At 73.8% G+C, this 55,837-nt stretch carries 54 protein-coding genes and 1 pseudogene (2 of these 55 only partly in view); 29 read left to right on the top strand and 26 right to left on the bottom strand.

Translation table 11 applies throughout. The features are described 5' to 3' along the window. Together PSD17_RS09245 and PSD17_RS09240 are read right to left on the bottom strand one after the other, a co-directional pair. Positions 1 to 556, bottom strand: the 5' portion of a protein-coding gene (locus PSD17_RS09245) for a hypothetical protein (protein WP_339122385.1). Its footprint begins 662 nt before the window's first position; the window shows 556 of its 1,218 coding nt (coding positions 1-556); its start codon is at positions 554 to 556; the stop codon falls past the left edge of the window. A 4-nt stretch (positions 557 to 560) separates the two neighbouring features. Next, positions 561 to 1,028 (bottom strand): anthrone oxygenase family protein, encoded by a 468-nt coding sequence (locus PSD17_RS09240; protein ID WP_013678187.1) that lies wholly within the window; start codon positions 1,026 to 1,028, stop codon positions 561 to 563. 133 nt (positions 1,029 to 1,161) lie between these two features. On the opposite strand from PSD17_RS09240, the gene PSD17_RS09235 reads away from it, so the two are divergent. Together PSD17_RS09235 and PSD17_RS09230 are read left to right on the top strand one after the other, a co-directional pair. Continuing rightward, the gene (locus tag PSD17_RS09235; protein WP_013678186.1) at positions 1,162 to 2,475 is read left to right on the top strand and encodes an MFS transporter; all 1,314 of its coding nucleotides are present in this window, start codon (positions 1,162 to 1,164) and stop codon (positions 2,473 to 2,475) included. Between the two features lie 99 nt (positions 2,476 to 2,574). Continuing rightward, the gene (locus PSD17_RS09230) at positions 2,575 to 3,063 is read left to right on the top strand and encodes a bifunctional nuclease family protein (RefSeq protein WP_013678185.1); all 489 of its coding nucleotides are present in this window, start codon (positions 2,575 to 2,577) and stop codon (positions 3,061 to 3,063) included. Between the two features lie 38 nt (positions 3,064 to 3,101). Here PSD17_RS09230 and PSD17_RS09225 read toward each other — a convergent pair whose 3' ends face one another. Continuing rightward, positions 3,102 to 3,776 carry a TetR/AcrR family transcriptional regulator gene (locus tag PSD17_RS09225; protein ID WP_013678184.1) on the bottom strand — a complete coding sequence of 225 codons (675 nt, stop codon included), beginning with the start codon at positions 3,774 to 3,776 and terminating at the stop codon, positions 3,102 to 3,104. Between the two features lie 61 nt (positions 3,777 to 3,837). Here PSD17_RS09225 and PSD17_RS09220 point away from each other — a divergent pair, with 61 nt between their 5' ends. Then, the gene (locus PSD17_RS09220) at positions 3,838 to 4,134 is read left to right on the top strand and encodes a hypothetical protein (RefSeq protein ID WP_013678183.1); all 297 of its coding nucleotides are present in this window, start codon (positions 3,838 to 3,840) and stop codon (positions 4,132 to 4,134) included. Between the two features lie 14 nt (positions 4,135 to 4,148). Here PSD17_RS09220 and PSD17_RS09215 read toward each other — a convergent pair whose 3' ends face one another. Then, on the bottom strand, positions 4,149 to 6,041 hold the full coding sequence (locus PSD17_RS09215) for an ABC transporter ATP-binding protein (RefSeq protein WP_339122384.1): 1,893 nt from the start codon (positions 6,039 to 6,041) through the stop codon (positions 4,149 to 4,151). A 126-nt stretch (positions 6,042 to 6,167) separates the two neighbouring features. Between PSD17_RS09215 and yczE the strand changes: the two genes are divergently transcribed. Together yczE and PSD17_RS09205 are read left to right on the top strand one after the other, a co-directional pair. Then, positions 6,168 to 6,851: a membrane protein YczE gene (yczE, locus tag PSD17_RS09210; RefSeq protein ID WP_013678181.1), complete on the top strand. Its 684-nt coding sequence runs from the start codon at positions 6,168 to 6,170 to the stop codon at positions 6,849 to 6,851. Then, positions 6,848 to 7,198, top strand: coding sequence for a VOC family protein (locus PSD17_RS09205; protein ID WP_339122383.1), 351 nt, complete (start codon positions 6,848 to 6,850; stop codon positions 7,196 to 7,198). The genes yczE and PSD17_RS09205 overlap by 4 nt, the downstream gene beginning before the upstream one ends. A gap of 110 nt (positions 7,199 to 7,308) precedes the next feature. Here PSD17_RS09205 and PSD17_RS09200 read toward each other — a convergent pair whose 3' ends face one another. The 3 genes from PSD17_RS09200 to PSD17_RS09190 all read right to left on the bottom strand — a co-directional run bounded on the left by PSD17_RS09200 (position 7,309) and on the right by PSD17_RS09190 (position 10,207). Beyond that, complete coding sequence (locus PSD17_RS09200) at positions 7,309 to 7,998, bottom strand: PASTA domain-containing protein (RefSeq protein ID WP_339122382.1); 690 nt, start codon at positions 7,996 to 7,998, stop codon at positions 7,309 to 7,311. Between the two features lie 162 nt (positions 7,999 to 8,160). After that, a complete protein-coding gene (locus PSD17_RS09195; protein ID WP_049803794.1) occupies positions 8,161 to 8,796 on the bottom strand; it encodes a VC0807 family protein in 636 nt (211 codons plus the stop codon). 34 nt (positions 8,797 to 8,830) lie between these two features. Then, positions 8,831 to 10,207, bottom strand: coding sequence for a carotenoid oxygenase family protein (locus PSD17_RS09190; protein WP_339122381.1), 1,377 nt, complete (start codon positions 10,205 to 10,207; stop codon positions 8,831 to 8,833). Between the two features lie 119 nt (positions 10,208 to 10,326). Here PSD17_RS09190 and PSD17_RS09185 point away from each other — a divergent pair, with 119 nt between their 5' ends. Continuing rightward, on the top strand, positions 10,327 to 10,860 hold the full coding sequence (locus tag PSD17_RS09185; protein WP_013678176.1) for a PadR family transcriptional regulator: 534 nt from the start codon (positions 10,327 to 10,329) through the stop codon (positions 10,858 to 10,860). A 6-nt stretch (positions 10,861 to 10,866) separates the two neighbouring features. Here PSD17_RS09185 and PSD17_RS09180 read toward each other — a convergent pair. Next, positions 10,867 to 11,025: pseudogene (locus PSD17_RS09180) on the bottom strand (carotenoid oxygenase family protein); the annotation flags it as partial. Between the two features lie 63 nt (positions 11,026 to 11,088). Beyond that, on the bottom strand, positions 11,089 to 12,426 hold the full coding sequence (locus PSD17_RS09175; protein ID WP_339122380.1) for a multidrug effflux MFS transporter: 1,338 nt from the start codon (positions 12,424 to 12,426) through the stop codon (positions 11,089 to 11,091). A 90-nt stretch (positions 12,427 to 12,516) separates the two neighbouring features. Here PSD17_RS09175 and PSD17_RS09170 point away from each other — a divergent pair, with 90 nt between their 5' ends. The 5 genes from PSD17_RS09170 to PSD17_RS09150 all read left to right on the top strand — a co-directional run bounded on the left by PSD17_RS09170 (position 12,517) and on the right by PSD17_RS09150 (position 18,207). Further along, positions 12,517 to 14,148, top strand: a complete 1,632-nt coding sequence (locus PSD17_RS09170) for an SDR family oxidoreductase (RefSeq protein WP_339122379.1) — start codon at positions 12,517 to 12,519, stop codon at positions 14,146 to 14,148. After that, complete coding sequence (locus PSD17_RS09165) at positions 14,148 to 15,311, top strand: pyridoxal phosphate-dependent aminotransferase (protein ID WP_445260999.1); 1,164 nt, start codon at positions 14,148 to 14,150, stop codon at positions 15,309 to 15,311. The genes PSD17_RS09170 and PSD17_RS09165 overlap by 1 nt, the downstream gene beginning before the upstream one ends. An 18-nt stretch (positions 15,312 to 15,329) precedes the next feature. Further along, complete coding sequence (locus tag PSD17_RS09160) at positions 15,330 to 16,445, top strand: glycosyltransferase (RefSeq protein WP_339122377.1); 1,116 nt, start codon at positions 15,330 to 15,332, stop codon at positions 16,443 to 16,445. 52 nt (positions 16,446 to 16,497) lie between these two features. Beyond that, positions 16,498 to 17,106, top strand: a complete 609-nt coding sequence (locus tag PSD17_RS09155; RefSeq protein WP_339122376.1) for a DinB family protein — start codon at positions 16,498 to 16,500, stop codon at positions 17,104 to 17,106. Positions 17,107 to 17,280: 174 nt separating this feature from the next. After that, a complete protein-coding gene (locus PSD17_RS09150; RefSeq protein ID WP_013678169.1) occupies positions 17,281 to 18,207 on the top strand; it encodes an NADP-dependent oxidoreductase in 927 nt (308 codons plus the stop codon). Positions 18,208 to 18,222: 15 nt separating this feature from the next. Here the strand turns inward: PSD17_RS09150 and PSD17_RS09145 are convergent, their stop codons facing one another. Continuing rightward, entirely contained in the window at positions 18,223 to 20,127 is a 1,905-nt protein-coding gene (locus PSD17_RS09145) for an acyl-CoA dehydrogenase family protein (RefSeq protein ID WP_339122375.1), read from the bottom strand. Continuing rightward, positions 20,124 to 20,756: a TetR family transcriptional regulator gene (locus tag PSD17_RS09140; RefSeq protein WP_013678167.1), complete on the bottom strand. Its 633-nt coding sequence runs from the start codon at positions 20,754 to 20,756 to the stop codon at positions 20,124 to 20,126. The genes PSD17_RS09145 and PSD17_RS09140 overlap by 4 nt, the downstream gene beginning before the upstream one ends. A gap of 77 nt (positions 20,757 to 20,833) precedes the next feature. Between PSD17_RS09140 and PSD17_RS09135 the strand changes: the two genes are divergently transcribed. Genes PSD17_RS09135 through PSD17_RS09120 form a run of 4 tightly spaced genes read left to right on the top strand, consistent with a single transcriptional unit; the run spans position 20,834 to position 25,834 of the window. Then, complete coding sequence (locus PSD17_RS09135; RefSeq protein ID WP_013678166.1) at positions 20,834 to 22,114, top strand: acetyl-CoA C-acetyltransferase; 1,281 nt, start codon at positions 20,834 to 20,836, stop codon at positions 22,112 to 22,114. A gap of 14 nt (positions 22,115 to 22,128) precedes the next feature. Further along, a complete protein-coding gene (locus PSD17_RS09130; RefSeq protein ID WP_339122388.1) occupies positions 22,129 to 23,490 on the top strand; it encodes a 3-oxoacyl-ACP reductase in 1,362 nt (453 codons plus the stop codon). After that, positions 23,490 to 24,320 carry a MaoC/PaaZ C-terminal domain-containing protein gene (locus PSD17_RS09125; protein WP_013678164.1) on the top strand — a complete coding sequence of 277 codons (831 nt, stop codon included), beginning with the start codon at positions 23,490 to 23,492 and terminating at the stop codon, positions 24,318 to 24,320. The genes PSD17_RS09130 and PSD17_RS09125 overlap by 1 nt, the downstream gene beginning before the upstream one ends. 26 nt (positions 24,321 to 24,346) lie before the next feature. Continuing rightward, positions 24,347 to 25,834, top strand: coding sequence for an adenylate/guanylate cyclase domain-containing protein (locus PSD17_RS09120; RefSeq protein WP_339122374.1), 1,488 nt, complete (start codon positions 24,347 to 24,349; stop codon positions 25,832 to 25,834). A 21-nt stretch (positions 25,835 to 25,855) separates the two neighbouring features. Here PSD17_RS09120 and PSD17_RS09115 read toward each other — a convergent pair whose 3' ends face one another. Both PSD17_RS09115 and PSD17_RS09110 read right to left on the bottom strand, forming a co-directional pair. After that, complete coding sequence (locus tag PSD17_RS09115; RefSeq protein WP_339122373.1) at positions 25,856 to 26,068, bottom strand: VOC family protein; 213 nt, start codon at positions 26,066 to 26,068, stop codon at positions 25,856 to 25,858. Next, positions 26,065 to 26,322, bottom strand: coding sequence for a MerR family transcriptional regulator (locus PSD17_RS09110; RefSeq protein ID WP_339122372.1), 258 nt, complete (start codon positions 26,320 to 26,322; stop codon positions 26,065 to 26,067). The genes PSD17_RS09115 and PSD17_RS09110 overlap by 4 nt, the downstream gene beginning before the upstream one ends. 91 nt (positions 26,323 to 26,413) lie before the next feature. Here PSD17_RS09110 and PSD17_RS09105 point away from each other — a divergent pair, with 91 nt between their 5' ends. Then, entirely contained in the window at positions 26,414 to 26,794 is a 381-nt protein-coding gene (locus PSD17_RS09105) for a glyoxalase superfamily protein (RefSeq protein WP_013678161.1), read from the top strand. Between the two features lie 93 nt (positions 26,795 to 26,887). On the opposite strand, the gene thiC is transcribed toward PSD17_RS09105, so the two are convergent. The 6 genes from thiC to PSD17_RS09075 form a co-directional block, all read right to left on the bottom strand. Continuing rightward, the gene (thiC, locus tag PSD17_RS09100; RefSeq protein WP_339122371.1) at positions 26,888 to 28,582 is read right to left on the bottom strand and encodes a phosphomethylpyrimidine synthase ThiC; all 1,695 of its coding nucleotides are present in this window, start codon (positions 28,580 to 28,582) and stop codon (positions 26,888 to 26,890) included. A gap of 200 nt (positions 28,583 to 28,782) precedes the next feature. Then, positions 28,783 to 29,631: a 5-oxoprolinase subunit C family protein gene (locus PSD17_RS09095; protein WP_013678159.1), complete on the bottom strand. Its 849-nt coding sequence runs from the start codon at positions 29,629 to 29,631 to the stop codon at positions 28,783 to 28,785. Then, the gene (gene pxpB, locus PSD17_RS09090) at positions 29,628 to 30,260 is read right to left on the bottom strand and encodes a 5-oxoprolinase subunit PxpB (protein WP_339122370.1); all 633 of its coding nucleotides are present in this window, start codon (positions 30,258 to 30,260) and stop codon (positions 29,628 to 29,630) included. Before pxpB ends, PSD17_RS09095 begins: the two co-directional genes overlap by 4 nt. A gap of 60 nt (positions 30,261 to 30,320) precedes the next feature. Then, entirely contained in the window at positions 30,321 to 31,079 is a 759-nt protein-coding gene (locus tag PSD17_RS09085) for a LamB/YcsF family protein (protein WP_103383538.1), read from the bottom strand. Between the two features lie 53 nt (positions 31,080 to 31,132). Further along, a complete protein-coding gene (gene ppc / locus PSD17_RS09080; protein WP_339122369.1) occupies positions 31,133 to 33,919 on the bottom strand; it encodes a phosphoenolpyruvate carboxylase in 2,787 nt (928 codons plus the stop codon). 100 nt (positions 33,920 to 34,019) lie between these two features. After that, a complete protein-coding gene (locus PSD17_RS09075) occupies positions 34,020 to 34,337 on the bottom strand; it encodes an ArsR/SmtB family transcription factor (RefSeq protein ID WP_041760162.1) in 318 nt (105 codons plus the stop codon). A 200-nt stretch (positions 34,338 to 34,537) separates the two neighbouring features. On the opposite strand from PSD17_RS09075, the gene PSD17_RS09070 reads away from it, so the two are divergent. The 3 genes from PSD17_RS09070 to PSD17_RS09060 all read left to right on the top strand — a co-directional run bounded on the left by PSD17_RS09070 (position 34,538) and on the right by PSD17_RS09060 (position 37,633). Then, positions 34,538 to 34,762 (top strand): MbtH family protein, encoded by a 225-nt coding sequence (locus tag PSD17_RS09070; RefSeq protein ID WP_339122368.1) that lies wholly within the window; start codon positions 34,538 to 34,540, stop codon positions 34,760 to 34,762. A 79-nt stretch (positions 34,763 to 34,841) separates the two neighbouring features. Beyond that, the gene (locus PSD17_RS09065) at positions 34,842 to 35,660 is read left to right on the top strand and encodes a siderophore-interacting protein (protein WP_339122367.1); all 819 of its coding nucleotides are present in this window, start codon (positions 34,842 to 34,844) and stop codon (positions 35,658 to 35,660) included. 50 nt (positions 35,661 to 35,710) lie between these two features. Continuing rightward, positions 35,711 to 37,633: a heavy metal translocating P-type ATPase gene (locus tag PSD17_RS09060; protein ID WP_339122366.1), complete on the top strand. Its 1,923-nt coding sequence runs from the start codon at positions 35,711 to 35,713 to the stop codon at positions 37,631 to 37,633. A 248-nt stretch (positions 37,634 to 37,881) separates the two neighbouring features. Here the strand turns inward: PSD17_RS09060 and PSD17_RS09055 are convergent, their stop codons facing one another. Together PSD17_RS09055 and PSD17_RS09050 are read right to left on the bottom strand one after the other, a co-directional pair. Further along, positions 37,882 to 38,466, bottom strand: a complete 585-nt coding sequence (locus tag PSD17_RS09055; protein WP_013678151.1) for an SACE_7040 family transcriptional regulator — start codon at positions 38,464 to 38,466, stop codon at positions 37,882 to 37,884. A gap of 106 nt (positions 38,467 to 38,572) precedes the next feature. Then, positions 38,573 to 38,809, bottom strand: coding sequence for a hypothetical protein (locus PSD17_RS09050; protein ID WP_013678150.1), 237 nt, complete (start codon positions 38,807 to 38,809; stop codon positions 38,573 to 38,575). 186 nt (positions 38,810 to 38,995) lie between these two features. Between PSD17_RS09050 and PSD17_RS09045 the strand changes: the two genes are divergently transcribed. From PSD17_RS09045 to PSD17_RS09030, 4 genes are all read left to right on the top strand, one after another. Continuing rightward, positions 38,996 to 40,588, top strand: a complete 1,593-nt coding sequence (locus PSD17_RS09045; protein ID WP_339122365.1) for a carboxyl transferase domain-containing protein — start codon at positions 38,996 to 38,998, stop codon at positions 40,586 to 40,588. 106 nt (positions 40,589 to 40,694) lie between these two features. Further along, complete coding sequence (locus PSD17_RS09040; protein ID WP_339122364.1) at positions 40,695 to 42,695, top strand: acetyl/propionyl/methylcrotonyl-CoA carboxylase subunit alpha; 2,001 nt, start codon at positions 40,695 to 40,697, stop codon at positions 42,693 to 42,695. A 3-nt stretch (positions 42,696 to 42,698) separates the two neighbouring features. Beyond that, the gene (locus PSD17_RS09035; protein WP_013678147.1) at positions 42,699 to 43,847 is read left to right on the top strand and encodes an acyl-CoA dehydrogenase family protein; all 1,149 of its coding nucleotides are present in this window, start codon (positions 42,699 to 42,701) and stop codon (positions 43,845 to 43,847) included. A 43-nt stretch (positions 43,848 to 43,890) separates the two neighbouring features. Next, entirely contained in the window at positions 43,891 to 44,280 is a 390-nt protein-coding gene (locus tag PSD17_RS09030) for a hypothetical protein (protein ID WP_013678146.1), read from the top strand. A 48-nt stretch (positions 44,281 to 44,328) separates the two neighbouring features. Here the strand turns inward: PSD17_RS09030 and PSD17_RS09025 are convergent, their stop codons facing one another. The 4 genes from PSD17_RS09025 to PSD17_RS09010 form a co-directional block, all read right to left on the bottom strand. Beyond that, complete coding sequence (locus PSD17_RS09025) at positions 44,329 to 44,496, bottom strand: hypothetical protein (protein ID WP_013678145.1); 168 nt, start codon at positions 44,494 to 44,496, stop codon at positions 44,329 to 44,331. An 89-nt stretch (positions 44,497 to 44,585) separates the two neighbouring features. Further along, entirely contained in the window at positions 44,586 to 45,395 is an 810-nt protein-coding gene (gene surE / locus PSD17_RS09020; protein ID WP_013678144.1) for a 5'/3'-nucleotidase SurE, read from the bottom strand. Positions 45,396 to 45,467: 72 nt separating this feature from the next. After that, positions 45,468 to 46,277, bottom strand: coding sequence for a SirB1 family protein (locus PSD17_RS09015; RefSeq protein WP_013678143.1), 810 nt, complete (start codon positions 46,275 to 46,277; stop codon positions 45,468 to 45,470). A gap of 37 nt (positions 46,278 to 46,314) precedes the next feature. Further along, a complete protein-coding gene (locus PSD17_RS09010; RefSeq protein WP_339122363.1) occupies positions 46,315 to 47,244 on the bottom strand; it encodes an ATP-binding protein in 930 nt (309 codons plus the stop codon). Positions 47,245 to 47,519: 275 nt separating this feature from the next. Between PSD17_RS09010 and PSD17_RS09005 the strand changes: the two genes are divergently transcribed. From PSD17_RS09005 to PSD17_RS08995, 3 genes are read left to right on the top strand one after another with little or no spacing between them, the layout of a single operon-like run. Then, positions 47,520 to 47,972, top strand: a complete 453-nt coding sequence (locus PSD17_RS09005; RefSeq protein ID WP_041760161.1) for a MaoC family dehydratase — start codon at positions 47,520 to 47,522, stop codon at positions 47,970 to 47,972. A gap of 59 nt (positions 47,973 to 48,031) precedes the next feature. After that, positions 48,032 to 49,243 carry an acetyl-CoA C-acetyltransferase gene (locus PSD17_RS09000; protein WP_339122362.1) on the top strand — a complete coding sequence of 404 codons (1,212 nt, stop codon included), beginning with the start codon at positions 48,032 to 48,034 and terminating at the stop codon, positions 49,241 to 49,243. A 15-nt stretch (positions 49,244 to 49,258) separates the two neighbouring features. Continuing rightward, positions 49,259 to 49,819, top strand: coding sequence for a MarR family winged helix-turn-helix transcriptional regulator (locus PSD17_RS08995; protein ID WP_013678139.1), 561 nt, complete (start codon positions 49,259 to 49,261; stop codon positions 49,817 to 49,819). Between the two features lie 111 nt (positions 49,820 to 49,930). On the opposite strand, the gene PSD17_RS08990 is transcribed toward PSD17_RS08995, so the two are convergent. Then, entirely contained in the window at positions 49,931 to 50,734 is an 804-nt protein-coding gene (locus tag PSD17_RS08990) for an alpha/beta fold hydrolase (RefSeq protein ID WP_339122361.1), read from the bottom strand. Between the two features lie 121 nt (positions 50,735 to 50,855). On the opposite strand from PSD17_RS08990, the gene PSD17_RS08985 reads away from it, so the two are divergent. The 3 genes from PSD17_RS08985 to PSD17_RS08975 all read left to right on the top strand — a co-directional run. Beyond that, positions 50,856 to 53,891: a BTAD domain-containing putative transcriptional regulator gene (locus PSD17_RS08985; protein ID WP_041760159.1), complete on the top strand. Its 3,036-nt coding sequence runs from the start codon at positions 50,856 to 50,858 to the stop codon at positions 53,889 to 53,891. A gap of 200 nt (positions 53,892 to 54,091) precedes the next feature. Beyond that, positions 54,092 to 55,531 (top strand): amidohydrolase family protein, encoded by a 1,440-nt coding sequence (locus tag PSD17_RS08980; protein WP_013678136.1) that lies wholly within the window; start codon positions 54,092 to 54,094, stop codon positions 55,529 to 55,531. 74 nt (positions 55,532 to 55,605) lie between these two features. Next, positions 55,606 to 55,837, top strand: partial view of an APC family permease gene (locus PSD17_RS08975; RefSeq protein ID WP_013678135.1) — the start only. 1,187 nt of this gene lie beyond the right edge of the window; 232 of the gene's 1,419 nt are visible here — the first part of the coding sequence; it begins with the start codon at positions 55,606 to 55,608; the stop codon falls past the right edge of the window.

Genomic DNA, 55,837 nt, shown 5'->3' with positions numbered 1-55,837 from the left:
CCTGCCCGATGCCGGCGTCGGCCGCCGACGCGACCCGGGCGCGCACAGCGGCGACCGCGGCGTCGAGCTCCGGGGTGGACAGGCCGGCCGCCCGGGCCCGGTCGACCGCGGCGCCGGCCTCGTCGACCACGACGACGGCACTGCGGGCGGCCCGGTCGCGGACCTCGGTCGCCGCGGCCGCCCGGGTGAGCGCCTCGCGGTGGCGGTCGGCGTAGCGCTGCGCGGCGGGGGTCGCGCGTTCGAGCGCCTCGCGCGCCGCGGTGAAGTCCCGTGCCGCCGCGGCGAGGGCGGGCTGGACGGCGTCGGGGCTGCGGATCGTCGACTGATGCGCGTCGACGGCGGAGATCCAGTCGACGACGGCACCGAGCGCGGCCCGGCACGCGGTGTCGACGTCGGCGCGGATCGCGGCGGCCTGCCGAGGGTCGAGCGCCACCAGCGCGTCGGCGGCCCGGCGGGCCTGCTGCTCGGCGTCGTCGCAGGCCAGGAAGGCCTCCGCGGCCCGGCGGTAGGCCGCGTCGGCGGCGTCGCGGATCGTCCCGGTGGTGCGTGCTGCCATCCCGTCAGCCCAGCATCAGCAGGACGGCGCCCGCCGTCGAGGCGAGCGCACGCACGTGGTTCCACCGCGTCCACGGTCCGGCGTAGCGCTCCCACGCGGTGCCGAGTCCCGGCCCGTCGGGGTCGGCGGCGTCGAGTGCGTTGTTGAGCGGGACGTTCACCGCAGCCGTGACGACGTAGGCCCCGACGAGCAGCACCAGCGCGCCCACGAGCCGCAGCGGCGTGCCCGTGACGCCCGTGGTCGCCGCGACGACGACCGCGAGCACCGCGGTGCCGCCGAACACCAGGCCGAAGACGGGGTTGAGGATCGCCCGGTTGATCTGCTGCATCGCCGCGGCCGCGGTGGCAGCGGGCAGCCGGGCCAGCCCGGGCATCACGGCCATCGAGAAGGCGACGAAGAGCCCGGCGACCAGGCCCGCCCCGATCGCCGCCACGAACGCGACGACGTCGAGCACTCCGCTTCCGACCCACACGCCTCCATCCTGCCCCGGACGTCGCCGTCGTGTCATTCGTACTGATCGTCCGCATTCTCGGCCTACCCGGCGGACCTCGAATTCGCGGCGTAGCGTGCGCTTCGCACATTCGACGTGAGGGGGAATGCCGGAAATGAGTGCGACGTCCGGGAGGTCCGGCCGGGAACGGCTCACCTCGGACCAGCGGAACTCGTTCGTCGCCGCGTTGCTCGGCTGGACGATGGATGCCTTCGACTATTTCATCGTCGTTCTCGTCTACGCCGACGTCGCCAGGGAGTTCCACGTCTCCCTGACGGAGATGGCGTTTCTGACCACGGCAACGCTCGTCATGCGGCCGGTCGGCGCGATCATCTTCGGACTCTGGGCCGACCGCGCCGGACGACGCGTCCCGCTCCTGGTCGACGTCTGCTTCTATTCGGTCGTCGGATTCCTGTGCGCCTTTGCGCCGAACTTCACGATATTGCTCGTGCTGCGCCTGCTCTACGGCATCGGAATGGGCGGGGAATGGGGGCTGGGCGCTGCACTGGCAATGGAGAAGATTCCCGCGAAACGGCGCGGATTCTTCTCCGGCGTCCTGCAGCAGGGCTACTCGTTGGGGTACCTGCTGGCGTCGCTCGCGTCGCTCGTCGTCGTGACCGGGCTCGGCCTGTCGTGGCGCTGGCTGTTCGCGCTGAGCATCGTCCCGGCACTGGTCAGCCTGTTCATCCGGACGCGGGTCAAGGAGTCGGAGGTCTGGCAGGGGACGCGCGAGCGGATGCGGATGACGCACTCGTCGTTCCGCGACGTCCTCCTCGATCCCGCCGTCCTGCGTCGCTTCGGCTACCTGATCCTGCTGATGACGGCGTTCAACTGGATGAGCCACGGCACGCAGGACCTCTACCCGACGTTCCTCAAGGCCACCGACGACGGCGGCGCGGGGCTGTCCGGCGCGACCGCCACCTGGATCGCCGTCGGCTACACGGTCGGCGCGACGATCGGCGGGATCGTCTTCGGGACGCTGTCCGAGCGCTTCGGCCGGCGCTACACGATCGTCTTCTGTGCGGTCCTCGCCCTGCCGATCGTGCCCCTGTTCGCGCTCTCGCGGACGGCGGGCTGGCTCGCGCTCGGCTCGTTCCTGATCCAGGTGTGCGTGCAGGGCGCGTGGGGCGTCATCCCCGCGCACCTCACCGAGATGTCGCCCGACACGATCCGCGGCTTCTACCCGGGGGTGACCTACCAGCTCGGCAACTGCCTCGCCGCGCTCAACCTGCCGATCCAGCAGAGCCTCGCGGCGTCGCACGGCTATCCGTTCTCGCTGATCGTGACGGTGGTGCCGGTGTTCGTCGCCGTCGCGCTCCTGACGCTCGTCGGCAAGGAGGCAAAGGGCATCGAGTTCGGCGGGCGGCTCGGGACGTCGCGCGCCGGGGCCGCCGCGGTCGACGCCGGGCGCACGGGTGTCTCAGGTTGATCCGTTTCCCGCCACGCGCCGTCCCGGTGCACGAAACTGTGCGGTTCCGGGGGCCGCGGTCCCTGGTCCGACGCGACGCGGCGAAGGCGAGGACGGGCGATGCGTGCGATGCGGGTGTTGCGGCTGGTGGTGCACGCCCCCAGCAGACAGCCGGTGCTGGTGCTGGGCGAGGTCGACGGCGACCGGTGCGTGCCGGTGTTCCTGCGGGGTCCACAGGCCCAGGTCATCTCCCTCGGAGCCCGTGACGAGGAGGTCCAGCCGCCACTGACCCAGGACGTCATCGTCCCGATCGTCGAGGGGCTGGGCAGGCGGATCGAGGGCGTCGAGATCACCGAGCTGTCGGGTGGCACCTTCAGCGCCGACATCGTGTTCGACGCGGGCACCCGAGTCGCGGCCCGGCCCAGCGACGCGCTCTCGATCGCGGTGCGCGACTCGCTGCCGATCGGGATGGCCGAGGACATCCTCGACGACGTCGGCCAGTCGATTGCCGAGCTCTTCCCCGACGGCGGCGACGCGCCGCCCGAGGAGCAGATCAAGGAGTTCCGCGAGTTCATCGACGACGTCACCCCGGACGACTTCAAGGACTGACCGTGAGTGGCGATGGTCGCCAGGGCGACCATCGCCACTCACGACTCCCGGCGGTCGGTACCGGGGTCGGCGAGGAGCATGCGGCACCACAGGTCGGTGAGATGTGCGACGAACCGCTCGGTCGTCCAGCCCCGCTCCTGCACGAGCAGCAGCCAGTACTCGACGGCGTTGGTGCTCCAGATGATGTCGGCGACGGCGTCGTCGTCGAGGTCGGTGCGCAACTCGCCGGTGGCGCGCAGGTCGAGCGCGAGCAGCCGCATGTTCGCGGCGCGCCGCTGCGCGATCTCGGCCCAGAGCGCCGCGCAGGCCGGGTCCTGCACCGCCGCGTCCCGCAGCGCGAGGAAGACCGGGCCGAGGCGCGGGTGGATCGCGCCGACCGCGCCGGCGTAGATCGCGAGCATGTCGGCCGCGTGACCGGCGGCGCGCAGCCGCGCGACGTAGTCGCGCTCCGGGCCGGGCACCACCTCGTCGGTGCCCGAGAGGGCGGTCTCCACCACCTCGCGCAGGATCACCGGCTTGCGTCCGACGGTCGCGTACACGGTGTCGACCGCGACCCCGGCGCCCGCGGCGATGTCGGCCACCGTGGTGCGCCGGAAACCCTTGTCGACGAACAGCCTGCGGGCCGAGGCGAGCACCGCTGCCCGCGTCCGCGCCGCGCCCTCCTCGCGGCGCGGCGCCCGGTACGCCCGCCGGGCCTTGACGTCACCGCTCACGTGGCCGATCCTACAGCTATTCGTCCGAAGTCATTTCGGACCAATATCGCGGGAGGTCGTCATGGTCTACGCCTTCGTGCAGGACGTCCCGATCAACGAGGAGCTCTACCGGCGGATCGTCGAGGAGCTCGGGCCCGAACCGATGGAGGGCTCCCTGCTGCACCTGTGCGTGCGGCGGCCCGACGGCGGCCTGCGCTACATCGACGTGTGGACCGACGAGCAGGCCTGCGCCCGCGCGTTCGACGAACGCATCCACCCCGCGGTCGACCGGGCCTTCGGCGGCTCCCGGCCGGGCGCGGAACCGACGGTCGACCGCCTCGAGGTCATCGACGCGAGCGGTGCCCTCCTACCCCTGTGAGTGGCGGCTCGGGCTCACGCGGCGGCGGGCTCGGGCTCGGGGTCGGGCTCCGGCCCCTCGGTGAACTGCGTGCGGTGCAGGTCGGCGTACCGGCCGCCGGCGGTGAGCAGCTCGTCGTGCGTGCCGCTCTCGACGATCCGCCCCTCCTCGACGACGAGGATCCGGTCGGCCGCGCGGACCGTCGACAGCCGGTGGGCGATGACGATCGCGGTGCGCCCGGCCAGTGCCTCGCCGAGGGCCTCCTGGACCTGGGCCTCCGACGTCGAGTCGAGGTGCGCGGTCGCCTCGTCGAGCACCACGACGCGGGGCCGGGCCAGCAGGAGCCGCGCGATGGTCAGCCGTTGGCGTTCGCCGCCGGAGAGCCGGTAGCCGCGCTCGCCGACGACCGTGTCGAGACCGTCGGGCAGCGCGGCGACGAGCCCCTCGAGCCGGGCCCGGCGCAGCGCCTCCCACACCTGCGTGTCGGTCGCGTCCGGGGCGGCGAGCAACAGGTTGGCCCGGATCGTGTCGTGGAACAGGTGCCCGTCCTGCGTCACGACGCCCACCGTCGCGCGCACCGAGTCCGAGCTCAGCTCCCGGACGTCGACGCCGGCGAGCCGCACCGCACCGGAGTCCACGTCGTAGAGCCGGGGGAGCAGCGAGCCCATCGTCGACTTCCCGGCCCCCGACGAGCCGACGACCGCGATCAGCTGCCCGGGCTCGGCGCGGAACGAGACGTCGTGCAGGACCTCCACCCCGCCGCGGGTGTCGAGCGTCGCGACGTCCTCCAACGACGCCAGCGACACCTTCGACGCCGCCGGGTAGCCGAACCGGACGTGGTCGAACTCGACCGAGACGGGGCCGTCGGGCACCTCGCGGGCGTCGGGTGCGTCGACGATCAGGGGTTGCAGGTCCAGCACCTCGATCACCCGCTCGAAGCTGACCAGGGCGCTCATCACCTCGACCCGCGCGCCGGCCAGCGCCGTCAGCGGGGCGTAGAGGCGGGTCAACAGCATCCCGAGCGAGACGACGGCGCCGGCCTCGAGCGACCCGACCAGCGCCAGCGTCCCGCCGAGGCCGTAGACCAGCGCCAGCGCGAGCGCCGAGACCAGCGTCAGCGCGGTGACGAACACCCACTGCACCATCGCGGTCCGGACGCCGATGTCGCGGACCCGGCGGGCGCGTGCGGCGAACTCGGCCGACTCGTCGGCGGGCCGGCCGAACAGCTTGACCAGCGTGGCGCCGGGCGCGGAGAAGCGCTCGGTCATCTGCGTGGTCATCGCGGCGTTGTGGTCGGCACCCTCGCGCTGGAGCCGGGCGAGCCTGCGGCCCATCCGTCGCGCCGGGAGGACGAACACGGGCAGCAGCACCAGCGCGAGCAGGGTGATCTGCCAGGAGATCTGCAGCATGACGACGAGCGTCAGCGCCAGCGTCACGACGTTGCCGACGACGCCGGACAGCGTGTCGCTGAACGCGCGCTGGGCGCCGAGCACGTCGTTGTTGAGCCGGCTGACGAGTGCGCCGGTCCGGGTACGGGTGAAGAACGCGACCGGCATGCGCTGGACGTGGTCGAACACCGCCGTGCGCAGCTGCAGGATCAGGCCCTCGCCGATCGTCGCCGACAGCTTGCGGGTGACCAGCCCCAGCGCCGCCTCGGCGATCGCGATCGCGGCGATCAGGACCGCCAGGCCGCCGACGACGCCGACGGGTCCGTGGCCGACGATCGTGTCGACGACGCGTCCCGCCAGCAGCGGCGTCGCGACCGCCAGCACCGCGCCGACGATGCTGAGCAGCACGAACAGGGCGAGCCGCCGATGATGGGGGCGGGCGAACCCGGCGATCCGGCGAGCGGTGACGCGGGTCGGGGCGCGGCGGGTTCCGGGATCGGTCGTCGCCGTGCGCAGCGCGGACCAGGTGCTGACGTCCATGGCCGCCGACGATAGGAGCTGTACCTCACTTCAGGTCAACTCCGTCGGGCGGCCGTGCCCGGTCACGGGCCACCCGCCGCGGATTGGCCCTGGTCGAACAGGCCACCGCGAGCGCAGGATCGGACGGTGCCCCGCCCGGATCTCCGCCCGCTCCCCGTCACCACCGCCCCGTTGCGGCGGATCCCGCAGCTCCTCCTCGGGCTCTGCCTCTACGGCACCAGCATGGCGATGCAGGTCCACGCGGCGCTCGGCCTCAACCCCTGGGACGTGCTCCACCAAGGCCTGACGACGCGGATCCCGCTCAGCTTCGGCGTCGTCACCGCGATCACGGGCGGGGTCGTCCTGCTGCTGTGGATCCCGCTGCGGCAGCGGATGGGCGTCGGGACGGTCGCGAACGTCGTCGTCATCGCGTTCTCCGTCGACGTCGCGCTGAGCCTGCTCCCGCAGCCGGTCGGCATCGGGTGGCGGATCGCGATGATGGCGGGCGGCATCGTCCTCAACGGCGTCGCCTCGGCGGCCTACATCGGCGCCCGTCTCGGCCCCGGTCCCCGCGACGGTCTGATGACGGGCCTCGCGGCCCGCACCGGCCGGTCGATCCGCCTGGTGCGCACCGGGATCGAGGTCGTCGTGCTCGGGACGGGCTGGCTGCTCGGCGGCACCGTCGGCGTCGGGACGGTGCTCTACGCCCTCGCGATCGGCCCGCTCACCCAGCTGTTCCTGCCGCTGTTCACCGTCCGCGACCGGCGCGCCGCGGCGCCCGGCACCCCGGCCGTCCCGCCCGACGCGGCGCCGGGAACGCTGGCAGCATGACCGTCACCGGACTCGCTCGTGCCATCGTCTCCGTCGTCGATCTCGACGCGGCCCTGCGCTTCTACCGCGACGTGCTCGGTCTCCCGGTGGTCGCGCCGGCGCCCGACGTCGCGATGCTCGCGCTGCCCGGCGGGACCGACCTGATGCTGCACCAGCGCCCGTCGCGGCCCAGCGACGCCGGGGTGGCGTTGAGCTTCGCGGTCGACGACGTCGACGCCACCGTCGACGCCGCCGTGAGCGCAGGCTGCGGCGTGCTCGACGCCCCGGCCGACCAGCCGTGGGGCGAGCGCCAGGCCGTGCTCACCGACCCGGACGGGCACGTCGTCTGCGTGGTCGCGCGCCCCTGACCGGGCCCTCCGGCGCGCCCGGCCGCGCCCTGACACCCACGAACGGCCCTTTCGCGCAACTCAGTTGCGCGAAAGGGCCGTTCGTTCCGGTGCCGGATGTGCGTCCGGGGTCAGCCGACGGCCTGCTCGGCCCCCAGCGCCTCGTCGGGGACCTCGCGTTCGCGCAGCGGGTTCGGGCGCGGCCTGCGCGGTTCGCGGACGCCCGAGCCGCCCCCGCGTTCGGTCCACAGCCGCACCGGCGATCCGGTCCGGACCCGCGCCCCCGACTCCGGGCGCTGGTCCGACACGACCTTCAGGTCGAGCGCGAGCGCCGCGGGGGGCGGACCGTCGGGATCGGCGGAGACGGCCAGCAGGCCGGTCTCGGCGAGGAGCCGGCGGGCGTCGTCGACCGTCATGCCGATGACGTGCGGCACGGTCACCGTGCTGCCGCGGCGAGCGGCGCGGGCCGCGCGGCTCAGTACGGCGTCGGGCACGGTCGAGACGTGCGGCCGCTCGTCCGGTACCGCCGGCGCCGGAGGTGGCTCGGTGTCGAGGTCGCGCCACCGCTCCCACGCCGCCTGCCGGCTCACGCCCAGCTTCGTGGCGATCTCCGCCCACGACCGGCCACGCCTGCGGGCGCTGCGCACGGCCTCCAGCTCGGTCTCGTCGAGCAGCCGGCGCACGAGGCCGACGTCGGAGAGCGCGGCGAGCGGATCGTGCTCGCCGTCCTCGTGCGGGACGGGCCCGCCGTCCGGGTACCAGGAGGCGAGCCGCTCCCAAGCGCGCCTGCCCTCCCGCCACGGCCCCCTGTCCTTGCTCATGACCCCTCCGCTCCCGACCCGGCTGTCAGGCCTCCCTGACGCTTTCCGTCAGGCTACCCTGACGCCGCAACCGCACGAGCGGCCCTGTCGCGCCATTGAGTTGCGCGACAGGGCCGCTTGTGCGGGAAGTGGGGCGGGCCGCCCGTGCGGCGGCGGACGGCGTCAGCGGGCCCGGGACCGGGCCCGTCGGACGTACCAGGCGTTCCAGGCGATCAGCAGCGCCATGGCCGCGAGGAACAGCACCTCGCTGAGCCCGACCATCACGCTCACCGGCAGCACGTAGATCAGCGGGACACGGATCAGGGCCTCGGCGAGCAGCCCGACGCCCCAGACCGTCGAGCTGATCCGATGCCCGCGGCGCACGCGCGGGTTGGTCCGGAACTCCTCGGCGAGCCGGGCGCGTCTGCGCGGAGTGAACGACTCCGCGGCGGCGAGCGTCAACGGGCGGGGCCCGAAGGCCGTCGCCAGGAAGGTGAGGCCGACGGCTCCGGTGACGATCGAGTTCTTCAGCAGGAAGAAGTGCTCGTCGCCGCTCACGAAGGCCAGCGCGAGGCTCAGCCCGAACACGACGAGCATGACCGTGGCGAACAGGTTGAGCGAGCGGTGCCGGACCGCCGACACCGCGACGCGCGCCGCCGCGACGAGGGCGGCGACCACCAGCGCGACGTAGTCGCCGACGCCGCACAGGTGCAGGACGTAGTAGGCGGCGACGGGCAGGGCGATATCCAGGCCCAGGCTCCGCAGCATCGGCCCGACGGGCATGTCGGTGCTGGCCGGCCGCTGGTCCGGCTCGGTCACGACGATCTCCTCCGTGGAAGGTCCGGTGGGCATGTCAGTTCCCCTCGATGGAGGCGTCGTCGATCCAGGAACCGTGGAAGCCGGCGGGCACGCCGCGCGGCAGGGTCACGGTCGCGACCGGCGGGGCGGCGACGTCGGTCGCGTCGAGGACCAGCAGGTTCGAGGCGGCGCCGTCGCGGGTCGTGGTGATCGTGAGCAGCCAGCCGTCGTCCTCGGCGCGGCCCGGCGCTGCGGACGGGACGAACACCGCCTCGCCCGCGACGGCCCCGGTGCCCAGCGAGTGCTCGGTGACGGCGCCGGTGCCGAGGTCGATCTTGACGACGCCCGCCGTCCCGCGCTCCTGGGCGACGGCGTAGCGGAAGCGGGAGTCGCGGCCGACGCGGTCGTCGTCGACGGTGGGGAACTCGACGGCGCGGTCGTCGAGCGGGGTCTCGCTCGCCCGTCCGGTGGCGGGGTCGAGGACCCAGCGGTGGTAGCGCGCCGCCCCGGTCGCGGCGGCGTCGGCGGCCAGGCCGGAGGGGTCGGTGCCGAGGTCGTCCCACATGGCGACGGTGTCGGCGGGTGAGTAGCGCGCCCCGTCGAGGACGACCTTGCCGGAGGCGTCGGTGTGTGCGTTGCCGACGTGGAAGACGTAGCCGGGGTCGACGTCGAACCAGGTGACGTGGCCCGGCTCGTCGAACGGCATGACGCCGATACGGGCGCCGTAGGACTCGTCGTAGCTGTAGGGCATGCCCTTGGCGAGCCGCTCGAAGGAGAAGGTCATGGGCAGGTCGAGGAAGACCGCGTGCCGGTCGGTGATCGCGAAGTCGTGCATCATCGTCGGCCCCGGGACCTCGATCTCGGCGCTGGTCAGGAGTTCGCCCGCGGCGGAGAGCCGGTGGTAGGTGACGAACGGCGGCATGATGCCGTAGCCGAAGAAGTGCAGCTCACCGGTGACCGGGTCGATCTTGGGGTGCGCGGTCATCGCGGTGGTGAGCCTGCCGTCGAAGTCGCACGGGCCGACCGTCGCCAGCTCGGGCGTGACGACCGTGGGGAAGCTGCTCTCGACGAGGGCCATGATCCGCCCGGCGTGCTCGACGACGTGGGTGTTGGCGACGCCGACGCTGCGGTCGAAGGTGCCGTCGGGGCCCACCATCGTCGCGCCGTCGAGTGCCTTCGTCCGGACCCAGCGGTTGCGGTACCACTCGGCCCGGCCCTCGCGGAGCCGGACGCCGTGCAGCATGCCGTGGCCGGTGAACCAGTGCCGCGCGGGCTCGCCGGGACGCGGGTTGGGGCCGTTGCGGAAGTAGCGGCCGGTGAGCTCGGGCGGGAGCGCGCCCTCGACGGGCAGGTCGTACGCGTCGATCTCGTCCGGGACGGGGGCCAGGTAGCCCTCCAGGGTCACGCCGGGTGTCGTCGTGGTCTCGCTCATGGTGGCCTCCTCGGTCGGCTCACTCGGTGCTGCCGACGACCCTGCACCTGTCGGAAATGACATGTCAAGAGATTAGATGAAAATCTCGACATGTCAGTGTCGACATGTATGGTGGCGGCATGTCGCTGACGCACGCGCTGCTGGGGTTGCTGGCCACGCGCCCGCAGTCCGGCTACGAGCTGACCAAGGCGTTCGAGGGCGACCTCGGCCGGTACGCATGGCAGGCTGGCCACACGAGCATCTACCCCGAGCTGGCCAAGCTCGCCGAGCGCGGGCTGGTCGAGGTCACGGCCGAGGGCGCGCGCGGCAGCAAGACCTACGACGTCACCGACGCCGGGCGCGCCGAGCTGCGGGACTGGCTGATGTCGCCGCCGTCGCGGCAGGCCAAGGTGCGCAACGAGCAGGTCCTGCGGATGTTCCTGCTCTCCGCGCTCGACCGCGACGACGCCGTGACGCTCCTGCGCCGCATCGCCGCGTCGACCGCCGAGCAGGCCGACGTGCTGCGCGCGATCCGGGAGGAGGCGGGCGACGTCGTCCCGGGGCCCGCGGGTTTCGGCCAGCTCGCCGCGGAGTACGGGCTGCGCCAGTACGAGACCGTCAGCTCCTGGGCGCTCTGGGCCATCGAGCAGCTGCAGACACCCGCCCGGACCTGACGGGCGTCAGTCCGCGAACCACGATCCGTGGAACCCGGCGGGCACACCGCGGGGCAGCACCACCGACGCGACCGGCGGCCCGGCGACGTCGGTCGCGTCCAGCACGAGCAGCCGTGACGCACGGCCGTCGCGGGTGGTGGTGATCGAGAGCAGCCAGCCGTCGTCATCGGTTCCCCCGGTGTCGGTGCCCCGTCTGTCCGGACTACTCGGAACCGCCGACCGTGTCCGTTACTCCCGGGCCGTCACCGCGGCCGCCCCGGCCACCCCGATGTCGTCGACCGCGGGCTGCGCGTGCTCGGCCGGGGCCGAGGCCGAGGTGGGGACCGGCTCGGGCTCGTCGCCGGCGTCGGACAGCGACCACGGCCGCACGACCGCCGCGAGCACCGTCAGCGCGACGACCATGCCGCCCGCGACGACCGTGGCCATCGCGAGCGCGTCGTTGCCCAGCGCGCCGACCAGCGGCGACACCGCCGCACCGACACCGAACTGGACGGCGCCGAGCAGCGCGGCCGCCGTGCCCGCGGCCTCGCCGTGCTGGGCGAGCGCGACGGCGGGCGCGTTGGGCAGCATCACGCCGGCCGCGGCGAGCACCGCCCACATCGGGACCAGCAGCCCGACGAGCCCACCCGCGCCGGTCGCCGCGGCGCCGATCAGCACCAGGCCCGCCAGCGTCCCGGCGACCGCGCCCGCGCTGAGGATCTGGCGAGGGCTGAAGCGACGCAGCAGGACCGGGTTGAACTGGGTGCCCGCGATCAGCCAGACGGCGCCCGCGCCGAACACCAGCCCGAAGATCTGTTGGTCGAGGCCGAACTGCTCCTGGTAGACGAACGACGCCCCGGACACGTAGCCGAACAGCGCGGCCATCGTGAACCCGGCGACGAGCACCAGCCCGACGAACACCCGGTCGCGCAGCAGCGAGCCGTAGGTGCGGAAGGTCGCGCCGATGCGGGCGCTGCGCCGGTGCGACGGCGGCAGCGTCTCCGGCAGGGCCCGCCAGGTCACCGGCAGCAGCACCAGGGCGTACGCCGCGAGCACGACGAACACGCCACGCCAGTCGGTGACCCGCAGGACCAGGCCGCCGATCGTCGGCGCCAGCACCGGCGCCGCACCCATGACGAGCATCAGCCGGGAGAAGAGGTTGGCCGCGTCGCGGCCGGAGTACAGGTCGCGGACGATCGCCATCGCGACGACGGCGCCCGCGGCGGTCCCGATGCCCTGCAACACCCGCAGAACGCCCAGGACCTCGATGTTCGGGGCGACGAGCACCAGCAGCGACGCAACCAGGTGCAGCAGAGCGCCGGCGAACAACGGCCGGCGGCGACCGACGGCGTCGGACAGCGGGCCGATGACGAGCTGGCCCAGCGCGAGCCCGGCCAGCGTGCCGGTCAAGGTCAGCTGGACGAGGGACTCCGACGCCGCCAGCTCGTTGCTGATCTGCGGCAGCGCCGGGAGGTACATGTCGATGGTGAGCGGACCCAGGGCGACGAAGGCGCCGAGCAACAGCGCGAGGCGCAACCGTCCCGGCACGGAGGTTCGGGAGGAGTCGGTCACGAACGGGTGCAACACCACGGAACGATCAGAGGTTCCCGAAGCGCCCGAATGCCGCTGTGAGCCGCAGCACGTCGGCAGCCGGTGATCGTCAATAGGGTGGGCGGCATGGTCGAGGAGATCCGGACGGCCGACGGTCTGCGCCTCGCCGTGCGCGAGCACGGCGACCCGGCGGGGCCGACGGTCGTCGCCGTGCACGGCTACCCCGACGATCGGCACGTGTGGGACGGCGTCGTCGACGACCTCGCCGCGGACCACCACGTCGTGACCTACGACATGCGGGGTGCCGGGGAGTCCGACGCGCCGCGCCGCCGCGACGCCTACCGGGTCGACCGGCTCGCCGCCGACCTCGCCGCGGTCATCGACGCCGTCAGCCCCGACGCGCCCGTGCACCTGCTGGCGCACGACTGGGGCTCGGTGCAGTCGTGGCACCTCGTCACCGACCCGGACTTCCGCGAGCGGTTGGCCTCCTTCACCTCGATCTCGGGGCCGTGCCTCGACCACATCGGACGCTGGTTCCGTACCGCGTCGGCGCGCGAGCGGCGCAGGCAGGCCCGGAAGTCCTGGTACATCTCGTTCTTCCGGCTGCCGGTCCTGCCCGTCCTGGCCTGGCGCAGCGGGATCTTCGGGGCGGCGCTGGCCCGTCGCGAGGGGGTCGCGCGGCCGTCGGTCCGGACCGCGGTCAACGGGCTGGAGCTCTACCGCGCCAACATCGGCGACCGGGTGCGCTCGCCCCAGCGACGGGTGACCCGGGTGCCGGTGCAGGTGATCGCACCGCGCGGCGACGCCTACGTCGGGCCGTCGCTGGCCCGGTCGGCCGAGGGCTTCGCCGACCGGCTGTGGGTGCGCGAGGTGCCCGGCCGGCACTGGCTGCCGCTGACCCGCCCGGACGTCGTCGCCCGGGCGGTGCGGGAGATCGAGGCCCACGTCGCGGGCGGCCCGGAGCCGGTCCGTGCGCGGCAGGTCGTCGTCGTGACCGGGGCGGGGAGCGGGATCGGGCGGGAGACGGCGAAGGCGTTCGCGGCGAAGGGCGCGTTCGTCGTGGGCGCCGACGTCGACCTCGCCGCCGCGTCGGAGACCGCGGTCGCGACGGGCGGCGCCGCGTACGAGGTCGATGTCGCGGACTCCCGCGCCGTGGAGAAGTTCGCCGCCGAGGTCGCCCAGGAGCACGGGGTGCCCGACGTCGTCGTCAACAACGCCGGCATCGGGATGGCCGGTCCGTTCACCGCCACGACCGAGGAGGAGTGGCGGCGGATCGTCGACGTCAACCTGTGGGGCGTCGTGCACGGCTGCCGCGCGTTCGTGCCGCGGATGCGCGAGCGCGGCGAGGGCGGGCACGTCGTCAACGTGGCGTCGGCGGCGGCGTTCCTGCCGCACCGCTCGATGAGCGCCTACGCGACGACGAAGGCCGCGGTACTGGCGCTGTCGCAGAGCCTGCGCGCCGAGCTGGCCGACGAGGGCATCGGCGTGACGGCGCTGTGCCCGGGATTCGTGCACACCGGCATCACCGCGACGGCCCGCTTCGCCGGCCAGGACCCGGAGACCGAGCAGCGCAGCCGGGACGCGGCGACCGCGGCGTACCGCCGGCGCGGCTACACCCCCGACCGGGTCGCGCGGAAGCTGCTGCGCGCCGTCGAGAAGGACCTGGCTGTCGCGCCCGTCACCGCGGAGGCCCACGTGGGCCTGCTGGCGTCGCGTCTCACGCCCCGCCTCGTGCGGGCCGTGGCGCGTCGCGGCTAGTGTCGGTGACCATGCTGGTCGAGCGTATGACGCCCTTCACCTCGACGATCTTCGCCGAGATCACCCAGCTCGCGGTCGACACCGGTGCCATCAACCTCGGCCAGGGCTTCCCCGACACCGACGGCCCCGCGAGCCTGCTGGCCGACGCGGCGGCGAACATCACCGGTGGGATCAACCAGTACCCGCCCGGGCCCGGCGTCCCCGCGCTGCGCGAGGCCGTCGCGGCCCACCAGCAGCGCTTCTACGGCCTCGAGGTCGACCCGGCCGACGTGCTCGTGACCGTCGGCGCCACCGAGGCGATCGCGTCGGCGGTCCTGTCGCTGTGCTCGGCGGGCGACGAGGTGATCGCGTTCGAGCCGTACTACGACTCGTACCCGGCGATGACCGCGCTCTCCGGGGCGACGTTGCGGACGGTCCCGCTGCGCGCCCCCGACTTCAGCTTCGACCCCGACGAGCTGCGCGCCACCTTCTCCGCGCGCACGCGGATGGTCCTGCTCAACTCCCCGCACAACCCGACGGGTGCGGTGTTCGACCGCGAGCAGCTGCAGCTGATCGCCGACCTTGCCACCGAGCACGACGCGATCGTCGTGTCCGACGAGGTCTACGAGCACATGACCTTCGACGTGCCGCACATCCCGATCGCGACCCTGCCCGGGATGGCCGAGCGGACGCTGACGATCTCGTCGGCGGGCAAGACGTTCTCGGTGACGGGCTGGAAGATCGGCTGGATCCACGGCCCGTCGGAGCTGGTCGCGGCCACCCGCGCGGTCAAGCAGTTCCTCAGCTACACCGCGGGCGCGCCGCTGCAGCCCGCCGTGGCCGCCGCGCTCGGGCTCCCCGACGAGTTCTACGCCGGGATCGCGACGTCGCTGCGCGGCAAGCGCGAACTGCTGTCCGCGGGCCTGCGCGAGGCGGGCTTCACCGTCTACCAGCCGCGCGGGACGTACTTCGTCGTCGTCGACGGGCGCCCGCTCGGGTTCGAGGACGGCTACAAGCTCGCCTACGACCTGCCGACGCTGTGCGGTGTCGCGGCCGTGCCCGTCTCGGTGTTCGCGTCGTCCCCCGAGGGTGTCGAGGCGACGCGGCCGCTGGTGCGCTTCGCCTTCTGCAAGCGCGACGAGGTGCTCACCGAGGCCGCCGGCCGCCTGGCGGGCCTGCGGTGACGATGTCGGGGCGCTGACGTGCGGATCCTCGTCGTCGCGGCACCGCTCGTCGGGCACCTGCTGCCCATGCTGCCGCTGGCGCACGCGCTCGCCGACGACGGCCACGAGGTCGTGATCGCGAGCGGGGGCGACGCCGCGCGCCGCGACACGGGAGGAATCGGGGTCGTCGACGTCGCGCAGGACGTCTCGTTCGCCCGCTGCGCCGCCCGCACGATGCTCGCCCATCCGCGGCTGGCCCGCCGGGAGCTGGCGGGGCGGGCGGGGACGAGCGTCGTCGGGCCGCTGTTCGGGGCGGTCAACGAGGGACTGGCCGACGCCGTCGTCGCGGTCGCGGGCCGGTTCGGCGCCGAGGTGATCGTGTACGAGCCGCTGGCCCCCGCGGGCGCCCTCGCCGCGTCCCGGCTGGAGATCCCCGCGGTGCTGCAGGAGAACTCGCTCCACGACGGTCCGTCGCTGGTCGAGGCCGTCGTCCGCAGCCCGCTGTTCCGGCGGGCGCTGCGCCGCCACGGCCTACTCGACGAGCTGCCCCCGCCCGCGGCGACGGTGACGATCGCGCCGCGCAGCGTCGTCGGGGACCGGGCCGGGCGGCCGATGCGCGCCGTGCCCGACGACGGCGCGGGCCTGCCCGACTGGCTCACCGAACCGACTGCCCGGCCCAGGATCCTGGTGAGCCGGTCGACCGTGGCGGGCCCGGGCGGCGCGGACCCGATGCCGCGTGTCGTCGCCGCGGCCGCGGACGTCGACGCCGAGATCGTGCTGGTCCGCCCGTCCAGCCGGACGAGTCGCCGGACGTTGCCGCCCAACGTGCGCGCCGTCGGCTGGATCCCGATGTCGGCCGCCCTTCGGCACGCCGCCGCCGTCGTGCACCACGGCGGCTCGGGGACGGTGCTGACCGCGCTCGCGGCCGGGACCCCGCAGCTCGTCGTGACCGGGCCGGGGGATCGCCGGTACAACGCCGGGCTCGTCGCGCGGCGCGGCGCGGGCCTGGCCGTCGAGCCCTCGGGACTGACGGCCGCCGCCCTGACCCGGCTCGTCGACGACCCGGACCTGCGCTCCGCCTCGGCCGCGGTCCGCGACGAGATCGCCGCGATGCCCGACCCGTCCGACGTCGTGATGGCGGTAAATCGACTGTGAGTGGCGATGGTCGCTCTGGCGACCATCGCCACTCACGACCGAGGCTCGTCCGATGACCGACACGATCGTCCCCGACGGCCCCGTCCCGGGCGGCCCCGTTCCCGGCGGCCCCGCCCCGGGCAGCCCTGTTCCCGACGGCATCGTCCCCGACGGCAAGGACTGGACCTGGGTTCTCGACGAGGCCTGCCCGGAGTGCGGGCTCGACACCCGCGGCGTCGCCCCGGCCGAGGTCGGTGACCGGGTGCGGGCGGCGTTGCCCGGGTACCGCGCCGCCCTCGCGGCGCCCGGCGCGGCGCGGCGGCCGGACCCCGCGACGTGGTCGGCGCTCGAGTACGGCTGCCACGTCCGCGACGTCTTCCGGATCTTCGACGAGCGGCTCGCGCTGATGCTGCGTGCCGAGGACCCGGAGTTCGCCGACTGGGACCAGGACGTCACCGCCCGCGAGGACCGCTACGACCTGCAGGGCCCGGCCGTGGTGGCGGCGGAGCTGGTCGATGCGGGCGAGCGGATCGCGGCGTCGTGGGACGCGGTGCGCCCCGACCAGTGGGACCGCCCCGCGCGCCGCGGCGACGGCAGTGTCTTCACCGTCGCGACGTTGTCCCGGTACTTCCTGCACGACGTCGAACACCACCTGCACGACCTCGGCGTCGCGCCGCGCTGAACTCGGGCGAGCCGTGAGGTCGCGCACCAGACCCGGCCGCAACCTCACGGTCGTCGGAACGCGCCGGGGCGACCGTGAGGTTGCGCGCGGGGAGGTAACGGGGGCGAGCCGGTGCGCAGGGGTTCGTGCACCCGCGGCCAAGCCCTTCCCGCCGCGACGGGGTAGGACAGTGACATGACGACCGCGACCTTCCGTGCCTACGGCTTCAGCGCCGTCGGCGGCCCCGAGAACCAGCTCTTCCTGGACCTGCCCATGCTCGAGCCGGGTCCGGGCGAGCTGCTCGTCGAGGTCCGCGCGGCAGGGATCAACCCGGCCGACTGGAAGTCGCGCAGCGGCGGCCCCGGCCCGGTGCCGTCCCGGTTCCCCGCCGTGCTCGGGCGCGAGGTGTCCGGGATCGTGCGCGGTGTCGGCCAGGATGTCGAGGGCTTCGCCGTGGGCGACGAGGTGTTCGGTTCGACGGCCCCGACCGCGGGCGGGTACGGCGAGTACAGCCTGCTGTGGGCGGCGTCGTCGGCGCACAAGCCGCCACAGGTGGCGTGGACCGACGCGGCCGCGCTGCCCGTCGCGGTCTGCACCGCCTACGACGGGATCGTCTCCCTCGGCCTGCGGGAGGGCGCGACGCTGCTGGTCAACGGCATCGGCGGCGGCGTCGGGGTGGCTGCGGCGCAGCTGGCACGCAACGGCGGGGTCGCGGTCGTCGGCACGGCGAGCGAGGGCAAGCGCGAGCTCGTCGAGTCGCTGGGCGCGACGCTCGTCGGGTACGGGCCCGGCGTCGCCGACCGGGTCCGCGAGCTGCTGCCCGCCGGGGTCGACGCGGTGTTCGACATGGTCGGCGGGGACGCGTTGCGCGAGGTCGCAGGCCTGGTCAAGGACCCGGCCAACCTGATCAGCATCGCCGACAAGACGCTGGTCAAGGAGCTCGGCGGGCGTGACGTCGAACGACGCCGGACGACGAAGGTCTACTCCGAGGTCGCCGCGCTCGTCGCCGACGGCTCGCTCTCGCCGCACGTGGTCGACGTCCGCCCGCTCGACGAGGCCCCGCAGGCCCTCGCCGCGGTCGAGTCCGGCCACGCGATGGGCAAGGTCGTCCTGCGGATGTGACCCCCCGGCCGTCGCTCACCGGGTGTGCAACAGCGGGCAGTCGAGCCAGCTCTCGGGGATCCCGAAGGCGTCGACCAGCAGCCGGGCGTGCGGGCGCAGGCTCGCGCAGAGCTCGTTGACCGCTGCCGTGACCGCCCGCGACTCGGCGACGGTGAGCCGTCCGTGCTCCAGGAACCACGCCCGGTCGGCCTCGATCACCGACAGCGCGTGCAGGTCGCGGACCTGTGCGAGCAGCTCCCGGGCGGGGACGTCGGTCACCTGGTCGACGGCCGTCGCGACGGCGTCGTACACGACGGCGTCGACGTGTGCGCGGGCCGCGTGCAGGAGATGGTCCTGGGCGTCGTTGAAGATGCCGAACTGGTCGGCGCCGTCCGCGAGCGCCGGCCGCAGCCGGCGGGCGAGGCTCGCCAGCAGGTGCTCGGCGCGGTCGTGCAGCAGCCGCGACTGCGCGTCGGCCGAGCGGGGGGCGAAGGCCTTCACGCGGTGCGACAGCTTGTTGAGCCCGGTCTTCTCGGCCGCCGACTCCGCCACGACACCCGCTGCGAACCGGGCCGTCCCGAGCGGCCCCAGCTTGCCGACGCGGCGCCCGTACTCCGACAGCAATCCCTTGGCGAGCAGCTGGAGCAGGACGGTGTTGTCGCCCTCGAACGTCGTGAAGACGTCGGAGTCGGCCTTGAGCTGCGGCAGCAGGTTCTCGGCGAGATAGCCGGCCCCGCCGCAGGCCTCCCGGCAGGCCTGGATCGTCGCGGTCGCGTGCCAGGTGGCGACGGCCTTGAGCCCCGCCGCGCGGTACTCCAGGTCGCGCTGCGCCTGCTCGTCGGTGCCGACGGCACCCGGCGCCTGCAGGCGGTGCATCTCGGCGACGAGGTCCTCCTGCGCGAGGTGCAGGGCGTAGGTCGTCGCGAGGGCGGGGAGGAGCTTGCGCTGGTGTGCGCGGTAGTCGAGCAGCGCGACCTCCTCGCCGGTGGTGGGGTCGGCGAACTGGCGGCGGACCGCGCCGTAGCGGATGGCGAGCGCGAGCGCCTTCTGCGCGGCGCTGCCCGCACCCCCCGCGACGCTGATCCGGCCGCGCACGAGCGTGCCGAGCATCGTGAAGAACCGGCGGTTCTCGTTCTCGATCGAGCTGGAGTAGGTGCCGTCCTCGGCGACGTCGGCGAACCGGTTGAGCAGCGCGCCGCGCGGGACGCGGACGTGGTCGAACACCAGCCGCCCGTTGTCGACGCCGTTCAGGCCCGCCTTCTCGCCGCAGTCGGAGATCGTGACGCCGGGCATCGCGGCGCCGGCGTCGTCACGGATCGGGACGAGGAAGGCGTGCACGCCGTGCGTCTCGCCGCGGGTGACGAGCTGGGCGAAGACGACGGCCATCCGGCCGTCGCGCGCGGCGTTGCCGATGTAGTCCTTGCGCGCGCCGGGCTCGGGGGTGTCGATCACGAACTCGTGCGTGTCGGGGTCGTAGGTGGCGGTGGTGCGCAGGTTCTGGACGTCGGACCCGTGCCCGGTCTCGGTCATCGCGAAGCAGCCGAGCAGCTCGCCGTCCATGATCGGGCGCAGATACTCGTCGTGATGACGGGAAGTGCCCAGCACCTGGACCGCCCCGCCGAACAGGCCCCACTGCACGCCGGCCTTGACCAGCAGCGACAGGTCGCCGTAGCCGAGCGTCTGGAAACCGACGACGGTCCCGCCGACGTCACCCTCGCCGCCGTACTCGGGCGCGAACCCGGCATGGGGACGCTTGGTCGCGGCGAGCTCGTGGACCAGTTCGAGGACCCGGGCGCGGTACTCCTCCGTCGACAGCCCGGGCTCGACGGGCCGGAAGCGGCCCATCTGCTCGCGCACCTCTTCCCGCACGGCGGACCATCGTCCGTCGAGCAGCGTGCGCAGTGCGTGCAGGCGGGGATCGGTCGGAACAGCGGTGGTCACGGGGTCACCTCCGGGGTGCGCAGACCGGCGAGCCCGGTCCAGGCGAGATCGGTGAGCCGGGCGGTGAGCTCGGCGCGGGTGGTGCCGTCGGGGCGGGCGAGCCAGTCGTCGGCGGCGCCGCGGACCAGGCCGACGACGCCGTGCCCCCAGGAGCGGGCGGCACGCGGGTCGTGCACGGCGGAGTCGATCACCTGCGCGACGTGGTCGCCGATCACCGTCGTCAGGTCGGTCACGGGGTCCGTCGTACCGCTGTCGAGCAGCGGTCGGTGTACCACGAACCGGTACACCTCGCGGTCGCTCTCGATCAGCCACAGGTAGGCGTCGATGCCCGCGGCGACCATGGCGTGCGGGCTGCCGGTGGCGTCGCGGGCGGTGTCGACGGCGGCGCGGATGCGCGTGACGAGCGTCGCGGCGACGGCCTCGCAGACCGCGACGTAGAGGCCCGTCCGGTCCTGGAAGTGCCGGTAGACCACCGTCTTCGACGTCCCGGCCGCGGCGGCGACGTCGTCCATCCCGACGCCCGCCCCGTGGGCCCGGACCGCCTCGATCGCAGCGACGACGAGCTCGGCGCGGCGCTGCTCGCGGTGGGTGTCCCACCTGCTGCTCCGACGATCACGGACGGGTTTCACGGAACCGACAGTACCGTGTACTTTGAGTACTAGCTACCGGTGGGTAACACCGGGGCACCCGACCCGAGGAGATCTCTATGCCGGCCAGGCGCGCTGCCGTCATCGGCGGCAACCGCATCCCGTTCGCGCGGGCCAACCGTCGCTACGCGCGGGCGTCCAACCTCGACATGCTCACCGCCACCCTCGACGGGCTCGTCGCCCGCTTCGGGCTCTCCGGCGAGCGGCTCGGCGAGGTCGTCGCCGGTGCCGTTCTCAAGCACTCGCGCGACTTCAACCTCACCCGCGAGGCGGTCCTCGGCAGCAGGCTCTCGCCCGCCACCCCGGCCTACGACATCCAGCAGGCCTGCGGCACCGGGCTCGAGGCAACGATCGCCGTCGCCAACAAGATCGCGCTCGGCCAGGTCGAGTCCGGCGTCGCGGGCGGCGTCGACACCGCGAGCGACGCGCCGATCGCCGTCAACGAGGACCTGCGCAAGGTGCTCGTCGCGCTCAACTCGGCGCGGTCGTTGGGTGACCGCGTCAAGCTCGTCGGGAAGCTGCGGCCGGGGCAGATCGTCCCCGAGATCCCGCGCAACGCCGAGCCGCGCACCGGCCTGTCCATGGGCGAGCACGCCGCGGTCACCGCCAAGGAGTGGGGGATCGGCCGCACCGAGCAGGACGAGCTGGCCGCCGCCTCGCACCGCAACCTCGCCGCCGCCTACGAGCGCGGGTTCTTCGACGACCTGGTCACGCCCTACCTCGGCCTCACCCGCGACGACAACCTGCGTCCCGACTCGTCGGTCGAGACGCTCGCGAAGCTGAAGCCGGTCTTCGGTCGCGGGGACGACGCGACGATGACCGCCGGCAACTCCACCCCGCTGACCGACGGTGCCGCGCTCGTCCTGCTCGGTTCCGACGAGTGGGCCGCCGAGCACCGGCTGCCCGTGCTCGCGCACGTCGTCGACGCCGAGACCGCCGCGGTCGACTACGTCCACGGCCGTGACGGGCTGCTCACCGCCCCGGTCTTCGCCGTGCCGCGGCTGCTCGAGCGCGTCGGCATGTCGTTGCAGGACTTCGATTTCTACGAGATCCACGAGGCCTTCGCCTCCACCGTCCTCGCGACCCTCAAGGCCTGGGAGGACCCGGCTTTCGCCAAGGAGCGCCTGGGGCTCGACGCCCCGCTCGGCGCGATCGACCGCTCCCGGCTGAACGTCACGGGGTCGTCGCTCGCCGCGGGGCACCCCTTCGCCGCGACCGGCGGGCGGATCGTCGCGACGCTGGCGAAGCTGTTGCACGAGAAGGGCCCCGGCAGCCGCGGGCTGATCTCGATCTGCGCCGCGGGCGGCCAGGGCGTCGTCGCGATCCTGGAAGGTGCGTAATGCCTCCTTCGAAGATGCCGGCCGACACCTTGCGGGACTGGTCCAACACCGGCCTCGCCCGTCGGCTCGGCGCCCCCCGCATCCCGGTCCTGCGCCGCTACTCACCAGGCCAGCCGCTCCTGGAAGGCGGTCCTGCGCTCGTCGCGGCTGTCGGCGACGGCCGCTTCGCCAAGCCCATCGCGGCGCTGGTCGCCGAGCACGGCGCCACGGTCGTCACGGAGACGGGCGACGAGAAGCTGGCGGCCGTCGTCCTGGACCTGACCGAGATCGCGACGCTCTCCGAGCTGGCTGAGGCCCAGCGGATACTGACCCCCGCGGTGCGAAAGCTCGCCCCGTCGGGCCGGCTCCTGCTGCTCGGCCCCGTGAGTGGCGATGGTCGCCATGGCGACCATCGCCACTCACAGGGCAACGCGGAAGCTGTCGCCGTCGCCCAGGCGCTCGACGGGCTCGTGCGGTCGGTCGCGAAGGAACTGAGAGCCGGAGCGACGGCGAACATGGTGGTCGTCGACGTCGACACCACGCCCGCGGCCGTCGAGTCGACCGTGCGGTTCCTCCTGTCCGCGCGGTCGGCCTATGTGGACGGTCAGGTCGTGCACGTCGGCGCCGCGGAGGCCGCCGGGGTCGCCGACCCGCAGCGGCCGCTGGCGGGACGCGTCGCCGTCGTCACCGGCGCCGCGCGCGGCATCGGCGCCGCGATCGCCGACACCCTGGCCCGCGACGGCGCGACGATCGTCGCCGTCGACGTCCCCGCGGCCGGCGAAGGCCTCGCGGCGGTGGCCAACCGGACCGGCGGCACCGCCCTGCAGCTCGACATCACCGCGTCGGACGCCGCGTCCCGCCTGCTCTCCTTCGTCGAGGAGCGCTTCGGGCGCGTCGACCTCGTCGTCCACAACGCAGGCATCACCCGCGACAAGCTGCTGGCCAACATGGACGCCGAACGGTGGGACGCGGTGCTGGCCGTCAACCTCGGCGCCCAGCTGACGATCAACGAGGCCCTGCTCGCCGCGCCCGGCCTGCTCGGCCCCGACGCCCGGGTCGTGTGCGTGTCGTCGCAGACCGGGATCGCGGGCAACCGCGGCCAGACGAACTACGCGGCGTCGAAGGCCGGGATCATCGGCATGGTGCGCGCCCTCGCGCCGCGGTTCGCCGAGCACGGCGCGACGATCAACGCCGTGGCGCCCGGGTTCATCGAGACGGAGATGACCGCGAGGATGCCGCTCGGCACCCGCGAGGCCGGGCGGCGCGTCAACAGCCTGCGCCAGGGCGGCCTCCCCGTCGACGTCGCCGAGACGATCGGCTGGCTCGGCCAGGCGTCGTCGGGCGCGGTGAACGGGCAGGTCGTGCGGGTGTGCGGCCAGTCGATGCTGGGGGCCTGATGTCGCTCGCGCCGTTGTACGCCAAGGCCGCGGTCGGGGCGGTGCTGCCCCGCCGTGGCTCGGGACTGCCCGCCGACGAGGTCGTCCGCGACGACGTGCTCGTCGACCGCGGCCACGTCGCCGAGTACGCGCGGGTCTGCGGGTTCGCGCTGTCGGACACCCTGCCGCTGACCTACCCGCACGTCATGGGGTTCGCGCTGCAGGTCGAGCTGATGGCCCGGCGGACGTTCCCGCTGCCCCTGCCGGGGCTGGTCCACGTGCGCAACCGGATCGTCGCCACCCGGGCGATCGACGCCGGCGAGCTGCTGCGCGCCGCCGTGCACGCGGAGCGGTTCGTCGCGCATCCGAAGGGCGCGCAGGTCGACCTGGTCACGTCGATCTCCGTCGAGGGATCGCTCGTCTGGTCGGGCCGGAGTACGTACCTGGCGCGGGGCGCGACGCCTCCGCCCGGCGCGATCTCGGCCGCCGCCGACGAGCTACCCGACGTCTCCGACGAGCCCGTCGCTGCGGCGTGGCGTGTCCCGGCCGACGCCGGGCGTCGGTACGCGGCGGTGTCCGGCGACGTCAACCCGATCCACCTGCACCCGTTGGCCGCCAGGGCCTTCGGGTTCCCGACGGCCATCGCCCACGGCATGTGGACGGCCGCGAGGGCGGTGGCGTCGCTGCAGGGCCGGACCGACGACGCGGTCGCCTACGACGTCGAGTTCCGCAAGCCGCTGCGACTGCCGTCGCGGGTGGAGCTGCGGACCCGGCGCGTCGACGGCGGCTGGGACCTCGGGGTGGCCGGGCGCGTCGAGCACCTGCGGGGGACGCTGCGCCGTTCGGCCTAGACTCCCGCCATGCCGGGGCGGCAGCGGTGAGGCCGGGGCGGTCGGTCGTCGGCCGGCCCCTGCGGCTGCTGCTCGGTGCCGTCGTCGCCGCCGCGAACCTCACCGGCACGGCGATCGTCGTGGCGCTCGCCGCGTGGGTGCTGCCGACCGGGCCGGTCGAGGACCCGGGCCGCATCCGCGCCGTCAACCTGCTCGTCCTCGCCGGTTACCTGCTCGTCTCCATCCCGATCGGCCTGGCGTGGGGCGGCCTGCTGCTGCGCACCCGCCGGCGCGGCGCCGACCAGCGCCTCGTGCTCTACGGCCCGCTGCGGCTCGCGACCGTCCAGGCGGTGCTGTGGCTCGTCGCGACGGTGCTGTTCGTGCTGATCAACCTGCAGTACGCGTGGCGGCTCGCGCTCAGCGTCGGCGAGACGATCCTGCTCGGCGGCATCACGACGGCCGCGCTGTCGTACCTGCTCGCCGAACGCATCCTGCGGCCGGCCGCCGCACGGGTGCTGGCCGACGGCCCGCCGCGGCGGCGGATGCGCTTCGGCGTGCTCGTCCGGTCGGTGCTGTTCTGGGCGCTGGGGACGGCCGTGCCGGTCGTCGGGCTGATCCTGGCCGCGGTGTCGGCACTGGTGTTCGACGACGTCCCGGCCGGTCAGCTCGCGACGATCGCGATCGCCGTCGGGCTCGTCGCCCTGTTCTCGGGCTTCCTGACCACGGTCGGCGCCGCCCGCGCCGTCGCCGACCCGGTGGCGGCGCTGCGGCAGGCCCTGCACCGCGTCGAGCGCGGCGACCTCGACGCGCGCGTCCCCGTCTACGACGCCACCGAGCTGGGCATGCTGCAGGCCGGCTTCAACACGATGACCGACGGGCTGCGCGAGCGCGAACGGCTGCGCGACCTGTTCGGCCGCCAGGTCGGTCACGACGTCGCCTCGCTCGCCGCGGCCGCGGACGAGGTCGAGCTGGGGGGCGAGGTGCGGCACGTCGCGGTGCTGTTCGTCGATCTCGTCGGCTCGACGGAGCTGGCTGCGCGCCGCCCGCCGACCGAGGTCGTCGCCCTGCTCAACCGGTTCTTCGGGATCGTCGTCGAGGTCGTCGAGAAATGCGGCGGCTGGATCGACAAGTTCGAGGGCGACGCCGCGCTCGCCGTCTTCGGCGCCCCCGCGGCACTCGACGATCCCGCAGGGCAGGCCCTGCGCGCCGCCAGGACGCTGGCCGCGCGGCTCGCCGCCGAGCTGCCCGACGCCGCTGCCGGGATCGGCGTGTCGGCCGGCGATGCGGTGGCGGGCAACGTCGGCGATCCGCGTCGCTACGAGTACACGGTGATCGGCGACCCGGTGAACGAGGCGGCGCGCCTCACCGAACTGGCGAAGTCGGCCGACGGCCGGGTGCTGGCGTCGGCGGCCGCCGTCGCGTCGGCCTCCCCGGACGAGGCAACGCACTGGGGTCTCGGCGACGCGGTCACCCTCCGCGGCCGCTGCGAGCCGACGACGCTGGCCACCCCTCGTGAGAGGCGCCGCCGGCCATAGCCGGTGCCATGGCCGGCAACGTCACTCACAGGGTCTGTTCTTCGCCGACTTCGGCTCCGGCACCCGCACGAAGAGCATCGGCGGCACTGCGCCCGCCTCACCCGGGCGGCCGACGAGCGCGAACTCGTCGTTGGAGCTGCCGTCCACCTCCCGCTCGGTCGCGGCCGCCCAGAACCCGGCGAGCTTCGTCGGGTCGGCACAGTCGAAGGCGATCCCGCCCGTCTGCAAGGTCATGACTCCGTCCTTCCCGGCCGGCGCAGGAGCCAGCCGATCTCGGTGCGATCTCCGGCAGCGGCACGTCGAGCTCGCGCAGCGCCCGGATCACGCCGGCGTCGCACAGCTGGACCCGGGGTGTAGCCGCGGTACCCGGTCCGGGCGTCGACGACCGCGGGCACCAGCAGGCCCGACTCGTGATAGCCGCGCAGCGCCTTCGGTGAGAGCAGCGTGGCCCGCGAGAAGGCCCCGATGGTCAGGAGGTCCTCGTCCATGTCGACAGCGTCGACCTTGCCCCGGGGTGAAGGTCAAACGCTCACGACTTGTGGTCAGGATCCGGCCGCAAGCCTCCGTAGGGTTCCACTCATGGCGATCAACGACTGGCGCATCGAACTCGTCTCCGTCCCGGTCTCCGACGTCGACCGGGCGAAGGCGTTCTACGTCGACACCGTGGGCTTCACACTCGACCACGATCACGTCGTCAGCGACGACCTGCGGTTCGTCCAGGTGACGCCGCAGGGCTCGGCGTGCTCGTTCTGCTTCGGGACCGGGCTCACCGAGATGCCCCCCGGCTCGCAGAAGGGCGTGCAGATGGTCGTGCCCAGCGCTGCCGACGCCCACGCCCACCTGCGGGAACGCGGGGTCGAGTGCTCGGAGGTCGACGAGCAGCCGTGGGGACGTTTCGTCTACTTCGCCGACCCCGACGGCAACACCTGGGCACTGCAGGAGCTCGTCCGCCCCTCCTGACGCTCCCCGCCCTGCTCGACGGGCCGGTGCGGGCGCGACCCCCGGGTGGCCTGGGGGCCGCGCCCGTCCGGCGTCGGACCGGTCGGCGCATCGTCACGGTGTCGATGCCGGATCGGTCGTGCTCGGCCCGGCGGAGGTCACCGGCAGGTACACCCGCCCACCGGCGTCCGCGAACTCCCTGGCCTTCTGCCGCATGCCCGCCTCGACGGCCTCCGCACCGGCCGGGCCGGCGGCCCCGGTCCGGTCGCGGATGTCGTGGCTGATGCGCATGGAGCAGAACTTCGGTCCGCACATCGAGCAGAAGTGCGCGGACTTCGCCGCCTCCGCCGGCAGGGTCTCGTCGTGGAACGACCGCGCGGTGTCCGGGTCCAGGGCGAGGGCGAACTGGTCGTGCCAGCGGAACTCGAACCGGGCCCGGGAGAGCGCATCGTCGCGGGCCTGGGCCTGCGGGTGCCCCTTCGCCAGGTCGGCGGCGTGCGCGGCGATCCGGTAGCTGATCACGCCGGTCTTGACGTCGTCACGGTCGGGGAGCCCGAGGTGTTCCTTGGGCGTGACGTAGCAGAGCATCGCCGTGCCCGCCTGCGCGATCCGCGCGGCGCCGATCGCCGAGGTGATGTGGTCGTAGCCCGGTGCGATGTCGGTGGTCAGCGGGCCCAGGGTGTAGAACGGCGCCTCGTCGCACCACTGCCGGGCCAGCTCGACGTTCTCGACGATCTTGTTCATCGGCACGTGCCCGGGCCCCTCGACCATGACCTGGACGTCGTGTTCGCGCGCGATCGCCGTCAGCTCGCCGAGGGTGCGCAGCTCGGCCAGCTGGGCCTCGTCGTTCGCGTCGGCGATCGAGCCCGGACGCAGACCGTCGCCGAGGGAGAACGTCACGTCGTAGGCGCGCAGGATCGCGCACAGCTCGGCGAAGTGCGTGTACAGGAACGACTCGCGGTGGTGGGCCAGGCACCAGGCAGCCATGATCGACCCACCGCGGGAGACGATCCCGGTGACCCGCGCGGCGGTGAGCGGCACGTACCGCAGCAGGACGCCCGCGTGCACGGTCATGTAGTCGACACCCTGCTCACACTGCTCGATCACCGTGTCGCGGTAGACCTCCCAGCTCAGCGCGGCCGGATCGCCGTTCACCTTCTCCAGTGCCTGGTAGATCGGCACGGTGCCGACCGGCACGGGCGAGTTGCGCAGGATCCACTCCCGTGTCCGGTGGATGTCCGCCCCGGTCGAGAGATCCATGACGGTGTCGGCGCCCCACCGGGTGGCCCACACCAGTTTCTCGACCTCGTCCTCGATCGACGACCGCACCGCCGAGTTGCCGATGTTGGCGTTGACCTTCACCAGGAACCGATTTCCGATGATCATCGGTTCGGTCTCGGGATGGCGCCGGTTGGCCGGGATCACCGCGCGCCCACGGGCCACCTCCGACCGCACCAGCTCCGCGTCGACTCCCTCGCGGATCGCGACGAACTCCATCTCGGGCGTGACGATCCCGGCGCGCGCGTAGGCGAGCTGGGTGACCGCGCCGCCGATCGGCTCCCGCTCGGCGATCCAGTCCGCCCGCAGTGCCGGCAGCCCGGCGTGCAGGTCGACCGCCGGGGCGGCGGCGGTGGCCGCGTCGTGGGTGTACGGACCCGAGGTGTCGTAGACGTCGAGGGACTCTCCGGTGGTCAACGCGATGCGCCGCACGGGAATCCGCATCCCCCGCGGCCCGTCCAGGTACGCCTTGTGCGATCCGGCGATCGGGCCGGTGGTGACCTGCGGCCGGACGGAGCTGTCCTGCGTCATGTGACGTCCTCCCTCGCCGGCATTACCCGGCTGGTTCTGCGGTCGGCGGCCCTGGCCGCCCTCTCAGCCCGCTCCGGTGCGAGCTCCCGCGTGTCTTCAGATGTGCCGCAACGCTAACCGGCGCGGCGTCGAAATGACCACACCTGTCCCGCTCCCGGGGGCCCACGGGAGTGTGAGGGGACTCCTGCGCGCAGCTCCCATCAGGCAGGGCGGAACCGGACGGGCTGGCCGGGCCGGATCTGGGCCGCGCGGTCGACGTCGGCGTCGCGGACGACGCCGACGACGGGGTAGCCACCCGTCAGCGGGTGGTCGGCGAGGAAGAGCACCGGCTCGCCGCCCGGCGGGAGCTGGATCGCGCCCCGGACCAGGCCCTCGCTGGGCAGCTCGGAGTCGTCGCGGCGGCGCAGCGGGCCGCCCGTGAGCCGCACCCCGACCCGGTCGCCGCGGTCGGACGCCGTCCACGTCGTCGCGAACAGGGCGTCGGGGTCGGCCAGCTGGTCGTCGCGCGGGCCCGGGACGACGCGCAGCGTCACGACGCCGGCCTCCGGGAGCGCGACCGGCGCGATGTCGACCAGGGGGAGCTCCCGTGGCTCGGGGCCGACCGGGAGGACAGTGCCGTCCGCCAGCGGGGGCGGCCCGATCCCGGAGAGCGTGTCGGTGCTGCGTGAGCCCAGCACCTCGTCGACGGCGATGCCGCCACGGACGGCGAGGTAGGTCCGCAGCCCGCGGTCGGGTGTGCCCAGCGCGAGCACCGCACCGGCCCGCAGCGGCAGGAGGGCGTTGTGCCCCACCGGTTTCCCGTCGACGAGGGCCGGCGCGGGCGCCCCGGTCACCGCGACGACGACGGCGCGCTCGGCCCGCAGCCGGAGCCCGCCGAGCAGCACCTCGACCGACGCGGCTCCCCGGTCGTTGGCGAGGAGCCGGTTGCCCAGCGCCCACGACGCCCGGTCCGCCGCGCCCGACCGGCCCACCCCGATCGCGGCGAGCCCGGGGCGCCCCTCGTCCTGCAGGAGCGCCCGCGGGCCCGTCGCGAGCACGGTGAGGGTCACGGCCGCACCCCGCGGTCCTGGACGGGGACGAAGCGCACCCGATCGCCCGGCCCGAGCAGCGCGGGCGGGTCACGACGGATGTCCCACAACGTCGCGTCGGTACGGCCGAGCAGCTGCCAGCCGCCGGGCGTCGAGCGCGGGTAGACGCCGGAGAACTCGCCCGCCAGCCCGACCGACCCGGCCGGGACGCTCGTGCGCGGCTCCGCGCGGCGCGGGACCCGCAGCCGCGGGTCGCCGCCGACGAGGTAGGCGAACCCCGGCGCGAACCCCGCGAACGCCACCCGCCACGGCGTCCCGGTGTGGGCGGCGACGACCTCGGCGGGCGAGAGCCCCGTGAGCGAGGCGACCTCGTCGAGGTCGGGCCCGTCGTAGACGACGGGGATCTCGACCGGCGCGGCGTCGCCCCGGGCGGTCGCGGCGTCGTCGAGCGGGAGGCCGGTGACGGTGCGGCGCAACGCCGCGAGATCGGTGCCCGGCTCGGTGACGACGAGCACCGTCCGGGCCGCGGGCACGACGTCGACCACCCTCGGCAGCTGCCCGGCGCGCACGGCGGCCGCGAGCGCGACGGCCTCGTCGAGCGTCCCGACCTCGAACAACACCGCGGCGTCACCGCAGGGCAGCGCCCTCACCGGACGACCACGGCCGTCACCGGACGACCACGGCCGGCCGCTGCCCGCCCCGGCGCGCCGTCATACGAACGCCGCCACCGTGACGCCGGCCCCGTCGAGCGCCGCGCGGACCGCCGTCGCCATGTCGACCGCGCCCGGGGAGTCCCCGTGCACGCAGACGGAGTCGCCGCGCACGGCGACGTCGGCACCCGAGACGCTGCGCACCACCCCGTCGGTGACCATCCGTAGCACCCGCTGCGCGACCTCCTCGGGATCGTGCAGCACCGCCCCCGGTTCGGAGCGTGGGACGAGCGTCGCGTCGGCGGTGTAGCCGCGGTCGGCGAACACCTCCGGGACCGCGCGCAGGCCCGCGGCCTCGGCGGCGCGCAGCAGAGCGGACCCGGGTAGCCCCAGTACCGGCAGGTCACGGTCGTAGTCGCGGACCGCGGCGACGACGGCCCCGGCCTGCCCCTCGTGGTGCACGACCGCGTTGTAGAGCGCGCCGTGCGGCTTGACGTAGCGCACCCGGGTCCCCGCCACCCGGCACATCCCGTCGAGCGCGCCGAGCTGGTAGACCACGTCGTCGGCCAGCGCACCGGGCTCGATGTCGACGAAGCGGCGGCCGAACCCCGCGAGGTCGCCGTAGCCCACCTGCGCGCCGACGACGACACCCCGGTGGGCGGCGACGGAGGTGGTGGCGCGCAACGTCGAAGGGTCCCCGGCGTGGAACCCGCACGCGACGTTGGCCGAGGTGACGATGGCGAGCATCGCGTCGTCGTCGCCGAGGGTCCAGCGGCCGTAGGACTCCCCGACGTCGGAGTTGAGGTCGATCGCGGTCACCCCGCGGATCCTTGCCGACGCGGCGTGACCCCGCGACGCCCGGCCCCCCCGGGTCAGCCGGTGTTGCGCAGGCCCGCGGCGATGCCGTTGACCGTCAGCAGCAGCGCGCGGTGCAGCTCGGGCGCGGGCTCCTCGACGGCGCGCCGCTGCGCGAGGAGCTGGACCTGCAGGTGGTGCAAGGGCTCCAGGTAGGTCGACCGCACGGCCAACGTGTTGCGCAGCACCGGATGGCGGTGCAGCAGTGTCGTCGACCGGTTCCAGCGCAGCACCTCGGCGAGGGTGCGCTCGTGCTCGGCGCGGATGTCGTCGAACAGGTGCCGGTGGCGGTCGGCGACCAGGACGTCGACGTAGCGGCGGGCGATCCGCAGGTCGGTCTTCGCCAGCGTCATCTCGACGTTGCCGAGCAGGTTGGCGAAGAACCCCCAGTCGCGCATCTCGTCGAGGACGATGCCGTAGCCCGCGGTCCGGGCGGCGCGCAACCCGGTGCCGAGCCCGTACCAGCCGGGGACGACCATCCGCGTCTGCGTCCAGCCGAACACCCACGGGATCGCGCGCAGGTCGTCGAGCCGGCGCTCGCCGCGGCCCGGGCGCTTCGAGGGCCGCGAGCCGACGTTGAGCCTGCCCAGCTCGTCGACCGGGGTGGCGGTGGTGAAGAACTCGGGCAGCCCGGGGGCCTCGACGAGCCTGCGGTACGTCGCCTGTGCCGCGCCGGACACGCACTCCATGACCTCGTCCCAGCGCGCGTGCACCTCCGCCGGCCAGCGGGCGGCCTGGTGCAGCAGCGTCGACTCGAGCATCGCCGCGAGCAGGATCTCGAGGTTGTCGTGCGCCAGCTCGGGCAGCGAGTACTTGTCGGAGACGACCTCGCCCTGCTCGGTGAGCTTGAGCGTCGCGTCGACGGTGCCGAACGGCGACGCCGCGACCGCCTCGCCCGCCGGACCGCCGCCGCGCCCGACCGACCCGCCGCGGCCGTGGAAGAGCCGCAGCCGCACCCCGTGCGCCGCGGCGACGTCGCGCAGCTGCCGCTGCGCCTGGTGGATCCGCCACTGAGAGGTCGTGATGCCCGCGCCCTTGTTGGAGTCGGAGTAGCCGAGCATGACCTCCTGCACGTCGCCGCGCTGCGCGACGTGCCGGCGGTACGGCCCGACCGAGAGCAGCTCGTCGAGCAGCTCTCCCGCCCGCGACAGCTCCTCGACCGTCTCGAACAGCGGCACGACGTCGAGCGACGAGCGGCCCACCGCAGTCGACAGGTCGATCATGCCGGCCTCGCGGGCGAGCACCGCGACGGCGAGCACGTCGTCGACGCCCTGGCACATCGAGATGATGTAGGTGTGGGCGGCGTCCTGGCCGTAGCGGTGCTGGGCGTCGTGGAGCATGTCGAACGTCGCCATGACGCGGTCGGCCGGTTCGGGCAGCGTGCCGTGCCGGGGCGCCAGCGGCCTGCCCTCGCCCAGCTCCGCGGCCAGCAACGCGGTGCGCGCGGGGCGGTCGAGCTGGTCGTAGGGGGTCTCGTGCTCCTCGATGCGGGCGTAGAGCGCGGTCAGCGCCTCGTGGTGGGCGGCGGCGTGCTCGCGGACGTCGAGTGCGGCGAGCGCGAGGCCCAGCGCCTTCGCGGTGCGCAGCACCCGGGCGAGCCTGCCCGCGGCGATGCGCTCGCCCAGGTTGGCGCGCAGCGACCGGTCGATGACCTCCAGGTCGGCGACGTAGGCGTCGGTGTCGGCGTAGTCGCGGCCCGGGACGTGCGGGAGGCCGTGCTCGACGCGGTCGGCCGTGTGGTCGAGGCGCGCCAGGATGTAGCTGGTCTTGAGCCGGTAGGGCTCGAAGGCGTTGAGCCGGATGAAACGCTCGTGCACGTCGGGCATCGCCTCGCGGTCGCGCTCCAGCGACGCGGTGAGCTCTTCGGACACCTCGACCACGCGCGTCGACACGCTCAGCTCGTGCACGAGCGCGTCGACCAGCTCGCGGTGGATGCGCAGGGCCCGGTCGGCGTAGAGGCGCATGACCTCCGCCGACACGGCCGGCGTGACGTTGGGGTTGCCGTCGCGGTCGCCGCCCACCCAGGTGCCCAGCGCGATCGGCCGTGCCCCCGCCGGAACGGTGAACCCGGCGTGCCGCGCCTGCGCCTCCAGCTCCGCGACCAGGTCGGGCACGGCGCGGCGGCCCAGCTGCTCGAGGTACCAGCCGATGGCGCGGGCCTCGTCGGCGACGGTCGGGGCGCCGGGCCGGATCTCGTCGGTCTGCCACAACGCGTCGACCATCGCGTGCAGCTCGTCGTCGGGTGCCTCGTCGGCCAGCAGCTCGGCGATCCGGCGCAGGATCCGCAGCACCGACTGCCGCGACGACTCCGTCGGGTGTGCGGTGAAGACCGGCGCCAGCTCGGCCCGGGCGAGGACCTCCTCGACGGCGTCGTGGTCGGCCTCGGCGGCGAGCCTGCGCATGACGGTACGCAGCGGCCGCTCGTCGCGTGGGCGCAGGATCCGCAGCTCGCGCGACCGGTGCAGCTGCTCGGCGATGTTGGCGAGCTGGAAGTACTGGGAGAAGACGCGGGCGAGGGTGACCGTCGTCGGCGCGTCGAGGCCGGAGAGCAGCCGCGCGATCTCCGCGTCGGTCGCGCCGCCGGTGGTGACGGCCGTCCGCGCGAGCCGGCGGACGGCCTCGGTCAGCTCCAGCAGTTCCTCGCCCGCCTGCCGCGCGACGGTGCGGCCGAGCATCGTGGAGAGCCGGCGGATGTCGTGGCGCAGGGCCTCGTGCTCGGACTCGGAGACGACGCCCGCGGCGACCGCCTGCGCCGTGCCCGGGACGGGGGCGCCGGGGTGCGGGTACGTCGTGGCCTGGTTCATCGTCGGATCCCCTCGCGTGGTGGTCCGCTCGCCACGCTGGGAACGACGTCGGGGCCCATCGTGCTCCGCCAGGGGTGACCGACGCCACCCCCCACGGGCCTCAGGAGGGTGCGACCGGCTGGCCGAGGGCCTCGGTGAGCAACCGGCGGACGCGCTCGTCGGGCGCCGTGTAGTAGACGAACGTGCCTTCGCGACGGCCCTCGACGAGCCCCGCGAGCCGGAGCTTCGCGAGGTGCTGGCTGACCGCGGCGGGCTGCGACCCCACGAGCTCGGCCAGGCAGGCGACGTTCGACTCGCCCTGCAGCAGCGCCCAGAGGATCTTGATCCGGGTCGGGTCGGCCAGCAGGCGCAACGCGTCGGCAGCCCGGCGGACCTCGTCCGGATCGGGCATGTCGAAGCCTGCGATGCCGTCGTGCACGAGGCGGAGTCTAGCGGTCATCGCCCATCTGACGAACTGTTCCGGCGTCCTGGTTCGCCCGCATCGTCCGGTGCGGAACCGGCCCGGGCGGGCCCGGCGGGCAAATCACTCGAAAGGTGCACGAGGCGGCAATGAGCGATGGTTAGGCTAACCTCAATCACGCCGACCCCGGCGCGATCCAGACCGAAGGGACCGCACAGATGTCCGGTAATCCGTTCGACGACGAGGGCGGCGTCTTCTACGCCCTGATCAACGACGAGGGCCAGTACTCCCTGTGGCCCACGTTCGCGGTCGTCCCGGACGGCTGGACGGTCGTCTTCGGGGAGGCGTCGCGCCAGGAGTGCCTCGACCACATCGAGGCCAACTGGACGGACATGCGGCCGAAGACCCTGATCGAGCAGATGGAAGGCGCCGCCGGCGCCTGACCGCTGCCCTCTGCCCCGCTCGATCGCACGACGTCGCGCGGCACGGGTCCACGCCCGTGGGTCGCGCAGGAGGTAATCGATGACCGAAGCCCTGCAGGCCCGCGTGCTCGACGTGACCGCGCTGTCGCCGTCGATCACGCGCGTCCGCCTCGACGTCCCCGGCTTCACGACGCTGGGGGTCCCGGACGAGGGCTGCGTGCTGAACTTCCCCGCCGCGGGATCGCACGTCGCGGAGCCCGATGCCGAGCGCGGGCACTGGTACACGGTCCGGCGGGTCGAGGGCACCCGCCTCACCGTCGACGTGATCGCGCACGAGGGCGGCGCGGCCACCTCCTGGCTGCGCCGCGCCGAGGTGGGCGACCTGCTCTCGGTCACCTACCGCAACAGCTGGTTCGTCCGGCCCGCCGACGTCCGGTGGCAGCTGTTGCTCGTCGACACGACCGGGTTGCCGGCCGCCGGGCGGATCGCCGAGGAGGCTCTCGCCGGTCTGCGCACGCTGGTCGTCGCCGAGGTGCCGACGGCCGACGACGAGCAGGAGCTCCCGAACGCCGAGGTCAGGTGGGTGCACAACCCCGGCGTCCGGCACGGTGCGTCCGAGCTCGAACGGCTCGCCCGTGAGGTCGAGATCCCCGAGGGGTCGGGGTACGTCTACGTCGCCGGGGAGGCGGCCGCGACCCGGGCGGTCCGCCGGTACCTGCGCCACGAGCTGCGGCTGCCGTCGGGCTCGTACGGGGTGATCGGCTACTGGCGGCGCGACGCCGCGGCGTGGGCGGAGCGGCTCGCCCGGGCATCGGTCGATCTCGGCGACCTGTGGGAGCGGTCGGAGGCCGAGGCGTCCGACGAACAGGAGGCGCTCGACCTGTACGAGGAGCGGTTGACGCGCGCCGGGCTGCTCTGAGGGCATTCTCTCTGATTGCGTATCTGCGTGTATACGCAGATAGTAGGTGAGTGCTCCCTGAGATCCGCTCCGCCGTGTGCGCGCTCGCCGCGTTCGCCGTCGCCGCCCCCGGTCAGCTGCTGGGCGCGCCCGCCACGCTGACCGTCGTCGCCTGGGTGGTCTGCTACGCCGCGGGCGGATGGGAACCGGCCTGGTCGGGCCTGCGCGCGCTGCGGCACGGCAAGCTCGACGTCGACCTGCTGATGGTCGTGGCCGCGCTCGCCGCGGCGGCGATCGGGCAGCCGTTCGACGGCGGCCTGCTCGTCGTCATCTTCGCGACGTCGGGCGCGCTGGAGGCCGTCATGACCGCGCGGACCCGGCGCGGGATCGAGGCGTTGCTCGACCTCGCGCCCGAGACGGCGGTCCGGGTCGACGACAGCGGCGAGACCCGAGTCCCCGCCCGCGACCTGCGCGTCGGCGACGTCGTCCTCGTCCGGCCCGGCGACCGCGTTCCCGCGGACGGCGAGGTCGTCGACGGGGCGAGCGAGATCGACACCGCGTCCCTGACCGGCGAACCCTTGCCGCGGGCGGCCGGGATCGGGACCGCCGTGCACGCCGGCACGGTCAACGGCACCGGGGTGCTGCGGGTACGGGTGACGCGCGAGCCCCGGGACTGGGTCGTCGCCGGCATCCGGGAGCGGGTGCAGCGTGCCACGGACTCGGCATCGCGGCGGCAGCTGCTGATCGAGCGCATCGAGCAGCCCTACTCGGTCGGCGTCGTCGTGGTGACGCTCGCGCTGCTCGGGGTGCCGCTGCTGTTCGGGGCCGCGTTCGAGCCGACCCTGCTGCGCGCCATGACGTTCATGATCGTCGCGTCGCCCTGCGCCGTCGTGCTCGCGACGATGCCGCCGCTGCTCGCCGCGATCGCCGTCGCCGCCCGGCGTGGGGCACTGCTGCGCGACGCGACCGTCGTCGAGGCGCTCGCGGCCGTCGACGCCGTGGCCATGGACAAGACGGGGACCCTGACCACGGGTAGGCCACGCGTCGTGACGGTGCGCGCCGCCGATCCCGACGGGCTCGTCGCGCTCGCCGCCGCGGCGGAGGCCGGGAGCGAGCACGCGCTGGGGCGCGCGGTCCGCGAGGAGGCCGAGCGCCGGCGGCTGACCGTCCCGGCGGCGAGTGCCTTCGTGGCCGAGCCGGGAATCGGGGTCCGCGCCACGGTCGGCGGGCGGGAGGTGACGGTCGGCCGCCCGTCGCGAGGCGATGCGGCCGGTCCGGCCGGTTGGACCGGTCCGGCCGGGGCGGTCGAGGACGTCGAGGGTTCGGGCGCGACGGCCGTCGTCGTGAGCGTCGACGGGCAGGTCCGGGGAGTACTGGGCATCACCGACGACGTGCGCCCCGGCGCCGCGTCCGCCGTCGACGCGCTCACCCGCCTCACCGGCGCGGCCCCCGTCCTGCTCACCGGGGACGCCGCGCGCCCCGCGGCCGCGGTCGCCGCGCGGCTCGGCCTCGTCGACGTCCGCTCCGGACTGCTTCCCGACGACAAGGCCGACGTCGTCGAGGCCTGGCGGCGCGACGGGCGGACCGTCCTCGCGGCGGGAGACGGCGTCAACGATGCGCCCCTGCTCGCCGTCGCGGACGTCGGGCTCGCGGTCGGGGCGGGTGCGAGCGCCCTGAGCGTGCAGGCCGGCGACGGCGTGCTGCTGCGCGACCCCATGGCCGTGCTGCCCGCGCTCGTCGAGCTCGCTCGCCGGGCCACCCGCGTCGCCCGGGCGAACCTCGTCGTCGCCGGCGCAGTGATCGCCGGGTTGGTGACCTGGGACCTGGTGGGGACGTTGCCGCTGGTCCTGGGGGTCGCCGGGCACGAGCTCTCCACCGTCGTGGTCTGCCTCAACGGCCTGCGGCTGCTGGTCGGCGGCGCGCGAGTCGCCCGGGAGCTCCCTCTGTCGGCCGCCGACCGGGCCGAGGGCAGCAGCGAGGTCGTCCGGGGATAGCCGGCCGCAACCTGGCGGTCGTCGCCGGGGCGGTGGGCAGCGGTGGGGTTGCGCGGGGATGGCCGGGCGCAACCTGGCGGTCGTCGCCGGGGCGGTGGGCAGCGGTGGGGTTGCGCGGGGATGGGCGGGCGCAACCTGGCGGTCGTCGCCGGGGCTGTGGGCAGCGGTGAGGTTGCGCTCGGGTGGCGGGCAGCAGCCAAGGTCGCGCGAGGGGGAAGCGCGGGCGGGTGGGCTCGGCGGCCGGGTGGTCAGGCCGCGGGAAGCGTCGTCAGGGCGGTGAGGGCCATGCCGCGCAGGAGCGCGGCGACCTCGCGGGTGCTGCCGCGCGCACCGCTGTGCGGGGTCGAGTTGAGCAGCCCGAACGCGCCGTGCGCCGCGATGCGGGCGGCCTCGGGCGTCAGCCCGGGGGTGATCTCCCGCAGCACGTCCACCCAGATCTCGACGTAGGTGCGCTGCAGCAGGCGAACCCTGCGCCGCGGCTCGGGGGGCAGGTTCGCGAGGTCGCGGTCCTGCACGACGATCAGGTCGGGCGAGGTCAGCGCGAAGTCGAGATGGAAGTCGACGAGTGCCTCGAGCGTGGCCCGGGCGTCGCCGTCGACGGTGGCGCGTTCGCGGCCGCCGGCCAGCAGGTGCTCGCTGATTCCGACGAGCATCTCCGCGAGCAGCGCCTCCTTGCCGGGGAAGTGCCGATACAGCGCCGGGCCGCTGACGCCCACCGCCGCGCCGAGGTCGGCGATGCTCACGCCGTGGAACCCGTGCCTGGCGAACAGCCGGGCCGCGACGGTGAGGATCTGCTCGCGCCGGCCGGTGGCGGCACCCGTCGGAACGGCCATCGGCGCAGCGTAGCCGGTTAGCAACCGCTAACGGAGGGGGTGTGGCCGCGGCCTCGCGACGGGTGCGGCCGGCCGGCGCGCGTCGGCTCGCGGGTCGGGGCTGCGCTCAGGCCGAGGTCAGCTCGAGCCAGCGACGCCGGTCGAGCAGGACGTCGATGTCGTCGCGGAAGGCTCTGGCGAGGCTGGGGAACTGCGGCGTCGCCTGACGGATCCGGGCGCAGAGGGTGGTGAGATGCCGGTCGAGCGTCGCCAGGTCGGGGCACTCGTAACTCGTGCCGCGCGGCCCGGTGACGACCGTGAGGACCTCGGAGTCCTCGGGCGATGACGTGGTCTTCGGAGCCATGTGGGCCTCCTTCTCCTGGCGCGTCGCTGTGGCGCGCTCGACGCTGTATGCCCGTTTCCCGGTCGTCGAATCCTGCGGGACGCAGAAATCCGGCGGGGTGGCGCTCCTCGCACGTCCCCGGTGACCCTGGCGCCCGACGTTAACAATCGCTAACATGTTAACGATCGCTAACCGAGGAGGGTGTCCATGACGTCGCTCGACACCGACGTCCGGGGGGTGGCCCCCGTGCTGGGAACCGCGGCAGACCCCACCTCCGAGTCGTTCCGGCGCAACTCCGCCGCGCACCGCGACCTCGTCGCCGACCTCGCCGCGACCCTCGCGACCGCCCGGCTCGGCGGTTCGGAGCGGGCCCGGACGCGGCACGTCGAACGCGGCAAGCTCCTCCCGCGCGACCGCGTCGACGCGCTGCTGGACCCGTCGTCGCCGTTCCTGGAGCTCTCCCCGCTGGCCGCCCACGGGCTCTACGGCGGCGACGCGCCGGGTGCCGGGATGATCACCGGCGTCGGCCGGGTGTCCGGGCGGGAGTGCGTGATCGTCGCCAACGACGCCACCGTCAAGGGCGGCACCTACTACCCGATGACGGTCAAGAAGCACCTGCGTGCGCAGGAGGTGGCCCTGCACAACCGGCTGCCCTGCATCTACCTCGTCGACTCCGGCGGCGCGTTCCTCCCGCAGCAGGACGACGTCTTCCCGGACCGCGAGCACTTCGGGCGCATCTTCTACAACCAGGCCACGATGTCGGGCCTCGGCATCCCGCAGATCGCCGCGGTCATGGGATCCTGCACGGCGGGCGGGGCGTACGTCCCGGCGATGAGCGACGAGGCCGTCATCGTCCGCAACCAGGGCACGATCTTCCTGGGCGGTCCGCCGCTGGTGAAGGCCGCGACGGGCGAGGTCGTCACCGCCGAGGAGCTGGGCGGCGGCGAGCTGCACTCCACCGTCTCCGGCGTCACCGACCATCTCGCCGACGACGACCCGCACGCCCTCGCGATCGTCCGCTCGATCGTCGCCACCCTGGGGCCACGCGCTGCGCGGCCGTGGGACGTCGTGCCCACCGAGGAGCCGGTGGTGGACCCCGCCGAGCTCTACGGGATGGTGCCGACAGACACCCGCACCCCCTACGACGTGCGCGAGGTCGTCGCGCGGATCGTCGACGGGTCGCGGTTCCACGAGTTCAAGGCCGGCTACGGCACGACGCTCGTCACCGGCTTCGCGCGGATCCACGGCCATCCGGTCGGGATCGTCGCCAACAACGGCATCCTCTTCAGCGAGTCCGCGGTGAAGGGTGCGCACTTCGTCGAGCTGTGCGACCAGCGCGGCGTCCCGCTGGTGTTCCTGCAGAACATCTCCGGCTTCATGGTGGGGCGCGAGTACGAGGCGGGCGGCATCGCCAAGAACGGCGCGAAGATGGTCACCGCCGTCGCGTCGACGCGGGTGCCGAAGCTGACCGTCGTCATCGGCGGGTCGTTCGGCGCCGGCAACTACGCGATGTGCGGCCGGGCCTACTCGCCCCGGTTCCTGTTCATGTGGCCCAACGCCAGAATCTCCGTCATGGGCGGCGAGCAGGCCGCGACCGTGCTCGGCACCGTCGGCACCGCCGACCCCGATGCGATCCGCGCCCAGTACGAGACGCAGGGCCACCCCTACTACTCCTCGGCCCGGCTGTGGGACGACGGCGTCATCGACCCCGCCGACACCCGCCGCGTGCTGGGCCTGTCCCTCTCGATCGCCGCCAACGCGCCCCTCGGGGATCCCGCGTTCGGCGTCTTCCGGATGTGAGCGCCGTGCGCATCAGGCTCCCCGAGCTGCAGGAACGGCACTTTCCCGCAGCCCAGTTGCGGGAAAGTGCCGTTCCTGCACGAGGCGTCGGCCACGAGGAGGTCCTGTGTTCGGCACGGTGATGGTCGCCAACCGCGGCGAGATCGCGCTGCGGGTCATCCGCACCCTGCGCAGGCTGGGCATCCGGTCGGTCGCGGTGTACTCCGACGCCGACGCGGGCTCCCCGCACGTCGCGGCGGCCGACGTCGCCGTCCGGATCGGGCCCGCCGCCGCGGCGGAGAGCTACCTCTCGATCGAGCGCGTGATCGAGGCCGCCCGCGCGACGGGCGCGGAGGCGATCCACCCCGGCTACGGCTTCCTGTCGGAGAACACCGCGTTCGCGGCGGCGTGCGAGGCCGCCGGGATCGTGTTCGTCGGCCCACCGGCGTCGGCGATCGAGGCGATGGGCGACAAGATCCGCGCCAAGCAGACCGTCGCGAAGGCGGGGGTGCCGGTCGTCCCCGGTTCCGACGGCGCCGGCCTCTCCGACGACGACCTCGCCGCCGCCGTCGACGAGATCGGCTACCCGGTGCTGCTCAAGCCGTCCGCGGGCGGCGGCGGCAAGGGCATGGTCGAGGTGCACCGCGCCGAGGACCTCGCCGACGCCATCGTCGGCGCGCGGCGCGTGGCGAAGGGCGCGTTCGGCGACGACACCCTGCTCGTCGAGCGGCTGGTCACGACGCCGCGGCACATCGAGATCCAGGTGCTGGCCGACGCCCACGGCACCGTCGTGCACCTGGGCGAACGCGAGTGCTCGCTGCAGCGCCGGCACCAGAAGATCGTCGAGGAGGCGCCGTCGGCGCTGCTCACGCCCGAGCAGCGGGAGCGGATGGGCGCGGCGGCGGTCGAGGCGGCCCGGTCGGTCGGCTACACCGGCGCGGGGACCGTCGAGTTCATCGTGGGCGGCGACCGGCCGGACGAGTTCTTCTTCATGGAGATGAACACCCGGCTGCAGGTCGAGCACCCGGTTACGGAGCTGGTCACCGGCCTCGACCTGGTGGAGCTGCAGCTGCGGGTGGCGGCGGGCGAGCGGCTCCCCCTCACGCAGGACGACGTCTCGCTGCAGGGGCACGCGATCGAGGTCCGCGTCTACGCCGAGGACCCGGCCGCCGGGTTCCTGCCGACGGGCGGGCGCGTGCTCGCGTTCGAGGCGCCGACCGGCCTGGGTGTGCGGGTCGACGCGGGCATCGAGGCCGGGAGCGTCGTCGGCTCCGACTACGATCCCATGCTCGCCAAGGTCATCGCCCACGGTGCCGACCGCGACGAGGCGATCCGCCGCCTCGACACCGCCCTCGCCCACACCACGCTGCTGGGTCTGGGCACCAACATCGGCTTCCTGCGCACCCTGCTCGCCGACGACGACGTCCGCGCCGCGAACCTGGACACCGGCCTCGTCGGCCGCCGGCTCGAGGACTGGACCACCGCCGACCTGCCCGCCGACGTCCTCGGTGTCGCCACCGGCGTGACCCTGCTCGGTCTCGAGCCCGCGGGACCCGTCGTCGACCCCTTCGACATCCCGGGCGGCTGGCGCCTCGGCGACCCCGCCGCGACGACGCGCACCCTGCTCGTCGCGGGCCACGACCCGGTCGAGGTCCGGGCCCGTGGCCGCGCGGCCGACGCGTCGCTGGCGATCGCTTCCGACGAGCCGGTGCAGACCTGTACAGAGGTCGTGAGTGGCGATGGTCGCCGTGGCGACTATCGCCACGCACAGGGGGGTGTCAGCCGGCGGTACAGGGCAGCGCGCGCCGACGACGGCACGCTGTGGATCGGCCGGGACGGGTACACCTGGGCCGTGCGCGAGCAGGGACGGCTCGAGGCGGCCCGTGCCGACGCCGCGGCCGGCGGCGGACCCGTCGTCAGTCCCATGCCCGGCACCGTGACGGTGGTCGACGTCGCCGAGGGTGACACCGTCGTCGCGGGTCAGCGGCTGGTCGTGGTCGAGGCGATGAAGATGGAGCACGTGCTCACCGCACCGGTCGACGGTGTGGTCCGCGACCTGCGCGCCCGGGCGGGCGCGGCCGTCGCGAAGGACGCGGTGCTGCTCAACGTGGACACGGAGGAGGAGTAAGCGGTGGATCTCGAGCTCAGCGAGGAGCAGGAGGCCCTGCGTCGCACGGTCGAGGACTTCGCGCGCAAGGACGTCGCCCCCGTCATCGGGGAGTTCTACGAGCGCGAGGAGTTCCCGTACGAGCTCGTCGCGAAGATGGGCCGGATGGGCCTGTTCGGCCTGCCCGTCGACGAGGACCTGGGCGGCATGGGCGGCGACTACACCGCCCTGTGCATCGCGCTGGAGGAGCTGGGGCGCGTCGACTCGTCCGTCGCGATCACCCTGGAGGCGGGTGTCTCGCTCGGCCTGATGCCGATCTACCGCTTCGGCACCGACGAGCAGAAGGCCCGCTGGCTGCCCGACCTGGTCGCCGGCACCAAGCTCGGCGCGTTCGGCCTCACCGAGCCCGGCGGCGGCTCCGACGCGGGCGCCACGCGGACCACCGCCCGCCTCGACGGCGACGAGTGGGTCATCAACGGCTCGAAGTCGTTCATCACCAACTCCGGCACGGACGTCACCTCGCTGGTGACGGTCACCGCGATCACCGGCGAGCGCGAGGGCGGTAAGAAGGAGATCTCGGCGATCATCGTGCCGTCGGGGACGCCCGGGTTCACGGTGGCACCGAAGTACTCCAAGGTCGGTTGGAACGCCTCGGACACCCACGAGCTGTCCTTCGACGACTGCCGCGTCCCCGCCGGGAACCTGCTCGGCGAGCGCGGCCGTGGCTACGCGCAGTTCCTGTCGATCCTCGACGAGGGCCGCGTCGCGATCGCCGCGCTGGGCACCGGGCTCGCGCAGGGCTGTGTCGACGAGTCGGTGCGCTACGCCCACGAGCGCGAGGCGTTCGGCCAGCCGATCGGGAGCTACCAGGCGATCCAGTTCAAGATCGCCGAGATGGAGTCGCGGGCGCACACGTCGCGGCTGGCCTGGTACGCCGCGGCGGCGAAGATGCAGGCCGGCAAGCCGTTCAAGAAGGAGGCGGCGATCGCGAAGCTGGTGTCGTCGAACGCCGCGATGGACAACGCCCGTGACGCGACGCAGATCTTCGGCGGCTACGGCTTCATGAACGAGTTCCCCGTCGGCCGCTTCTACCGCGACGCCAAGATCCTCGAGATCGGCGAGGGCACGTCCGAGGTCCAGAAGATGCTGATCGCCCGCCAGCTCGGGCTGTAGCGGGCCCGCGGTACGGTCGCCGCGACGACCGGGAGGAGCCGACGTGGCCAGCTGGGACGATCTCGTGTCCTACGTCCGTGTGCGCTACGAGATCATGCGCCAGAGCGACGAGGAGCTCTGGTTCAACCTGCCGACGAGGGGCGAGCGCACCCAGCTCGTCGTCGTGCGTCAGGTCGTGGGCGACGACGGGCACGCGTGGGCGCAGATCTCCTCGCCGATCTGCCGCGTGGCCGACGTCGACCTCGCCGAGCTGCTGACCCTCGCGAGCGCGTCGGTGGTCGGCGGGGTCGCGGCCACCGACGGCGTCGCGGTGTTCCGGCACTCCGTGCCGCTGGCCGACGCCGAGCTCGGCGATTTCGACAGGCCGTTCCGGGTCGTCGTCGCGGTCGCCGACGACCTCGAGGAGAAGCTCACCGGCGGCGACGAGCACTGACGGCGCCGAGCACCGACCGGCGCCGAGGAGCACCCGGTCCGCGGCGCGTCAGCTGATCGGTTCCAGCGCCTGGTCGACGACGACGCGCAGGCGCGCGAGCAACTCGTCGGCCTCGGCCCAGGTGAGAACGCCCGACCGGATCCCGAGACGAATCTCCTCGGCCACCGTGCGGGAGAAGTGCGTCGCCCACTCGGCGCGGCTCCACGCTGCGTCCATTCGCAGATGGTGCCCTGCGCCACACCCGTGTCACGATCCGGGGGTGCGTAGACACGTAGCGTGACCGAAGGCCACGCTACGCGGTCGGCTCAGTGCGCCGACGTGACGACCACCCCGCCCAGGACACCGGGGACGGCGGCCACCGACCGCAGCTCCGTCACCGTCGGGTGGCCCGCGGCGAGCAGCCCCACGTCGCTGGTCGGCGACGGCTGCTCGCCCACCTCGTGCAGCGACGACCGCAGCGTCCCGTGCGTCGCGCCGCCCGGTCCGGCCTCCCGGTGCTCGACGACGACCTGCGCCGTGCCGAACTCGGCCAGCTCCGCCTCCCGCAGCTCGCGCAGCGCGGCGGGATCGACGTCGGGCGCGTTGTAGGACAGGACCGTCCCGGGATCGCGGGAGAGCAGCAGGTCGAACACCTCGGGCAGGCCGGCCGTCGCGGCTTCCCAGTGCGGGTGCTCCGGCGGGGTCCAGCCGGTGTCGAGCGACACCGCGAGTCCGTACCAGCCCTGCAGGCCCGCCGTCAGCGCGGCGCCGACCGTGCCCGAGTGCAGCACCGACCGTCCGACGTTGGCACCGAGGTTGATCCCGGAGACGACGAGATCGGGCTTCGGCTCGAGCCAGCCGCGGCCGGAGGCGTAGACGATGAACGACGGGTGCCCCTCGACCGCGTACGCGGGAACGCCGTCGAGCCCGGGCAGCTCGCGCGGGTGCACGGCCACGCCGTCCTCGCCACGGACCGCGAAGACCGAGGCGCCGACACCGCTGGCGTCGCGGTGCGGCGCCGCGACGACGACGTCGAAGCCGGCGTCGCGGGTGGCGTCGGCGAGCGCCCAGAGGCCCGGGGAGTCGATCCCGTCGTCGTTGGTGATCAGAGCCCTGAGCCTGCGCGAGGATGCCACGGCTCCACGGTAGGCGAGGGCGCCCGTGCCGACCGCCGGACGAGAGCAGCCCCACCCGCCCGGACGCGACGTTCAGTTCAGGTTCGCCAGCTGGGCACGCGCCGTCTCCCGCAGCGCGTCGCGCTGCGCCGGCTCGAGCGGCGCCTCGGGGTCGTCGGCGGCGTCGCGCAGCAGCGTGGCGGCCTCGGGCCAGCGCGCCTGCTTGCCGAGCGCGTCGGCCAGCTCGACGAGCAGCGGGATCGCGGTCTCCGGGGCGCCGGGGACGGCCAGCCGCATCCGCAGCACCCACTCCAGGTCGGCGGGGCGCCTGCGCCTGCCGTAGACGCCGCGCAGGTTCTCCAGCATCCGGACGAGGATCTGGCGGTTCGTCGCGACGGGCATGAGGTCGCGGCTGAACCGCACCGAGCGCGTCGCCGATCCCGTCGACGCCCGGAACAGCCGCTCGCAGTCCGCGTCGTCGAGCAGCCGGCCGCCGGAGAAGACGTCGACATGGACCCCGGTCTCGGCCTCGCGGACCAGGAAGTGCCCGGGCATGCCCACGCCCTGCAGCCGTACCCCGGCCCGCCTGCCCACCTCGATCGTCACGACGGCGAGCGTGATCGGGATGCCCGTGCGCCGGCGCAGGACGTGCGGCAGCAGCGAGTTGCGCGGGTCGTAGTAGTCCGTCGTGTTGCCGGTGAAGCCCTCCTCCTCGAACAGCACGCGCAGGACGCCGGTGACGCCCGAACCCGCCGGGACGGCGGCCGCGAGCCGGTCGAGCTCGCGCAGCCAGCGGTCGGGGTCCAGGCCCGGCTGGGCGCCCGCGGCGATGGCGAGCGCGCCGACGTCGAGGTCGGGCTCGCCCCGGCCCACGAGGGCGCCGAAGCGCGCGACGGGGTCCATCCCGACATCCTCCGCCGCCGGGCCCGCCGGTGGCAGGTCAGAGAGTCATGGTCACCCGAATGACGGTGCCCCCCGCGTCGCTCCACACCTGCAGGACGTCGGAGAGCTCGGAGGCCAGCCACAGCCCGCGCCCGCGCACCCCCGTCGGCGGCGGGGCCACCAGCCCGGGGAACGGCACCCGCAGCCGGCCCGCGTCGTGCACCTCGGCGACGACCTGGCCGTCGGTGACCCACATCCGCAGGGTCCCCGAGCCGGGCCCGTGCTCGACGCTGTTGCTGGCGATCTCGTTGACGGCCAGCACGAAGTCGGCGACCCGTTCGGTCCGGAGCCCCCCGTCGGTGGCCACGGTCGCGACGGTGCGGCGCAGCCCGCCGAGGCCCTCCAGACCGAACGGCAGCACGACCCCGGGCTCACCCAGGTCGGGAGGTGGCGGAGGGGGGAACTCGGCGACGACCTCCAGCGGCTCGCGGAACGCGGCCGTGGGGACGGAGTGCCCGCCGGAGAGCAGCGTGCGGTGCGTCGTGCGGGAGAGCACGTCGTCGCCGTCGGGGAACGGGCAGAGCACCTCGACGGGCAGCCCGGCGAGCGCGACGTCGAGCGCCGCGTCCAGGCGCGCCCAGTAGCCGGGACCGTCGCCGCCGGGCAGCGCGACGTGTTGGCCGACGACCGTCGCCCGCGCGCCCGGCTCGGCCCGTCGGCTCAGCCGCGCCCAGCGCACGGCGACGGTGAACGCCGGGACCCGGTAGACGTCGGCGGGGTCGAGGAACTCGATGCCCGACGCCGCCGCGCCCAGCTCCGCGCCGAGGGCCGCACGCTCGGCCTCGTCGAGCACGGCGACGACGGGCGCGGCCGTCCGGAGCGCGGCGTGCAGCCGCGGGGCCAGCTGGACGGCGAGGGCGCCGGCACCGCCGAAGGGAACACCCTCGTGGTGGGGGGTGACGGGATCGGGCGGATCGGTGGCCGTCACGGTGGGTCCGCCGCGAGTGCCGCGGACGTCCGGGCACACCCGTCCCGATGCGTCATGGCACCACCGTTTCCCTGACGGGACCGGTGCCCCGCCCCCGCGGCTCCCGGCCCCTACGCCCCTGTCGCAGGCCGCACGATAGTGCCCCCGGCGGTGCGATCGCGAACCGAGAGCGGATCCGCAGGTGTGGCGCTCGCCGCGGCGGGAGCGGTGCGCGGATGTGGCAGGGTGACCGGATCGGCCGGGGTCGCCCGGGAGCCTCGCGGGAAGGGCAGGAGATGCGCGTCTTCAACGGTGTGGACGATCTGAAGGGGGCCGTCGGGACGACCGTCGGCGAGAGCGACTGGTTCACCATCGACCAGGGCCGCATCGACGGTTTCGCCGACGCCACCGAGGACCACCAGTGGATCCACGTCGACGTCGAGAAGGCGAAGGCCGGTCCGTTCGGGACGACGATCGCGCACGGCTTCCTCAGCCTCTCGCTGCTGCCCGTGCTGATCGGGCAGGTCTACCGGATCGAGGGCACCCGGATGGGCATCAACTACGGCCTCAACCGGGTCCGCTTCACCTCGCCGGTGCCCGTGGGCAGCAAGGTGCGCGCCGTCGTCGAGATCGCGGACGTCACAGACGTCGACGGTGGCGTCCAGATCACCACGAAGGCGACCATCGAGATCGAGGGGTCGGAGCGGCCCGCGCTCGTCGCGGAGTGGCTGACCCGCCAGTACGTCTGAGCAGTCCGTCCGGGCCCGTCCGCGGGCAGGCGGTCGACGGGATCGAGGTAGGGGCGACGATGCGTGACGCGGTGATCTGCGAGCCGGTGCGAACCCCCGTCGGGGGTTTCGGGGGGTCGCTGCGCGACGTCCCCGCGCAGGTGCTCGCCTCGACGGTGGTCGCGGCGCTGCTGGAGCGCACGGGGTTGCCGGGCGAGGCGGTCGACGACGTCGTGCTCGGGCACTGCTACCCGACGATGGACGCGCCCGCGATCGGCCGGGTCGTCGCGCTCGACGCCGGTCTGCCGGTCACCGCGGGAGGCATCCAGATCGACCGCCGCTGCGGCTCCGGCCTGCAGGCCGTGATCTACGCGGCGATGCAGGTGCAGACGGGCGCGGCCGAGGTCGTCCTCGCCGGTGGCGCGGAGTCGATGTCCAACGCGCCGTTCTACTCGACGGGCATGCGCCGTGGCGTCAAGGGCGGGCCGGGCGTGATGCTGCACGACGCGCTGGCCCGCGGCCGCGTCACCGCGGGCGGGGTGAACCATCCGGTGCCCGGCGGGATGCTCGAGACGGCCGAGAATCTGCGCCGGGAGTACTCGATCCCGCGCGAGGAGCAGGACGAGTTCGCCGTCCGCAGCCACCAGCGGGCGGCGGCCGCGCAGGCGGCGGGCCGGTTCGCCGACGAGCTCGTCCCGGTGACGGTGAAGGGACGGAAGTCCGACACGGTGGTCGATCAGGACGAGCACATCCGTCCGGACTCCACGGTCGAGGTGCTCGCCGCGCTGCGCCCGGTGCTGGGCCGCGACGACCCGGAGGCCACCGTCACCGCGGGCAACGCCTCCGGGCAGAACGACGGCGCCGCGATCTGCGTCGTGACCCATCCGGCGCGGGCGGCGGAGCTGGGGCTGCGGCCGCTGGCGCGCATCGTGTCGTGGGGGCTCGGTGGCGTCGCGCCGAGGACGATGGGCATCGGCCCGGTCCCTGCCGTCGCGAAGGCACTCGACCGGGCCGAGGTCGCGCTCAAGGACATCGACCTGATCGAGCTGAACGAGGCCTTCGCCGCGCAGGTGCTGGCCTGCACCCGGGAGTGGGGCTTCACCCCGACCGACTTCGACCGGCTCAACGTCAACGGGTCCGGCATCTCGCTGGGCCACCCGGTCGGTGCCACCGGCGGCCGCATCCTCGCGACGCTGACCCGTGAGATGCAGCGGCGCGGGGCCCGGTACGGGCTCGAGACGATGTGCATCGGCGGCGGGCAGGGCCTGGCCGCGCTGTTCGAGCGCGTCTGAGCGGAGCGGCACGTCGTGAACGGGTTCCGGCCGCCGTCGCCCGACGCCGAACCGGGCGCCGGCGGGCTCGCGCCCGCCGCGGTCGGCGACGCGGGGGTCCTCGACATCGACGGCGCCGACCGCATCGGCACGGGGCTCGTGCGGCTCGTCCGGCTCATCGAGCGCGCCTACGCCCTGCACCAGATCGAGCATCCCGACGGCGTCGAGCGAGCCACCTACGTGCTGCTCGTGCACCTGGTGAAGGACGGCCCGTACCGCTCGCGGGCGCTGGCCGACGCGGTGCACTCGGACCCGTCGACGGTGAGCAGGCAGGTCGCGCACCTGGTGCGGCTGGGGCTCGTGGAAAGGGTCACCGATCCCGACGACGGCCGCGCGGTGCTGCTCGTCGCCACCGACGAGGGGCGTCGCGTCTTCGCCGAGAACCGGCGGCTGCGCAACGAGGGGATCGCGCGGATGCTGGCGGACTGGCCGGCGGCCGACCGCGACCGCTTCGCCGACCTGCTGACCCGTTTCGCCGACGAGATGGAGAAGACCCGGGCCGCAGAGGGCCCACCCGGTGCCGCCGGGCGACGCTGACGAGGCCGCCACCGGGGGACGTGCGAAAGGACCGGCCGGATGGAGGTCCGGGGTCCGGGTGTCGCCGTCGGCCGGCCGAAGCGCCTGTCCGGGCAGGTGGGCGAGGCCGGCTCAGCCGCTGCCGCGCGACGCGGCGAGGTCGGCGGCGATCTCGGCGAGGAAGTCGTCGAGGAGGCGGTTGAGCTCGGCCGGTCGTTCCAGCCAGACGAGGTGGCCGGCGTCGGGGACGATCTCGAGGCGGGCGCCCGGGACGGCCTCCGCGACCGCGCGGTTGTACCAGGGCAACGTGATGAGGTCCTGGTCGCCGTGCACGACGAGCGTCGGGCAGGTGATCGTGCCGAGGCGGTCCCGGGTCTCGTGCGACAGGTCGGCCCGGAAGTGAGCCGCGGTGCCCGGCGGGTTGCGGGACGTGTACTCACCGAGGAGCGTTTCCACCTCGCGTTGCAGGTCCGGTTCGCGATCGACGACGGCGGGCGCGGACATCCAGAACGCGAACTGGGCGAAGACGTCGAGCGGCCCGTTCTCCAGTGCGTACAGGCGCGACTCGAAGTGCCGGCGGATGTGGTGCTCGCGCGCCGTCGACGACCAGGTCGCGACCAGACCGAGAGCGTGGACGAGGTCCGGACGGGCGAGGGCGAGCTCCTGCGCGACCGCCGATCCCAGCGACAGCCCGACCACGATCGCCGGGCCGACGCCGACGGCGTCCATCCACTCGGCGACGTCCCTCGCGAGCTCGGCGACGGTGAGGGCGTCGAGGGGCCCTTCGCTGCCCGCTCCGCGCAGGTCGACGGTCAGGCAGCGGTACCGGTCGGAGAAGTGGTCGGTCTGCGGCGACCAGCTGCGGCCATACAGACCTGTGCCGGGGATCCAGACGATCGTGGGCCCGGCACCGGTCTCCTCGTGGTGGACACTCACCGCGCCACAGGTTGTGATGGGCAACTCGGCTCCTCCGTTGCTCGGGAGGGGACCGTAACCCCCATGTCGGACGGCGGAGGCAGACTGCGTGAACGAGGCCGAAACCGCCGGAGGTGTGAGTGTGACCGGACGTCCGGACAACCCCGACTGGATCATCCGGCGCAAGATCACCCCGCCGCCGCTCGGCCCGACGGTCACCCGCCGGCCCCGTGTCGAGGCGCTGCTGACCAGGTTGATCGAGCAGCATCGGCTCGTCGTCGTGTACGCGTCGGCGGGCGCGGGCAAGACCACCGCCGTGCTCCAGGCCGCCGAGCGGCTCGAGCGGCCGCTGGCCTGGCTCGACCTCGACACGACCGACGTCGCCACCGGTCGGCTGCTCGTCTATCTCGAGGCGGCGCTCGCGCGCCGGATTCCGGCGATCCGGGGTGTCGCCAGCGGGGCGCTCGCGGCGAATCTCGCCCACTCGGAGGTCGCGGGGCTCCTCGCGGAGGCGGTCGAGGGCAGCGACGTCCTCGTCGTGCTCGACGACGCCGAGCGCCTGGCGGACTCCCCGGCGGCTCTCGGCGTGGTGTCCGCCTTCGTCAACTACCTGCCGGCCTCCGCGCGGCTGGTGCTGCTGAGCAGGGTCGAGCTGGCCGTCACGACCTCGGGATGGGGACCGTGGGTGGCGGCCGTGGGTGAGGAGGACCTCGCGCTCACGGTCCAGGAGGCCGCCGACGCGCTGGAGATGTCCGGGCGCACGGACATCGACCCGGTGGAGGCCCTGATCGAGACCGGGGGGTGGCTGACCGGCGTCCTGTTCGAGGCCTGGCGTTCGACGGACCACGTCATCGGCCTGGGCGGCGAGGCCGATCCGCTGCACGGCTACCTCGCGACGCAGATCCTCGACCAGCTGGACCCGGCCGACCAGGACTTCCTCGTGACCACGGCCGTGCTGCAGGAGGTCACGCCGCGTGCGGCCGAGGCCGTCGGGTTGCGCGGGGCCTCGTCGCGGCTGCACGCACTGCGCGGGCGGCGGCTCCCCGTGAGCTGGGACGGCGACCGGATGCGCTGCCATCCCCGGTTCCGCGAGTTCCTCCTGCGCCGGCTCGAACGACGCGGCGAGGAGGAGCTGCGCAGGCTTCGGATGGCCTACGCGCGGCTGCTGCTGGCGTCGGGACACGACGAGGAGGCGCTGGAAGAGCTCTTCGCCGCGGATGCACTGGACGAGGCCATGGCGGTGGTCCAGCCGGCCCTCGAGCGCGCGATCGAGCGCACGGACTTCCCGACGGCCGAGCGCTGGCTCGAACGGCTGCAGCCGGTGCGCCGCGAGCACCACGTCGCCCTCGCCGGAGCCGAGCTGATGCTCGCCGTCGTCCGCGAGGGCTACGCCGCGGGTGTCCGGCTCGCCGACCGGCTCGACGCCGCGGGCCGACGCGACGAGCTGGCCAAGGCGTCGGGACGGGCGGCGGGACTCATGGCGTGGTGCTACCTGCACGCCGGACGTCCGGAGGACATGCGCGAGGTGATCGAGTCGGGCGTGCCGGGGCCCGACGTCGACGCCGCCCGGTACGCCATGCGGATGGTCGACGTCGAGGCCCCGCCCGACGATGTGGCACCCGGCCTGGGGGCGCTGAGCGGCGGACCGCTCGACGCCCTGGTCATGCGCGCCCACTTCGACCTCGGCCGGCTCCAGGAGATGGACACCCGCCCCGCGTCGCTGTGGGCCCAGCGGGCCGCGGACTCCTGGATGGTGTCCGGGCTGCTCGCCACGGGCCGCACCGCCGAGGCGTTCGAGCTCTACCACCGCCTCGTCGACGCGGTCAGCGAGCACAGCGTGTGGCTCCAGGCGCTGGTCGGGCCTCGACTCATGGCCGAGCTCGGCGAGGAGGAGGCGGCCTGGCGTCTGCTGCGCGACGGGCGCGAGCGGATCGCCGGCACGGGTTCGGTCCTGTTCGAGGCCTACAGCCGGTTGATCGAGGCGGAGTTCGCCCTGCGCCTGGACCACGACCCGGCGGCGGCGACCCGGGCGTTGCGGCCCCTCGTCGCCAGCTCGATCGGACGCAGCTACTCGCTGATCGCGGAGCACCTGGCGACGGTCCAGGGCCGGATCGCCCTCGCCCAGGACGACGTGGACGCCGCGATCGCCCACCTGCGGCCCGCGGTGCAGGGGATGCAGCGAGGCGGACGGCTGCTCCACCTGCCCGCCGCGGCGGTCTACCTCTCCGAAGCCGCCTGGCGGACCGGGGACGAGGACGCTGCGGACACTGCGGCGGATGTCGCGCTGGAGGCGGCCAGGGGACAGGGCTCGACGCACATCCTGCTGAACGCACTGGCCGAGTTCCCCGACGTGCTCGCGCGTCGCCTCGACCTCGAGGTGACGGCCGAGTCCGCATGGCACGAGCTGGGCCGTGCGCTCAGTGCGCGGGTCGGTGGGCTCGGTGAGGTGATCGGCGCCGCGGTACACGTCGCGGAGTTCGGTCGCACCGCCGTGATCCTCAACGGTCAGGAGGTCAAGCCGCGACTCGCCAAGAGCGTCGAGCTGCTCGCGTACCTGTCGAACCGTGGGGAGCGTGAGCACGCGACCCGCCCGCAGCTGCTCGATGCGTTGTTCGAGGGGCGACGCGACGAGTCCGCGTCGTCGTACCTGCGGCAGGCGATCCTGCACCTGCGCAAGGCGGTACCGGACGTGCTGGAGACCGAGACCGGTCCCGGCGTCGTGCGGCTCGCATCTCGGGTGCGGGTGACGACCGAGTCGAAACGGGTGGTGTCGCTCCTCGCGCAGGCCCAGGCCCTGCGCGGAGCCGACCGGCTCGGCCTCCTGCTCGACGCCCTCGCGATCGCGGGCCGCGGCGACTACCTGCCGGGCATCCGGTCGGGGTGGGCAGAGGAACGCCGTGCCCAGCTCGCGGAGATCCTCAAGGACGTCCGGTTCCAGGCGGCGGAGGCAGCCTACGAGACCGGGTCCTTCCGCCATGCGGAAGAGCTGCTGGCCGCCGTCCTGCGGGCGGATCCGGCCCGGGAGGCGGGCTGGCGCCTGCAGATGCGGCTCGCACACGCGGTGGGGGACTCGGACCGGGTCCTCGCCGCGTACCGATCGTGTGAACGCGCGCTGCGCGAGCTCGGGACGAAACCGTCCGCGACGACGTGCGCGCTGGTCGAGGATCTCCGCCGCTGATCAGGCCCGGTTTCGCCCCCTCGTGAGGGCGGTACGGACCCTGCCGACACCGGCTTGGGCATGCGCACGGACGCGTGTGGGTACTTCGTTCGTTTCGCTGCCGTTCACGCCGCCGCTTCCGTCCTCCGGTGCCCGCACGCCACGGTTCCGCATCACCCCGCGGCCGGCTCGGCCGCACGAAGGAACGAGGAGCCCGGCGTATGCCGTCCACCTGGCTGCTGATCGCCCACGGCACCGTCGTCGACGGCGCCGGCAACCCGCCCGTCCCGAACTCGTCGGTGCTGGTCCGGGACGGCCTGATCCATGCGGTCGGTGCGGACGTCACGCGCGAGCAGGTGCCGCGCGGCGAGACCCTGCGGGAGATCGATGCGACCGGGCGCACCGTCATGCCCGGCCTGATCGACGCGCACTGCCACATGACCTACGGCGAGTCGCGGTCCGAGGAGGAGATCGACCTCTACACCAGCCCGGAGTCGCGCACGCTGAAGGCCGCCTTCCACGCGCAGAAGGTGCTGCGCGCCGGGGTCACCGGGATCTCCCAGCCCGGGGGCAGCTACTACATCGGGGTCGCGCTGCGCGACGCCATCCGCGACGGGGTCGTGCAGGGCCCACGCATGACGTCGGCGGGTCGCTACCTGTCCACCAGCAACGGGCTCACGGACTGGTACCCCGACTCCGTCGGGGTGCCCGAGGGTTCGATCGGGATCGTGCACAACCGGCTCGACGACATGATCGACGAGGTCCGCCACCAGGTGAAGAACGGCGTCGACCTGATCAAGCTCGCCGACAGCCCCTACGGCGACTTCCAGGCGTTCACCACGCACGAGATGACGGTGCTCGCCGATCTCGCCCACCAGCTCGGCAAGAAGATCACGATTCACGCCCGCGGTTCGGCGGAGGTCGACGCGGCCGTCACGGCCGGCATGGACTGGATCATGCACGGCAACATCCTGAGCGACGAGACCGTCGCCCACCTCGCCGAGTCCGGGACGCCGCTCGTCCCGACCCTGCTGCTGCTCGCCAACGCCGGGGACTGGGGCCATCTCGTCGGTGCCCCCGCCCCGCTGCGCGACGGGATGAAGCGGATGCTGGAGAAGTCCGCCGACGCGCTGCACCGGGCACACGCGGCCGGCGTCCCCATGGTCCTCGGCACGGACTCCGGGTTCTCGCTGAGCCCCTACGGTGTCTGGCACGCCCGGGAGCTCGAGCTGCTGATGCGCTACGCGGGACTGACCGCGCTGGAGGCCATCCAGGCGGGCACCGGCAACGGCGCCCTCATGCTCGGCCTCGAGGGCAGGATCGGGACGGTCGCCCCTGGAATGATCGCCGACCTGATCGTCGTGAACGGCGACCCGGTCGCCGACATCACCGTCCTGCAGCGCCGCGAGGCGATCGAGACGGTGGTCCAGGACGGCCGGGTCGTCGAGTTCGACGAGGACGCCATCGCCCGCTCGTGGCCACACGAGCGCGGCATCGGCTACTCGGTCACCGACCTCACCTACGACGTCGTCCACGGGCTGGGCAACGGTGCGGACCCTCGCGACCTCGCCACGCCCGGGGAGTTCCGCTTCGACGACGAACGCGCCGCCGACCTGGTCTCGGACATGGGCCGTCGGGAACGTTCCGCAGGCACCTTCTGAGGAGCCGTGTCCGGCGGCCCACGCTGCACCGTGTAAGCCCCATCCGTGATCCCACCCACGAGAGAGGGACGCCCGTGTCCACGAGTGACGAAATCTCCGACCCCCTGTCGGACGCACTGTCCGAGGACGGCCTCGACGACATCGAGCTCGTCGACGAGAAACCGCTCTCCTGGTTCGACGTCTCCGCCATCGGCACCGGTGAGATGCTCTTCACCGCCGGCTGGGCGTGGATCGTGTTCATCGCCTCGTCCTTCGGGATCCTCTGGTCGATCCTGGGGTTCGTCGGCGGTGTGGTGATCATCCACA

It is taken from the genome of Pseudonocardia sp. D17, from assembly GCF_036984265.1.
In the GTDB taxonomy this organism is placed as follows: domain Bacteria; phylum Actinomycetota; class Actinomycetes; order Mycobacteriales; family Pseudonocardiaceae; genus Pseudonocardia; species Pseudonocardia benzenivorans.
The sequence above is the reverse complement of the archived record's forward strand: the minus strand, read 5'-3'. Positions and strand labels throughout refer to the sequence as shown.

What these genes read in the sequence shown, in the direction of transcription:
- PSD17_RS09015 (WP_013678143.1), bottom strand. Translation starts at nt 46,277, where the DNA reads ATGGACCCCGTCGCGCGCTTCGGCGCCCTCGTGGGCCGGGGCGAGCCC.
- PSD17_RS09215 (WP_339122384.1), bottom strand. Translation starts at nt 6,041, where the DNA reads ATGGACGTCAGCACCTGGTCCGCGCTGCGCACGGCGACGACCGATCCC.
- PSD17_RS09050 (WP_013678150.1), bottom strand. Translation starts at nt 38,809, where the DNA reads ATGGCTCCGAAGACCACGTCATCGCCCGAGGACTCCGAGGTCCTCACG.
- PSD17_RS08980 (WP_013678136.1), top strand. Translation starts at nt 54,092, where the DNA reads ATGCCGTCCACCTGGCTGCTGATCGCCCACGGCACCGTCGTCGACGGC.
- PSD17_RS09070 (WP_339122368.1), top strand. Translation starts at nt 34,538, where the DNA reads ATGTCCGGTAATCCGTTCGACGACGAGGGCGGCGTCTTCTACGCCCTG.
- PSD17_RS09155 (WP_339122376.1), top strand. Translation starts at nt 16,498, where the DNA reads ATGACCGACACGATCGTCCCCGACGGCCCCGTCCCGGGCGGCCCCGTT.
- PSD17_RS09230 (WP_013678185.1), top strand. Translation starts at nt 2,575, where the DNA reads ATGCGTGCGATGCGGGTGTTGCGGCTGGTGGTGCACGCCCCCAGCAGA.
- PSD17_RS09000 (WP_339122362.1), top strand. Translation starts at nt 48,032, where the DNA reads ATGCGTGACGCGGTGATCTGCGAGCCGGTGCGAACCCCCGTCGGGGGT.
- PSD17_RS09200 (WP_339122382.1), bottom strand. Translation starts at nt 7,998, where the DNA reads ATGAGCAAGGACAGGGGGCCGTGGCGGGAGGGCAGGCGCGCTTGGGAG.
- PSD17_RS09005 (WP_041760161.1), top strand. Translation starts at nt 47,520, where the DNA reads ATGCGCGTCTTCAACGGTGTGGACGATCTGAAGGGGGCCGTCGGGACG.
- PSD17_RS09150 (WP_013678169.1), top strand. Translation starts at nt 17,281, where the DNA reads ATGACGACCGCGACCTTCCGTGCCTACGGCTTCAGCGCCGTCGGCGGC.
- PSD17_RS09115 (WP_339122373.1), bottom strand. Translation starts at nt 26,068, where the DNA reads ATGACCTTGCAGACGGGCGGGATCGCCTTCGACTGTGCCGACCCGACG.
- PSD17_RS09045 (WP_339122365.1), top strand. Translation starts at nt 38,996, where the DNA reads ATGACGTCGCTCGACACCGACGTCCGGGGGGTGGCCCCCGTGCTGGGA.
- PSD17_RS09205 (WP_339122383.1), top strand. Translation starts at nt 6,848, where the DNA reads ATGACCGTCACCGGACTCGCTCGTGCCATCGTCTCCGTCGTCGATCTC.
- PSD17_RS09110 (WP_339122372.1), bottom strand. Translation starts at nt 26,322, where the DNA reads ATGGACGAGGACCTCCTGACCATCGGGGCCTTCTCGCGGGCCACGCTG.
- PSD17_RS09135 (WP_013678166.1), top strand. Translation starts at nt 20,834, where the DNA reads ATGCCGGCCAGGCGCGCTGCCGTCATCGGCGGCAACCGCATCCCGTTC.
- PSD17_RS09220 (WP_013678183.1), top strand. Translation starts at nt 3,838, where the DNA reads ATGGTCTACGCCTTCGTGCAGGACGTCCCGATCAACGAGGAGCTCTAC.
- PSD17_RS09105 (WP_013678161.1), top strand. Translation starts at nt 26,414, where the DNA reads ATGGCGATCAACGACTGGCGCATCGAACTCGTCTCCGTCCCGGTCTCC.
- PSD17_RS09125 (WP_013678164.1), top strand. Translation starts at nt 23,490, where the DNA reads ATGTCGCTCGCGCCGTTGTACGCCAAGGCCGCGGTCGGGGCGGTGCTG.
- PSD17_RS09190 (WP_339122381.1), bottom strand. Translation starts at nt 10,207, where the DNA reads ATGAGCGAGACCACGACGACACCCGGCGTGACCCTGGAGGGCTACCTG.
- PSD17_RS09170 (WP_339122379.1), top strand. Translation starts at nt 12,517, where the DNA reads ATGGTCGAGGAGATCCGGACGGCCGACGGTCTGCGCCTCGCCGTGCGC.
- PSD17_RS09065 (WP_339122367.1), top strand. Translation starts at nt 34,842, where the DNA reads ATGACCGAAGCCCTGCAGGCCCGCGTGCTCGACGTGACCGCGCTGTCG.
- thiC (WP_339122371.1), bottom strand. Translation starts at nt 28,582, where the DNA reads ATGACGCAGGACAGCTCCGTCCGGCCGCAGGTCACCACCGGCCCGATC.
- PSD17_RS09185 (WP_013678176.1), top strand. Translation starts at nt 10,327, where the DNA reads ATGTCGCTGACGCACGCGCTGCTGGGGTTGCTGGCCACGCGCCCGCAG.
- PSD17_RS09055 (WP_013678151.1), bottom strand. Translation starts at nt 38,466, where the DNA reads ATGGCCGTTCCGACGGGTGCCGCCACCGGCCGGCGCGAGCAGATCCTC.
- PSD17_RS09235 (WP_013678186.1), top strand. Translation starts at nt 1,162, where the DNA reads ATGAGTGCGACGTCCGGGAGGTCCGGCCGGGAACGGCTCACCTCGGAC.
- ppc (WP_339122369.1), bottom strand. Translation starts at nt 33,919, where the DNA reads ATGAACCAGGCCACGACGTACCCGCACCCCGGCGCCCCCGTCCCGGGC.
- PSD17_RS09025 (WP_013678145.1), bottom strand. Translation starts at nt 44,496, where the DNA reads ATGGACGCAGCGTGGAGCCGCGCCGAGTGGGCGACGCACTTCTCCCGC.
- PSD17_RS09130 (WP_339122388.1), top strand. Translation starts at nt 22,129, where the DNA reads ATGCCGGCCGACACCTTGCGGGACTGGTCCAACACCGGCCTCGCCCGT.